The organism is Sulfitobacter aestuarii, from assembly GCF_042685005.1.
GTDB classification, from domain to species: Bacteria; Pseudomonadota; Alphaproteobacteria; order Rhodobacterales; family Rhodobacteraceae; genus Sulfitobacter; species Sulfitobacter aestuarii.
This window is the reverse complement of sequence record NZ_JBHUMP010000009.1, coordinates 109,285-157,828: the sequence shown is the minus strand read 5'-3', so window position 1 is coordinate 157,828 and position 48,544 is coordinate 109,285. Positions and strand designations below refer to the sequence as shown.

General features: G+C 64.0%; 45 protein-coding genes (1 of these 45 cut by a window edge). 24 read left to right on the top strand and 21 right to left on the bottom strand.

Going from position 1 to position 48,544, the window contains the following annotated elements; all coding sequences use genetic code 11:
* Positions 1-169 precede the first annotated feature (169 nt).
* The gene (locus tag ACFSUD_RS12015; protein WP_386374715.1) at positions 170-1,309 is read left to right on the top strand and encodes a lytic murein transglycosylase; all 1,140 of its coding nucleotides are present in this window, start codon (positions 170-172) and stop codon (positions 1,307-1,309) included.
* 86 nt (positions 1,310-1,395) lie between these two features.
* Positions 1,396-2,073: a DUF2270 domain-containing protein gene (locus ACFSUD_RS12010; protein WP_386374713.1), complete on the top strand. Its 678-nt coding sequence runs from the start codon at positions 1,396-1,398 to the stop codon at positions 2,071-2,073.
* A gap of 15 nt (positions 2,074-2,088) precedes the next feature.
* Here ACFSUD_RS12010 and torT read toward each other — a convergent pair whose 3' ends face one another.
* Positions 2,089-3,132, bottom strand: coding sequence for a TMAO reductase system periplasmic protein TorT (torT, locus tag ACFSUD_RS12005; RefSeq protein ID WP_386374711.1), 1,044 nt, complete (start codon positions 3,130-3,132; stop codon positions 2,089-2,091).
* 93 nt (positions 3,133-3,225) lie between these two features.
* Between torT and ACFSUD_RS12000 the strand changes: the two genes are divergently transcribed.
* On the top strand, positions 3,226-6,138 hold the full coding sequence (locus ACFSUD_RS12000; protein WP_386374709.1) for an ATP-binding protein: 2,913 nt from the start codon (positions 3,226-3,228) through the stop codon (positions 6,136-6,138).
* Here ACFSUD_RS12000 and ACFSUD_RS11995 read toward each other — a convergent pair.
* The gene (locus tag ACFSUD_RS11995) at positions 6,119-6,820 is read right to left on the bottom strand and encodes a response regulator (protein WP_386374733.1); all 702 of its coding nucleotides are present in this window, start codon (positions 6,818-6,820) and stop codon (positions 6,119-6,121) included. The genes ACFSUD_RS12000 and ACFSUD_RS11995 overlap by 20 nt on opposite strands.
* Positions 6,821-7,007: 187 nt before the next feature.
* On the opposite strand from ACFSUD_RS11995, the gene ACFSUD_RS11990 reads away from it, so the two are divergent.
* The 3 genes from ACFSUD_RS11990 (at position 7,008) to ACFSUD_RS11980 (ending at position 11,031) form a co-directional block, all read left to right on the top strand.
* Positions 7,008-7,961, top strand: a complete 954-nt coding sequence (locus tag ACFSUD_RS11990; protein WP_386374707.1) for an ABC transporter substrate-binding protein — start codon at positions 7,008-7,010, stop codon at positions 7,959-7,961.
* 74 nt (positions 7,962-8,035) lie between these two features.
* Positions 8,036-9,067: a quaternary amine ABC transporter ATP-binding protein gene (locus ACFSUD_RS11985; protein ID WP_386374705.1), complete on the top strand. Its 1,032-nt coding sequence runs from the start codon at positions 8,036-8,038 to the stop codon at positions 9,065-9,067.
* The gene (locus tag ACFSUD_RS11980) at positions 9,064-11,031 is read left to right on the top strand and encodes an ABC transporter permease (RefSeq protein ID WP_386374703.1); all 1,968 of its coding nucleotides are present in this window, start codon (positions 9,064-9,066) and stop codon (positions 11,029-11,031) included. The genes ACFSUD_RS11985 and ACFSUD_RS11980 overlap by 4 nt, the downstream gene beginning before the upstream one ends.
* A gap of 36 nt (positions 11,032-11,067) precedes the next feature.
* Here ACFSUD_RS11980 and ACFSUD_RS11975 read toward each other — a convergent pair whose 3' ends face one another.
* Positions 11,068-11,667 carry a CHAP domain-containing protein gene (locus ACFSUD_RS11975; protein ID WP_386374701.1) on the bottom strand — a complete coding sequence of 200 codons (600 nt, stop codon included), beginning with the start codon at positions 11,665-11,667 and terminating at the stop codon, positions 11,068-11,070.
* Positions 11,668-12,019: 352 nt separating this feature from the next.
* On the opposite strand from ACFSUD_RS11975, the gene ACFSUD_RS11970 reads away from it, so the two are divergent.
* The 8 genes from ACFSUD_RS11970 (at position 12,020) to ACFSUD_RS11935 (ending at position 20,201) form a co-directional block, all read left to right on the top strand.
* Positions 12,020-12,841 carry a hypothetical protein gene (locus ACFSUD_RS11970; RefSeq protein WP_386374699.1) on the top strand — a complete coding sequence of 274 codons (822 nt, stop codon included), beginning with the start codon at positions 12,020-12,022 and terminating at the stop codon, positions 12,839-12,841.
* 79 nt (positions 12,842-12,920) lie between these two features.
* Positions 12,921-13,811: a hypothetical protein gene (locus ACFSUD_RS11965; RefSeq protein WP_386374698.1), complete on the top strand. Its 891-nt coding sequence runs from the start codon at positions 12,921-12,923 to the stop codon at positions 13,809-13,811.
* 10 nt (positions 13,812-13,821) lie between these two features.
* Positions 13,822-15,129, top strand: coding sequence for a hypothetical protein (locus ACFSUD_RS11960; RefSeq protein WP_386374696.1), 1,308 nt, complete (start codon positions 13,822-13,824; stop codon positions 15,127-15,129).
* A 1-nt stretch (position 15,130) separates the two neighbouring features.
* Positions 15,131-16,915, top strand: a complete 1,785-nt coding sequence (locus ACFSUD_RS11955) for a hypothetical protein (RefSeq protein WP_386374694.1) — start codon at positions 15,131-15,133, stop codon at positions 16,913-16,915.
* 3 nt (positions 16,916-16,918) lie between these two features.
* Complete coding sequence (locus ACFSUD_RS11950) at positions 16,919-18,052, top strand: hypothetical protein (RefSeq protein ID WP_386374692.1); 1,134 nt, start codon at positions 16,919-16,921, stop codon at positions 18,050-18,052.
* Between the two features lie 33 nt (positions 18,053-18,085).
* On the top strand, positions 18,086-19,243 hold the full coding sequence (locus tag ACFSUD_RS11945; protein ID WP_386374690.1) for a hypothetical protein: 1,158 nt from the start codon (positions 18,086-18,088) through the stop codon (positions 19,241-19,243).
* 210 nt (positions 19,244-19,453) lie between these two features.
* The gene (locus ACFSUD_RS11940) at positions 19,454-19,729 is read left to right on the top strand and encodes a response regulator transcription factor (RefSeq protein ID WP_386374688.1); all 276 of its coding nucleotides are present in this window, start codon (positions 19,454-19,456) and stop codon (positions 19,727-19,729) included.
* A gap of 127 nt (positions 19,730-19,856) precedes the next feature.
* Positions 19,857-20,201 (top strand): RidA family protein, encoded by a 345-nt coding sequence (locus tag ACFSUD_RS11935; protein ID WP_386374686.1) that lies wholly within the window; start codon positions 19,857-19,859, stop codon positions 20,199-20,201.
* Between the two features lie 44 nt (positions 20,202-20,245).
* Here the strand turns inward: ACFSUD_RS11935 and ACFSUD_RS11930 are convergent, their stop codons facing one another.
* Genes ACFSUD_RS11930 through ACFSUD_RS11900 form a run of 7 tightly spaced genes read right to left on the bottom strand, consistent with a single transcriptional unit; the run spans position 20,246 to position 27,814 of the window.
* Positions 20,246-21,664, bottom strand: a complete 1,419-nt coding sequence (locus ACFSUD_RS11930; protein ID WP_386374684.1) for a DUF6880 family protein — start codon at positions 21,662-21,664, stop codon at positions 20,246-20,248.
* Positions 21,665-21,701: 37 nt separating this feature from the next.
* Complete coding sequence (locus ACFSUD_RS11925) at positions 21,702-22,115, bottom strand: Na+/H+ antiporter subunit G (protein ID WP_386374682.1); 414 nt, start codon at positions 22,113-22,115, stop codon at positions 21,702-21,704.
* 7 nt (positions 22,116-22,122) lie between these two features.
* Positions 22,123-22,392 carry a K+/H+ antiporter subunit F gene (locus ACFSUD_RS11920; RefSeq protein WP_386374680.1) on the bottom strand — a complete coding sequence of 90 codons (270 nt, stop codon included), beginning with the start codon at positions 22,390-22,392 and terminating at the stop codon, positions 22,123-22,125.
* Positions 22,389-22,892 (bottom strand): Na+/H+ antiporter subunit E, encoded by a 504-nt coding sequence (locus ACFSUD_RS11915; RefSeq protein ID WP_386374678.1) that lies wholly within the window; start codon positions 22,890-22,892, stop codon positions 22,389-22,391. Before ACFSUD_RS11915 ends, ACFSUD_RS11920 begins: the two co-directional genes overlap by 4 nt.
* 1 nt (position 22,893) lies before the next feature.
* Entirely contained in the window at positions 22,894-24,573 is a 1,680-nt protein-coding gene (locus tag ACFSUD_RS11910) for a monovalent cation/H+ antiporter subunit D (RefSeq protein WP_386374676.1), read from the bottom strand.
* Positions 24,570-24,944 carry a Na+/H+ antiporter subunit C gene (locus tag ACFSUD_RS11905; RefSeq protein ID WP_386374674.1) on the bottom strand — a complete coding sequence of 125 codons (375 nt, stop codon included), beginning with the start codon at positions 24,942-24,944 and terminating at the stop codon, positions 24,570-24,572. Before ACFSUD_RS11905 ends, ACFSUD_RS11910 begins: the two co-directional genes overlap by 4 nt.
* Positions 24,945-24,946: 2 nt before the next feature.
* Entirely contained in the window at positions 24,947-27,814 is a 2,868-nt protein-coding gene (locus tag ACFSUD_RS11900) for a monovalent cation/H+ antiporter subunit A (RefSeq protein ID WP_386374672.1), read from the bottom strand.
* Between the two features lie 373 nt (positions 27,815-28,187).
* Between ACFSUD_RS11900 and ACFSUD_RS11895 the strand changes: the two genes are divergently transcribed.
* Entirely contained in the window at positions 28,188-29,267 is a 1,080-nt protein-coding gene (locus tag ACFSUD_RS11895) for a sensor histidine kinase (protein ID WP_386374670.1), read from the top strand.
* 124 nt (positions 29,268-29,391) lie between these two features.
* Positions 29,392-31,167 carry an aspartate--tRNA ligase gene (aspS, locus tag ACFSUD_RS11890; protein ID WP_386374668.1) on the top strand — a complete coding sequence of 592 codons (1,776 nt, stop codon included), beginning with the start codon at positions 29,392-29,394 and terminating at the stop codon, positions 31,165-31,167.
* Between the two features lie 67 nt (positions 31,168-31,234).
* On the opposite strand, the gene ACFSUD_RS11885 is transcribed toward aspS, so the two are convergent.
* The 3 genes from ACFSUD_RS11885 to ACFSUD_RS11875 form a co-directional block, all read right to left on the bottom strand.
* Positions 31,235-31,711 (bottom strand): hemerythrin domain-containing protein, encoded by a 477-nt coding sequence (locus ACFSUD_RS11885; protein WP_386374666.1) that lies wholly within the window; start codon positions 31,709-31,711, stop codon positions 31,235-31,237.
* Between the two features lie 181 nt (positions 31,712-31,892).
* A complete protein-coding gene (locus ACFSUD_RS11880; protein WP_386374664.1) occupies positions 31,893-32,072 on the bottom strand; it encodes a hypothetical protein in 180 nt (59 codons plus the stop codon).
* A 267-nt stretch (positions 32,073-32,339) separates the two neighbouring features.
* A complete protein-coding gene (locus tag ACFSUD_RS11875; protein WP_386374662.1) occupies positions 32,340-33,059 on the bottom strand; it encodes a response regulator in 720 nt (239 codons plus the stop codon).
* Positions 33,060-33,193: 134 nt separating this feature from the next.
* Here ACFSUD_RS11875 and mce point away from each other — a divergent pair, with 134 nt between their 5' ends.
* Both mce and ACFSUD_RS11865 read left to right on the top strand, forming a co-directional pair.
* Entirely contained in the window at positions 33,194-33,598 is a 405-nt protein-coding gene (gene mce, locus ACFSUD_RS11870; RefSeq protein WP_386374660.1) for a methylmalonyl-CoA epimerase, read from the top strand.
* Between the two features lie 2 nt (positions 33,599-33,600).
* Positions 33,601-33,894 (top strand): DUF1467 family protein, encoded by a 294-nt coding sequence (locus ACFSUD_RS11865; RefSeq protein ID WP_386374658.1) that lies wholly within the window; start codon positions 33,601-33,603, stop codon positions 33,892-33,894.
* Here the strand turns inward: ACFSUD_RS11865 and ACFSUD_RS11860 are convergent.
* From ACFSUD_RS11860 to trpS, 5 genes are all read right to left on the bottom strand, one after another.
* Positions 33,827-34,561 carry an EI24 domain-containing protein gene (locus ACFSUD_RS11860; protein ID WP_386374656.1) on the bottom strand — a complete coding sequence of 245 codons (735 nt, stop codon included), beginning with the start codon at positions 34,559-34,561 and terminating at the stop codon, positions 33,827-33,829. The genes ACFSUD_RS11865 and ACFSUD_RS11860 overlap by 68 nt on opposite strands.
* Complete coding sequence (locus tag ACFSUD_RS11855) at positions 34,546-35,124, bottom strand: nitroreductase family protein (protein ID WP_386374654.1); 579 nt, start codon at positions 35,122-35,124, stop codon at positions 34,546-34,548. Before ACFSUD_RS11855 ends, ACFSUD_RS11860 begins: the two co-directional genes overlap by 16 nt.
* A gap of 12 nt (positions 35,125-35,136) precedes the next feature.
* The gene (locus tag ACFSUD_RS11850; RefSeq protein ID WP_386374731.1) at positions 35,137-36,243 is read right to left on the bottom strand and encodes a class II histone deacetylase; all 1,107 of its coding nucleotides are present in this window, start codon (positions 36,241-36,243) and stop codon (positions 35,137-35,139) included.
* A gap of 76 nt (positions 36,244-36,319) precedes the next feature.
* Entirely contained in the window at positions 36,320-36,796 is a 477-nt protein-coding gene (locus tag ACFSUD_RS11845; RefSeq protein ID WP_386374652.1) for a VOC family protein, read from the bottom strand.
* Positions 36,797-36,896: 100 nt separating this feature from the next.
* The gene (gene trpS, locus ACFSUD_RS11840) at positions 36,897-37,913 is read right to left on the bottom strand and encodes a tryptophan--tRNA ligase (RefSeq protein WP_386374651.1); all 1,017 of its coding nucleotides are present in this window, start codon (positions 37,911-37,913) and stop codon (positions 36,897-36,899) included.
* Positions 37,914-37,987: 74 nt separating this feature from the next.
* Here trpS and ACFSUD_RS11835 point away from each other — a divergent pair, with 74 nt between their 5' ends.
* The 4 genes from ACFSUD_RS11835 to ACFSUD_RS11820 all read left to right on the top strand — a co-directional run bounded on the left by ACFSUD_RS11835 (position 37,988) and on the right by ACFSUD_RS11820 (position 44,263).
* Positions 37,988-38,674 carry a rhomboid family intramembrane serine protease gene (locus tag ACFSUD_RS11835; RefSeq protein WP_386374649.1) on the top strand — a complete coding sequence of 229 codons (687 nt, stop codon included), beginning with the start codon at positions 37,988-37,990 and terminating at the stop codon, positions 38,672-38,674.
* Positions 38,675-38,874: 200 nt separating this feature from the next.
* On the top strand, positions 38,875-42,099 hold the full coding sequence (locus ACFSUD_RS11830) for a CHASE domain-containing protein (protein WP_386374647.1): 3,225 nt from the start codon (positions 38,875-38,877) through the stop codon (positions 42,097-42,099).
* Between the two features lie 284 nt (positions 42,100-42,383).
* Positions 42,384-43,874 (top strand): PAS domain-containing sensor histidine kinase, encoded by a 1,491-nt coding sequence (locus ACFSUD_RS11825; protein ID WP_386374645.1) that lies wholly within the window; start codon positions 42,384-42,386, stop codon positions 43,872-43,874.
* Between the two features lie 14 nt (positions 43,875-43,888).
* The gene (locus ACFSUD_RS11820) at positions 43,889-44,263 is read left to right on the top strand and encodes a response regulator (protein ID WP_386374643.1); all 375 of its coding nucleotides are present in this window, start codon (positions 43,889-43,891) and stop codon (positions 44,261-44,263) included.
* 130 nt (positions 44,264-44,393) lie between these two features.
* Here ACFSUD_RS11820 and ACFSUD_RS11815 read toward each other — a convergent pair whose 3' ends face one another.
* The 3 genes from ACFSUD_RS11815 to ACFSUD_RS11805 form a co-directional block, all read right to left on the bottom strand.
* Positions 44,394-44,771, bottom strand: coding sequence for an Hpt domain-containing protein (locus ACFSUD_RS11815; protein ID WP_386374641.1), 378 nt, complete (start codon positions 44,769-44,771; stop codon positions 44,394-44,396).
* The gene (locus tag ACFSUD_RS11810; RefSeq protein WP_386374639.1) at positions 44,768-45,748 is read right to left on the bottom strand and encodes a response regulator; all 981 of its coding nucleotides are present in this window, start codon (positions 45,746-45,748) and stop codon (positions 44,768-44,770) included. Before ACFSUD_RS11810 ends, ACFSUD_RS11815 begins: the two co-directional genes overlap by 4 nt.
* 377 nt (positions 45,749-46,125) lie before the next feature.
* The gene (locus tag ACFSUD_RS11805) at positions 46,126-47,229 is read right to left on the bottom strand and encodes a Do family serine endopeptidase (protein WP_386374637.1); all 1,104 of its coding nucleotides are present in this window, start codon (positions 47,227-47,229) and stop codon (positions 46,126-46,128) included.
* A 161-nt stretch (positions 47,230-47,390) separates the two neighbouring features.
* Here ACFSUD_RS11805 and ACFSUD_RS11800 point away from each other — a divergent pair, with 161 nt between their 5' ends.
* The gene (locus ACFSUD_RS11800; protein WP_386374636.1) at positions 47,391-48,062 is read left to right on the top strand and encodes a winged helix-turn-helix domain-containing protein; all 672 of its coding nucleotides are present in this window, start codon (positions 47,391-47,393) and stop codon (positions 48,060-48,062) included.
* A 44-nt stretch (positions 48,063-48,106) separates the two neighbouring features.
* Positions 48,107-48,544 carry the 5' end (the start) of a sensor histidine kinase gene (locus ACFSUD_RS11795; protein WP_386374729.1) on the top strand. It continues 873 nt past the right edge of the window, so only the first 438 of its 1,311 coding nucleotides appear in the window; the start codon lies at positions 48,107-48,109; its stop codon lies off the right edge, out of view.

Sequence of the window (48,544 nt, the reverse complement as noted above, 5' to 3'; positions counted from 1 at the left end):
AAGTGAGAAGATCACCCGAACCGGCGCCGTTGAAGGGATAGCGTTCCGGATCAGCGACTAAATCAGCACCCTGTTAGGCAGCCACCCGCACAGGGATCGAGACCCCGCTTGCAAGGGGCCTCTCATGCGCTAACATCAGGCAATACAAATCACCGGGCGGGCGGGCTTCATGATCACATCACGCAGAAATTTTACCTTGGGACTGGCGGCACTGGGCCTCGGCGCCTGCAGCACCGGCGCGGGCACGCCTTCGCTGAGCTCGGCCGGGGGGCTGCCTGCCGATCTGCGCCCGGTACCCAACGCTGGGTATGATGCCTGGGTGCGCGCCTTCAGGCCACGTGCGGCTGCGCAGGGGATCACGCAGGCGACTCTGAGCGCCGGTTTTTCCGATGCCGGTTTTCTGCCCGGCGTGGTGAAGCGCGACCGCAACCAGACCGAATTCACCCGCAGCCTTGAGGATTACCTCGCCATTGCCGCTTCCGAGGAACGCATCAGCAAGGGGCGCGCGGCCTTTGCCCGGTATCGCAGCACGCTCTCCGCGATCGAGGCGCGCTATGGCGTCGCCGCGGAGATCGTCGCGGCGATCTGGGGGCTGGAGAGCTATTACGGCGAGCGGCGCGGCGATGTGCCGGTGATCTCGGCGACCTCGACACTGGCATTCGACGGACGCCGGGGCGCGTTCTTCGAAAAGCAGCTTCTCGCGGCGCTGAAGATCCTCCAGAACGGCGATGTCGCCGCGCGCAACCTGACCGGCAGCTGGGCGGGGGCGATGGGCCATACCCAGTTCATCCCGACGTCCTATCAGGCTTTCGCAGTTGATTTTGGCGGCGACGGACGGCGCGACATCTGGTCGGAAGACCCGACCGACGCGCTGGCCTCCACGGCGGCCTATCTGTCGCGCAACGGCTGGACCCGCGGTCTGAAATGGGGAGGCGAGGCAGGAACCATCTCCGGCGGATCGCCGCTCCAGCCGCAGGCGGGCGGGCCGCGGTTCAGCGTGACGTCGAATTTCCGCGCCATCAAACGCTACAACAATTCCGACAATTACGCGATCGGCGTCGGGCATCTCGCCGACCGGATCGCCGGGGGCGGGCCGCTGCGCGGCGGTTTCCCGCCCGATGCCAACGGCATGACCATCGACGACCGCAAGGCGCTGCAGCAAAAGCTCACGGCGCGGGGGTTTGACACCGACGGGGCGGATGGGGTGATCGGACCCAACAGCCGCAAGGCGATCGCCGCCTATCAGACGAGCATCGGCGTTCCCGCCACTGGCGAGCCCTCGATGGAGCTGCTGGCCAGGCTGCGCTGAGCGCCGCGCACCCGGCTCGGCGTTGATTTTCTTGCCACATCGGCCCCGGTCATGCGATCCTTGCACAGGAGGATCGGGACCGGGCGATGCCGGACAGCGGAACGATCGAGCGCAAGACCCTCGATGCTGCCGAAATCGGCGCCATCGCCCATCTCTATCGCGGCGAAGTCTATCGCGCCACGACCTGGCGCACCCGGCTTGACACCACCACCAACTGGGCCGTGGTAACGCTGGGCATCGCGCTGTCGATTGCCTTTTCCTCGCCCGATGCCTCGCCGCTGCCGCTCATCCTGGTCGGCATCCTGATCATATTCTTCCTGATGCTCGAAGTGCGGCGCTATCGCTTCTTCAATGTCTGGCGGGCGCGCTGCCGCTGGATGGAGGTGCATTTCTTCGCGCCGATGCTTCATGACGGCGATCTGCATATGGAGGATGGCTGGCAGAGGATCCTTGCGGATGATTACTGGTCGCCGGTCTATCACGTCTCGCTCTGGGTGGCGCTGGGGCGCCGGATCAGGCGCAATTACTTCTGGATCCTGCTGATCCAGTCGGTCGCCTATGCGGGCAAGCTCTTCGTGCATCCCGCGCCGATCACCGATGCCGCGCAGTTGATCGAGCGCGCCTCCGTAGGGCCGATCGACGGGCGTATCATCCTCGTCATGGGGGCGCTCTACGGGCTGACCTGGGGAGTCATCGCATTGTGGAGCTGGCGCAGCGACGCGAACAGGGCGAAGGCGCGGCGGCACCGTACCAGCATGGGCTGACCCCGGCGCACCGGCTCAATGGGTCTCGAAGACCGGGACGAAGGCGGCCGGGGCCAGGGTTTCCGAAAGGGAGATCGCATCGACATTGTCGCGCGTGATGATCTGGATCTTCGGCCCGGCCTGCGTGACCTCGAGCTTGCCCTCGATGGCGCGCACCGCCATTTCGATGGCCAGCCGTCCCTGCAGGATCGGGAAATCCGTTGGTGCCGCGAGGATGCGACCGCGCCGGATGCCACGATAGACGGCGTGGCTCATGTAATCCGAGACGATCTGGATCTCTTCTTCCAGGCCGCGCGCGCGCAGGACCGAGACCGCGGCCTCGGCCGTCGGGGCGCTGCCGACGATGTAATCGAGATCGGGAAATTCATCGAGCGCTTCCTCGACCAGCTGCACCTGTATTTCGCGCCCGGTATCGCCGAACTTGCTGACCACAACCTCCGCCGAGCTGCCGCGCAGCGCCTTGTGAAAGCCGTTCTGCACGAAACGCACCCATCCGGCGCCTTCCGGACCCGGAAACCAGGCGAGTCGCACCGGCGCGCCGCCCGCCGGATGCCGCTTTGCGATGATCCGTCCCGCGGCGGCGCCCATCTCTTCCCAGGACACCGCGGAACGGGCGCTGATGCCGCCCTCGGCGATGTCGTTCACCGCGGCGATCACCGGGATCTGCTCAGCGATGCGGCGTATGGTTTCGGACAGGCCGTGAAAGGAGACGGTACCGACGATCAGCGCATCGGCCCCCGAAGCGATGCAGCTTTCGACCTGCTCGATCTGGCGCGCGAGGTTGGGATAGCCGCCCGCCTCTACCAGCCGGAACGACACGCCAAGGCGGCGGGCCTCCTCCACCATGCCGTAATTGACCGAAAGCCAATAGGCATCCTTCATATGCGGATAGGAGACGCATATGTGCCAGCGTTCGGCGGCAGCGCCGAGCGGTTGATAGGCGATCGCCTCGGCCACCGCGTCGCCGTCTCCGCTGCCGCGGGGCATTTCGAGCGCCCAGTTCTGCGCCAAGGCGGGCAGGCTCAGGGCCAGCCAGATCAGCGCGGCGAGATAATGCATCGGTTTCCCATCCTGAAGGTTTCGCGCATTAGACCCCGGCGGCGCCCGCGTTTCAAGTTTGCGCCGCAGCGGCTTTGGCGCTTAAGCTGGCGCATGTTCGAAAGATTGGGATTGGGCGGACGGCTGATCCTGGCGTTCCTGGTGATCGCCGGGCTGCCGACGCTTGCCGGGGTCTTCGGCCTGATCGAGCTGCGAGACATCGCGCGAAGCCAGTCGCGCATCACCAACGAGACGATCCCCGCCATCGCCCATGTCCGCGGCATCACCGAGGAGAGCGGCAGGGTGATTGCCGCCGCCCCGGAACTGGCCAAGGAGACCTCGCAGGAGGGGCGTGCCGGGCGGGCGCAGTTTCTGGCCGAGCAGGTGGCGGCGCTTTCCGCGCGGCTGGAACGCCATGGCAGCGAGGAGATCGGCAATACCACCGTGCTGCGCGGTGCCGTGGCGGATGTGGAGGCGCGGACCTTCCGGCTCAATGATCTGGTCGAGCAGCGCATCACGCTGACCGAGATCCGCCGCGACCGGCTGCGCGCCGCGCTGGAGGCCGCGACCGACCTGCTCGACATGGCCGATACGCTGGTCGCCAATGCCGAGATGGGCACCACCGCGGTAATCACCAGCCTCTATGATTACAGCACCGAGGATATCAGCCGCGCCGATACGCTCGACAAGCTGATAGAGGTCGATCTGTTCCAGCTCGGGCTGATGTTCGAGCTGCGCTCGCGCACTGCCGAGATCGGGCTGCTGGTCAATCGCATCCCCGAGGCGGCGGCACTGGCGCAATTGCTGGAAATCCGCGCCATGCTCAACAACCGCATCGACGTGGTGGCGCGCCGGGTGACTTCGATCCGCGATCCGGGGCGTTCCGAACAGGCGGCGGCGCATCTGCAGGTCCTGCTGCCGCTGGTGGAGGGCGAGCGCGATATCTTTGCCTTGTCCGCCGATATCCTGCGCATTCATGACGAGATCGCCGCGCAGCAGACCGAGTTGCAATCCGCCGCGATCCAGCTTGGCAAGGAGGCGGGCAGGGTGGCCAGCATCGCCCAGGAACAGGCGATCGCCACCGGCGTGGCGGCCACCACGCAATTGCGTCGCACCCAGCTGCGCAACGGCATTGCGGCCAGTATCGCGCTGGCGGTGTCGCTGGCGGTGCTGTGGTTCTTCATCCGCGGCAACATCACCCGGCGTCTCGATCGGCTCTCCGGCGCCATGGCCGCCCTGGTCAGCGGCGATCTGGCGCGGCGCATCGTGCCGCAGAAACGCGACGAGATCGCGCGCATGGAAGAGGCGGTGGAGGTGTTTCGCCAGCAGGCCATCTCTAACCGCCAGCTCGAGGCCGAGCGCGACCGCAATGCCCGCGAATTGCTCGAACACCGCAACAACCTGCAACTTCTGGTCAATCAGCAGACCGAACAGTTGCGCGACGAGGTAGCGGCCCATGATGCCGCGCGCCGCAAGGCCGAGAGCGCGGACCGCGCCAAATCGGAATTCCTCGCGATGATGAGCCACGAGATCCGCACCCCGATGAATGGCGTGCTCGGGATGCTGCGCACCATGTTCGGCGAGGGGCTGAGCCGCGCCCAGACGCGGCGGCTCAACGCCGCGATCAGCTCGAGCCAGGGTCTGCTGCGCATCCTCAACGGCATACTCGATTATACCAAGATCGAAAGCGGCGCGGAGGGGCTGGAGATCACCACATTCTCGCTGCGCGAACTGGTCGAGGAAATCGTGACGCTGATGCGCCCCGGTGCGCGCGAACGCGGGATCGAGCTGCTGCTCGATCTGCCCGCCGACGTGCCACCGGCACTGCGCGGCGATGCCGGGAAGCTGCGTCAGATCCTGTTCAACCTCGTGTCCAATGCCGTGAAATTCACCGAGCAGGGCGAGGTGATCCTGCGGCTGCGTCTGACTCAGGCCGACGATCAGCGGCGGGAGGTGATTTTTGAGGTCGAGGATTCCGGTGTGGGCATTTCAGCCCCGGCACAGCAACGCATTTTTGAGGCATTCGAACAGGAGGACCGCACCACGGCGCGGCAATATGGCGGCACCGGGCTGGGGCTTGCGATCTGCAAGCGTTTTGCCGATGCCATGGGCGGTACGCTCTCGGTTGAGAGCAGCAAGGGCGTCGGCTCGGTATTCACCCTGCAGGTCACGCTGGAGGAAGGCGCGGCGGCGGACCTGCCGCATATGGAGGAGCCGTTCAGCTTTCCGAAGCCGGAACGGGCGCTGCGCGCGCTGGTTGTCGAGGACAACGAGATCAACCGCATGGTGGCGCGGGGCTATCTGGAACGCATGGGCCATGAATGCCGCTGTGTCGGCTCGGCGGAAGAGGCGCTGTCGGTGCTCGGAGACGAGGATTTCGACGTGATCCTGATGGACGTGAACCTGCCCGGCATGAGCGGCACCGCCGCGACCCGGAAGCTGCGCCGGTCAGCCGACCCGCGGCTTGCCGCGCTGCCGGTGATCGGCATTTCCGCGCATGTGCAGGACGAACAGATCTCGGCCCATCTCGACGCCGGCATGGATTGTTTCGTGGCCAAGCCGGTTTCACCGGAAAGGCTGGCCCAGGCGATCGAGACCGTGGCGGCGGGGATCAAGCGCGAGGTGTTCCTGCCCCGGACGGCGCAGGACACGCGCGAGATGAACGGCGATCTGCGCCGCGCGCTGGCGGAAAACGCCGCGGATCTCGGGACGACGCGGGCGATCGAGATCGGCGATCTGTTCCTGCAGCAACTGGCGCGCGACGCGGAGGCGCTGCGCGCCGCGGGACGGGCGCGGGACTGGCAGGAGGTGAGCAGGCTCGCGCATCGGCTGAAGGGCGCCGCGGGAAATGTTGGCCTGGGCGAGTTGATCGCGACCTTGCAGCGGATCGAACGGGCGGCCGGGGCAGGGGAGGATGCGGAGGTGATCCGCTGCTTGCGTGAATTTGCCCTGCAATCGGTCCAGACCCGCGAGGCGATGCAGGCGGAACTGACACAGCTGCGCGGGCTCATTCCAGCGGCGCAGTGAAGACATATCCCTCGCCATGCACGGTGGTGATGAAACGCGGAGCGGCGGGATCTTCCTCGATCTTGGCGCGCAGCCGACGGATCAGCACGTCAACGGTGCGCGGATTGGTGCCGAATTGCCGGTGGGTGACACAGCCCATCAGGTAGTCGCGACTCAATACCTCGCGGGCACGTACCACCAGCGTGTTCAGCAGCTCGAATTCGGCGCGGGTGAGCGGCACCGTGTCGCCGGTCCCGTCCTGCAGACGACGGCTGGCGCTGTCGAAGGTGAAATCGCCGAAGCGTACGGCGCGGCGCGACAGGCGGCGGATGTCGGCGGTGCGGCGCAGCAGGTTCTTGATCCGGGCGAGCAATTCGCGCCGGTTGAACGGCTTGCAGACATAATCATCGGCGCCGAGCTCCAGTCCGACGATCCGGTCGACGTCATCGCTGCGCCCGGTCAGCAGGATGATCCCGAGTTCCGACCTCGCCCGCTGCTCGCGGGTGATTTCCAGCCCGTCCTTCCCTTCGAGGTTGATGTCCACGATCAGCAGGTCTATCTCTGCGCCCGCGAGCAGGTGCTCGGCTTCCGCGGCGCTGGCCGCCTCGTACACTTCATAGCCCTGGGCCTGCAGATAGCTGGCCAGGGTGGACCGGGTGACCGGTTCGTCCTCGACGATCAGGATCTGATGTTTGCGCAATATGGCCGCCTCCCGCCACTTTGTTAACAAAATTTCACATTTACTACCATCCTGTTCATCACAAGAGGCTGACCTGTTCACATCTCCTGAATAGCCTGTCGATGCGGAGGGTCAGGGCAGAGAGCCATGACGCTCCCGAAATAACCCGAGCGCCCGAGTGAGGCGCCGGGACACCATCAGGGAGAATTGAATGAAAACGCAATTGAAACTTTTCACGTTGGCCGCGGGTCTGAGCTTTGGTGCCACAGCGGGTTTCGCCGAGGATTCCTCGGATCCGATCATCATCCCGACTCACAATTGGTCGAGCCAGATCGTGATGAGCCACGTCGTCGGCCAGATCTTCGAAGAGATGGGCAACAATGTCGAATATGTCTCGACCGACAGCCAGGCGGTCTATGAATCCGTTCGTCTGGGCGACGTGACGCTCGAGCTCGAGGTCTGGGAAGGCGCCTTCGGCAATTCGTTCCGTGCCGCGCAGGAAAAGGGCGGGATCGTCGATGCCGGGGATCACGACGCGGTCACCCGCGAGGATTGGTGGTATCCGGCCTGGACCAAGGACGCCTGCCCGGGCCTGCCCGACTGGGAGGCGCTGAACGAATGCAAGGACAAGTTCACCACGCCGGAAACCGGTGAGAACGGCCGTTTCCTCGGAGGGCCGGTGGACTGGCTGAAACATGATGCCGAGCGGGTCGAGGCCCTGGACATGGACTTCACCGTGGTCAACGCGGGCTCTGCATCGGCGCTCTGGGCCGAGGTCGCGGCCGCCGAGAAGACCAAGCGTCCGGTGGTGATCTTCAACTGGACGCCGAACTTCGTCGAAGCGCTCTATCCGGGCGAATTCGTCGAATTCCCCGAATGGGTCGAGGGCTGCGACAGCGATCCCGCCGTCGGTCCGAACCCCGATGCGACCTATGATTGCGGCAACCCGGCCAACGGCTATCTGAAGAAGGCGGCCTGGGAGGGCATGGAAGAGAAATGGCCCGCCGCCTACGAGACCCTGACCAAGATCAGCTTCACCAATCCGCAGATCGCCCAGATGGCCAAACTCGTCGATATCGACGAGATGGAGCCCGAAGAGGCCGCGACCGCATGGCTTGAAGCCAATGAAGACGTCTGGAAGCCCTGGGTGGCCGGCGGCGCCTGAGCCGTTTCCAGCCACGTTACAATCCCGTCCGGCATTTCTGCCGGGCGGGTTCATCGGATCAAGGGGAAGAATAGATGAGCACAGCGGAACCCGTCATTTCCTGCAGCAACGTGTGGAAGCTGTTTGGTGAGAAAGCGGAGAGATATCTGGCGGGCATGACCGGCAATCCGACTTTCGATGAAATTCGCCAGGCCGGATATATTGCCGCCGTGCGCGATGTCTCCGTCGATATCGCGCGGGGCGAGATGCTGGTGATCATGGGGCTTTCGGGCTCCGGCAAATCGACCTTCGTGCGCTGCCTGTCACGGTTGCTCGACATCACCGGCGGGACCGTCAAGGTCGAGGGGCAGGACATCGGCGCGCTCAGCGAGAAGGAGCTGATCGACCTGCGCCGCAACAAGATGGGCATGGTGTTCCAGAGCTTCGGTCTGCTGCCGCATCGCAGCGTGCTCGATAATGTCGCCTTTCCGCTGGAGATGCGCGGACAGGATCGCCACACCCGCCGGGCGCGGGCGCTGGAGGTGATCGAGCTGGTCGGGCTGAGCGGGCGCGAGGATTACTTTCCGCGTGAGCTTTCCGGGGGCCAGCAGCAGCGCGTTGGCATCGCCCGCAGCCTCGCCATCGAGCCCGACATCTGGTTTCTCGATGAGCCGTTCTCGGCGCTCGATCCGCTGATCCGCCGCGAGATGCAGGACGAATTCCTGCGGCTGCAGGAAATGCTGGGCAAGACCATCGTGTTCATCACCCATGATTTCGACGAGGCGCTGCGCCTTGCCGACCGGATCGCGATCATGAAGGACGGCGCCGTCGAGCAATGCGACACGCCCGACAAGATCGTGCTGGAACCGGCGACTGAATATGTCCGCAAGTTCACCGAGGAGATCAACAAGGCCCGCGTGGTCCATGCCCGTGGCCTGGCCCGCCCGATCAACGGCGTTTCGCCGACCGGCGAGCCGATCGCCGGGCATACGACCATTCAGGAAATGGGCCGTCTGCTGGTCAATGACACGCGCGACCTGATGCCGGTTTCCGACCGGAACGGCAAGGTCATTGGCGCCATGGCGCGCCAGGAAGCGCTCGACGTGCTCTTCGGAGCTCCGGCATGACCACCGCGCTCACCGACACCCCGCGGACGGGGCTGCCCGCGCTGTCAAAGACCCGGGTTGCCCAGGGGCTCTTCGCGCTGGCGGTGCTGCTGGTGCTGGCCAAGGTGATGCTGCCCGCCGGGCTGGTGCGGCCACCGGATTGGCTGGTCTGGCCCTTTGCCGACTGGATCAACGCCGTGTTCAACTTCATGCGCGACGATCTCGGGCTGATGCATGTCACGCGTGCCTTTGCCGATGGGGTCGAGTGGCTGCTCAACGTCACGGCCAACCTGCTTTATGGGCGCAATCGCTGGCCCTATCTCGGTCCGATCCCCTGGAGCGTCATCGCGGTCACCGCCGGGGTGATCGGCTATGCGCTGCAGGGCTGGCGCCTGGCGCTGCTGTCGGCGGGAACCTTCGTGTGGATCGCGGTGATGGGCCAGTGGAAATGGTCTATGGAGACGCTGTCGGTCATCGTCGTGGCGGCGCCCTTTTCGATCCTTTTCGGCCTCGTGATCGGGGTGCTGGGATGGAAATCCCCGCGTTTCGAGAAGATCCTCGCGCCCTTGCTCAACATCGCGCAGTCGCTGCCGCATTTCGCCTATATGATCCCGGTGGTGGTGTTCATCGGCGTCGGTCCCAAGGCCGGGGCGATCGTGACTATCATCTTCTCGGTGCCGCCGATGATCCGGATGACCCTGCTCGGGCTCAAGAAGGTCTCTCCCGAAGTCGTGGAAAGCGGCCATATGTGCGGCGCGACCCGCTGGCAATTGCTCCGCTCGGTACAGGTGCCGACGGCACGCACCGAGATCCTCGTCGGCGTCAACCAGGTGATCATGCAATGCCTGGCCATGGTGGTTCTGGCCAGCTTCATCGGCATGCCGGGTCTCGGTCAGAAACTGTTGCAGCTGCTGCAGGCGCTGAAGATCGGCCGGTCGGTGGAAATCGGCATCACCATCGTGCTGCTCGCGGTGATGCTCGATCGCTGCACCAAGGCCTGGGCAATCCGCCAGCCGGAGCATTTCGAGAAGGGCACCTCCTTGGTCGTGCGCCACAAGTTCCTCGTGATCTGGGCGGTGCTGGTCGCCGCGGCCTTCGCGCTGGCGCAGGTCTTTCCGCTGTTCGATCAGGTCAAGCGCAGCCAGGCGCTGAGCATGGCCGACCCGATCGATGCGGTGGTCGATTGGTTCATCGTGCTGATCGACCCGATCACCCAATGGCTGCGCTGGTTCCTGATCACCTGGATCCTGATTCCGATGCGCGACGCCTATCTCTACCTGCCCTATACGGCGGTGCTGGCGCTGCTGGCGGCCATCGGCTGGGCCATCGGCGGGATGCGGTCGGCGCTGGTCTGCCTGGCCTTCTTCGGGCTGATCGCCATGTCGGGCTGGTGGGACCGGGCAATGATCACGGTCTACATGGTGACCTTCTCGGTGCTGCTGGCACTGATCGTCGGCTTCCCGCTGGGGATCTGGGGGGCGCGCAACGAACAGCGGGCGGTCAAGGTGCTGCTGATCTGCGACACGCTGCAGACCTTCCCGAGCTTCATCTACCTGATTCCGGTAGTGATGCTCTTCGGGGTCAATGACGTGGCGGTGGTCAGCGCGGTCTTCCTCTTCGCCGCAGTTCCGCTGGTGCGCTACACGATCGAGGGGCTGCGCGGCGTGCCGGAAGCGCTGATCGAGGCGGCCGACATGTCCGGCGCTTCGCAGCGTCAGACCCTGTGGAACGTGCGCCTGCCGATGGCCCTGCCGACGATCATGGTCGGGGTCAACCAGTCGGTGATGTTCTCGCTGTTCATGGTGATCATCGCGGCCTTCATCGGTACCCAGGATCTTGGACAGGAGATGCAGCGGGCGCTGTCCTCCACCGACGTCGGCAAGGGGCTGGTGCTGGGCTTCGCGGTGGCCTTCATGGGACTCATGGTGGACCATCTGGTCACCCGCTGGGCGGTCGGGCGCAGACGGGCGTTGGGCCTCGCGTGATCTAGAATAGGGGGCGGGCGATCGGTCCGCCCCTTGTCATTCGGACGCCGTCGCCCCGTGCGCCTGCCGACGTGGGGGCGCCGAGATGAAACCGCGCAGCGGATAGACCCTGCCGAAGCTATCGGGCTGGCTCTCGACCCGCACGGCCGACCAGTCATTGCCTTCGGAGACATCGATCACCGCCATTCCGAGCGAGACCTGATTGCGATGCCAGTTGGCGTGATCGATCAGTACCTTGCGTGGCGAGACGATGTCGGAAACCACAGCCACATGGCCGAGCGGCAGGCGCCGCGTCTCGCGAAAGGCCATGACCGCGCCGACGCGCGGTTGGTGACCCTGTTCGAACCGGCCCTGCGCCTGCGGCCACCAGGTCTTTGCATCGCCGCGGATATCGATGCCGCTGACATTGCGCGCGAAGGGCACGCACCAGACCCGTCGCCCCTTCGCTCGGAGCCGCTCGACCTCGCGTAATGCCATGGCCCCGCGCCCCGGATTGATCTGCGCGAAGGCGAGCGTACCGAGCGGTTCATCGCCGGTTTGGTCGGTCGGGAGCGACGCACAGCCGCCAAGCAGAAAAAGCGTCGCACATAGCGCTGACAGGCGGCTGAGGGGCAAGCGGGCAGGAAACAGGTGCATCTGATCACTCGGGATTGTTGCCATCAGGGCCGTCGGCACGACGCGGCCCCTAAGCTATCTCCGCGATCTGGCTGCAAAAAAGAAGAGGGTAAGTGACAGGGCGGCAATATCCCGCCGCTCGGGACGGTGCAGGACCCGGTCGGCCTTCGGCATTACACTGCCGACGGGGACCACACGGCCGCACCCTCCCGGCGCCTGCTCAACGGCGCGTAAATCGCCAATCGAAGCTAGTCGTTTCCGGGTAGCGGATGCGGGCGATTGGTGACCTGCAATGGCGGGCGCATGATTTTCGCAGGCGGGCTCGCACAGCATCCCGCATTTCCAGATGTCGAATGGCGCAAGGAGGTCAGCGATGTATGACGACCTGATGTATGAAGAGGATTTCGCCGAGGATGAGGACGATCTGTTCGAAGACGAGGATCTCTACGAGGATGACGAGGGCTCGGAATGGGAGGATTTCGAGGATGAAGATTATTACGAGGACGATGATGAATCCTTCGAATTCGGCGAGTTCGAGGGCGACCCGTTCTTTGGCAGGCTGAAACGCTGGGCCAAGAAAGGCGCCAAGAAGTTGCTGGGCGTGGCCAAGCGCAATGCCGGCAAGATCGGCACGGTGATCGGCGGTGCTTTCGGCGGTCCTGCCGGCGCGGCGATCGGGGGCGGTATCGGACGGTTCGTGAAGAATCTCGAGGATGAGGACGAGCACGATACCGAGGATGAAATGAACGCGATGATGCAGATATCGCCGGTGGATGAAGGACTTGCCGAAGCGATGGGCAGCGCGGCCTCCAAGGCGCGCCCCTCTGATGCGCAGGCCCTGGGCGGGGCGATCGCCATCACCATCACGTCCAAAGCGCCGATGGCGGTCAAGACGGTGGCGCCCGGTATCGCTAGCGCCACGGGACGCATGGCGCGGCGCTTCGCCTCCAACCGGTCCAGCAAGCAACTCAACAAGACGCTGGCGACGATCGTCAAGGACACGACCGCCGCACTCGCGCGCAAGGATCGCAAGGGCAAGCCGATCACCAAGCGCACGGCCGCAAGGGTGATGACCAAGCAGGCCAAGCGCACGCTCAGCTCGCAGCCGCGACTGGCACGTGCGCTGGCCAATAACGTGTCCAAGAAACGCCGTCTCAACCGCGCGGCAATCGCCAAGGCGGAACGGTTCTATTGAACCTGTCGCGGGGCCGCGCTGACCGCGGCCCCGGATGACCCGTTCTCCGGCTTTGCGCTGCGCATAAGGAGTGTCTGACATGCGTGATGATGATCTTGATTTCAACGGGAATGCGCCGGGCGCCTTTAACGGTTTCGACGCGGGTGATCCTTTCGATGACGCGGGCCGCGACGAGGAGGATGACTTCGAGGACTTCGACGGGCGCGAGTATGACGAGGACGCCGATCTCTACCTCGATGAATCCGACCGCGGCTCGGCACAAAAACGCCGCTACACGACGCGCCGCCATGCGCTGCGCAAGGACAATCCCCGCATTCGCCGCAGGGTGCGCCGGTCCGCCGATCGCTCGGCACGTCGTCGCCAGGCGGCATTGGCGGCGCGTCAGGCCGCCGGGCGGCAGGCGCCGAGGATCGCGGCCGCCGCCAACCGACTGCTGCAACGTCGTATCGCCGACACCAGGATGCGGCGGGCCGTCGCGCGGCTGCTGGCATCGCGTTTCGTTACCCGTGCCGCGCAGCTCGCCGCGAGCCGCGCGGGCTCGGCGGTGACGGCGCGGCAGATCATCCGCCTGCCGGTCCTGTCGATCCTCAGCGCCGCCGCAGTCGAAGTCGCGCGCAAGACCGGACGGATCGACGAGGAACAGGCGCGCAGCCTCGCGCAGAGGATCTTCGATGCGCTGAGCATCGCGGATATGGCGATACAGATCGGCAGCGGCATGGCACGGGAGGAAGTGGAGGACGAAGACCTCTGGGAAGATTTCGAGGGGGAAGAGCCTTTCGACGGGGCGGCGGCTGACCTTTTCTTCGAAAGCGAGGACGACGAAGGCGACGATGAAGATTTCGCCGGTGACTTATCGGCAGGCGGTTTGGATGCTTCCGGGCGGGGCCGTCAGATCGCTGCCGCGCGGGCCCTGCGCGATGCGGCCCGCCAGTTGCTGCGCGCCGAGCGGCGCCTCTCGGGGCGGGGCTGAGGTGGCCCAGGTGACCATTGCCCTGACATATCCGCAGCGGGCAAGACCGGTACCGCGGCGCGATCCGGCGCTTTATTCGACGCGTCGGTTTCTCGACCGGCAGGCGCTCAACGCCGAGCGCTATCTCGCCGGGCTGGCCCCGATAAGGGTTGAGGAATTCGGATCTCCGGCCATCGCGCCCACCGGGGCGCATATCGCGGCCGCAAATGCGCTGGTCGATGAATTGCGCCGCGCGCTGAGCGGCGATGTCGTGGCGATGCGCCGGATGCGCGATGCGCTGGCCGCTGCACCGGAGGGCGATATCCAGCCCTTTCTCGAACTCAAGGCACGGGTCTATCGCCAGACCAAAGAGGGTGAAAAGCTCTTCGCATTCTATCGCGGCATCTTCGATCAGCGTTCGGGACGCTTTGGCGGGCGGCTGCGCGGGGTCGACCGGATCGCGCGGAATTGCTACCAGGCGATTTGGCTCGGGCTTGGTCGCGCCCGCAGCGTACCCGCACCGCAGCCCTTCGCCTATATCGAGGATGGCAATGGTCCGGCGACCTATCGGCGCGGTGTGAAATTGTCGAAACTCGGCAAGCGGGCCAACCCTTTCCCGCTGGTCAAGATCCCCCAGCATCGGCTCCATAATCCCTGGACGCTGGGCGCGATCCCCCATGAGGTGGCGCATAACCTGCAGAACGATCTCGGCCTGTGGCAGGTCATGCCTCAGGTCATCACCCGGCGCATGACCGGGCGGGTGCCGCCGGAGGCGCTGGCGGTGTGGGCGCGCTGGCATAAGGAGGCTTTCGCGGATTACGCTGGCTGCCTGCTCATCGGGCCCGCCTATGTCGAATCCCTGATCGACGTGGTCGGGCGCAGCCAGCGACAGGTCGCGGCCTTCAATCCCGACGGGGTGCATCCGACACCGATATTGCGGGTGCCGATGAATTGCGTGCTGCTGCGGCGCATGGGTTTTGCCGATGAAGCGCGGGCCTTCGTGACGGCCTGGCACCGGATCTATCCGCTCCGGCTGCGGCGTGGCCTGCCGAAGGCCCTGCGCGAGAGCTTTGACGATGGCGCGACGTTGATGGTCGAGGCGATCTGCGAGACCGCGCTGCCGCAGCTCGGCGGGCGCAGCCTGCGCCATGTGATCAGCTTCACCAAGAAGGATGTGGCCTTCGTCCGGGAAGCGGCCGACAGGTTGCTGCGCGGTGAGAACACCGGTGTGTTGCCCGAGCGCTACCTGATCGCCGCCGCGCGCCGTGCCATCACCCGCAAGGGTGCTGATCCGGTGGCGATTGCCGGTCATTTCTATGCTACATTGGGAAGGGTCTGATATGGCTGTGACAGCGCAGAAAGCAATGGAACCGACCCCCGAGGAGACTGCTGGGCTTCTGCATCGCGACCTCGGTGCGATCATCGAGGCGGCGCGCAAGATGGTGGCCTCGGATTTTGCCGCCTATGAGGCCAAATCGGTCGAGGATCTGCATGATGCCGCGCAGATCGGTCGCACCATTCTCGACGGACTTTGCAGGGCGATCCAGGCCGGGGCGGCCGATGATGCGGTCGAACGCGCCAGCGAATTTTCCGCCCATGTCAACGACAACCTCAACGAGGAACGCCTGCTGCGTGACCTCGACGCGGTGATCGACGAGGCGACCAGCGAGCGGGAGGATCTCGAAGGCAACCGGCGGCGCGCCATGACGATGCTGATCCAGAGCACGAAGTCCACGTTGAAACAGGTGCGCGACCTGCCGCTGCGGGCCGAGGCGCTGATGCACGAGACCCGCGCCTGGGCGGTCGCAACCAGAGAAAGGAACATCCAGATGGCCAGGAATGACGCAACCGACGGGATCACCACCGCGCTGCAGACGATCTCGCGGCAGATCTCCTTCATCGGAACCAATCTCGGCGCGGCGGAAAGCTCCGGCACGCCCGGTGCCGGGCGGTTCAAATCGGTCAGCGAGCAGCTGATGGCGTCGCTCGATGCGCTGTCATTGCCCCGCAACGGTGTTCAATTCGCGCGCGGCGAGGCCAGCGCGGCGGCGAGCGATGCGCTGATCAACGGCCTGCTCGACGCCTATCGTCCGCGCCGGGAAGCGGGCAAGACCTTCTATGAGCCGGGCCGCAGCGAGGGCCGCGCGCCGTTGCTCGCGGCGCCGGGTCAACTTCTTGGCGGCGCGGCGCGGGTGGCGGCGCGACAGGTCCGCGACGAGGCCGACATCATCCTCGACATTCTCGACCGGCTGCCCGACATGACCCGGTTCGAGACCCGCGCGGGCGTGCCCAAGCTGCAGGCCACAAGCGAAAGGGTCGCACGGCATTTCGCCGATCTTCACGAGGTGATGGCCGATCCGCAGGGGGTCAATCTGCCCAGAGCGATGTCCACAATCCGCCGCGCCGTCAAGGCGACCGGTGACTTCTTCGATTATGCGAATCTGGAGCAGGAATTCTTCGACCAGATGGAGGATTGCGATCTGGAGGATCTGCTGTCGGGCGAACCGCGCCCGATGGATGAGGACGAGGTTGGCCAGCGCCGTCCGGTGGTCAAGGCCGAGGAAATCCGCGCCGAGATCCGCGAATTGTGCGACGCGTTCCGACGGCTGCGCGCCGATGTCGAACGCCCGCTTGACGACACGCTCGGGCGCACCGCGGCGCGGCTCGAACTGCAACTCGCCGCGCTCTATCATTCGGCGCAGGACATGCGCGCCATATTCCGACGGCACGGCACCAGCCTGCCCGAGCAGGATCTGCTGTTCTTCACCAACGAGCTTTGCACCAGCGTCGAGGCCGGGAGCCAGCAGCGGCACGACGGGCGGCACCGCAAGATCGAGATCTCGATCGGACAACTGCTCGACTGGATCATCGAGGTCGCCAAGCCCCATGCCAATGCCTCGCATCTGATCGGGGCGCTCGAAGCGCTGGACCTGCAGATCCTCAGCGAAGAGCTCGGCCATCAGAAAACGGCGACCTGCAAGCTGATCGAGGCGGCCGAAGGGCTCGGCTTCGCGATCCGCCTTGCCGGGCCGATGCGGCAGCTCGAGGAATTGCACAGCTTGCTCGGCTCGGCGGCCAAGAGCGCCGCGACCCTGGCCGATGCCACGTCACCTAAGGAGGGCTGAGCCATGGCAGACGATCACGTTCATACATTGGAAGGGCTGAACGGCCTGATGGGCCGTCTCCAGACCCTGCGCAGCCAGCTTATCAAGGATGCCCGCGACGAACTGGTGGAGAAACCCGGTCAGGCGGAGTTGATCAACCAATATGTCGCCGGGGCCGAGAAGGCGTTGATGGCGCTGCTCGAACCGTTGCCGGGCGCGCCGCGCGGCGATGGCGGGCTGTTGCCGCTGATCGGGCTCGGCGAGAACATCGCCACCAGCCTCGGACAGAGCGCTTCGACGCCGCTGGTACCGAATTACGACGACCAGATCAGCCGCGAGCGGATCTCGGCGATCGCCGATCTCTATTACATCTACCAGATGGAACGGCTCGGTGCCTTCCGCGCGGTGCTGAAGCTGCAGCAATTGTTCCGCTCTGGCGAGGTCAAGCTTTCGGACGGGGCCGGGGCCATGGCGTTGTTTCAATACGACCGCAAACGGCTCCTGCGCTACACGCTGGGGGATCGCAAATCGGCCTATCGCAAGGTCTTCGGCTATACCGAGGCGACGCCGCCCGCCGGGGCCGAGCCCAATGATCCGTTCCACGCGCTGATGAGCAACTTCTGTCGTCATGTCTCGAACTTCTTCCAGGACAAGCGGGTCTCCGAAGTGGTGCGCCCGAACAACACGCGCGAGAGCTTCGGTTCTATGGCGATCGTGCGGCGCGCCGGGCTCGACCTGCGGCACAATCTCAAGCAGGTTTCCTATGGCCATGTGGCGGTGCTGCGCTCGGAAGTGCTGGTGCTCTTGCGCGATGCCTTCGAGATCCTCAACGCCGATGACGTCCGCCATCTCTTCGGCGCCGATACCGGCTGGGACGTGCTCGAGGAGGTGCTGAAACGCTATCTGCACGAACGCCCGATCTCCTCGCAGCGCAACCGCATGGCGGTCACCGGGCGCGATATCCTGCGCTGGCTCGGCGAGGATTACATCCTGACCGATGTGCGCACCGATTTCGAAGCCCTGCTCGAAGCCATCGTCGATGCCGCAGATGACTGGCTGACCAGCGCCGAATCCGTCGGGATGCGCAGCAAGCTGGCGGGCAGCGGCGGTGCCCATATCATCGATTTCCGCCCCGCACGGCGCAAGCGCAGCAGCTGAATTGGGGTCTCGGGACCGATGGGAGCCTGTAACATGGTTATGCTCGATCTACCGATCAGGGAAGCGGATGCCGAGGATCTCGCGAGCGCGCTCTACCCATGGGAAGACCTGCTGATCCTGAAACCGACCAAGTCGCAGCGCGCGCATCTGTGGCGCAAGACCGTCGGCGGGCATTTCCAGTTCATCGAGGATGGCCGCGGCGATCTGTCCTGCGATCTCTATGCGGTGAAGATCACCCGGCTTCCGAAGATCGGCGGCGAGCGGGTCACCGCTCCCGGGTTGCTGCGTCACCTGCGGCTGAACATCAATGACTTCATCGACCGGCGCAACACGCAGTTCCGGCCCTACGGGTTCGATGCGAAGACCAGACGCGGCAACCGCCTGCGCTGGCGCGCCAGCCGACCGGATATGGCGCTGATTCATATCGATATGCTGAACCTCGCGGGCGGGGCCGGGATCGAGGATGCCACGGTGATGGCGATCCGCAGTTCGCCGTTGCACTGGGTCTTCGGCACTGTCTTCACGCCGAAGTTGCTGCGCGCCGGAAACGGCAGCCATCCGATCAACGGCAACCGCGAATTCCGCCTGCGTGACAACGGCGACGGGACTTACACGTTCTACACCCGCGCCGCCGACCGGGTGAACGGGCTGCTCGAAGCCGGGGCCAGCCTGCTCGGGCTGGTGAGCCGCGGCCAGGATGCGCTCTGGCGCAGCCTGCAGCGGGGGCTGGCCGATTTCGTGAACCGCAACGGCGGCCGCGCCAGCATCCGCAAGCCGTTGGTGCAGAAATTCGACTGGCCGCGCGTACATGGTTACCTGTCGGCCCGCTATTGCACCGTCGAAATGGACAGCGAGGCCGAAGACCATGAGCGCGGCTGCATCCGCGTATCCGGCAAGACCGGCAAGCTCTATCGCATCCGGCGGGGGGATACTCTGCTCGGGCTGGCGGGGCGGGCCTACAATGTTCGGCCGGGGTCGGAGCGCCAGCGGCTTGCGCAGATGATCAACGCGCATCCCTTCAACCAGCGGTTCTGGCGCGCCAGCGGCATATCGAAGTCGTTTCCTCAGGGACGCATCTCCTTTCAGCCGCGGTTCTCCTGCGATGCGCAGCGCCAGATTACGGTGCGCCGCGGCGCTGCCCCCTTCGGCCGCTGCTATGCCCGGATCCTGCTGCCGCCGAAGCCCGGCTGATTACCCGCCACCCTGTTCGGCCGGGTCATGCCGGGCGGGCTACAACCGAAGATAGTATTTCCCCGACGCCGTCGTTTCGAGTATCATGGAGACCTTGGGAACATCACTTTTTCACCGGATATCCGGCTGGACATGGGCCGCTGCTGTCTCCTCTTCACAAGTCCGGTCCGGGAGCCGCAGGGGGAAGAAAAACCAGATTGGGAGAGTTCCATGCCAGTCCGAATTCTGAATGACGTCCCTGACGGCGATCTTGCGCAGGTCGATGTCTTCAGATCGCCCGGGGACGTGGCTGAACCGCTGGATCTGCTGACCCCGCGTGAACGCGAAATCTCGATCCTCGTGGCCAAGGGGTTCTCGAACAAGGAAGTGGCGCAGTTTCTCGAGATCAGCCACTGGACCGTGGCGACGCATCTCAAGGCCACCTATCTCAAGCTCGGACTGAAGCGGCGCAGCGAGCTGACCTATGTGCTGCGTCGGCTCCTGTAGCCCTGCCTCACATTTCTCCCCCAAGGCCATCGCGGAGGCTGTTCTCGCGCCACCGGGAACGCTATCCACCGGGGGCGACCCCGGCCTGTGCCGGGATCTTCCAGATATTTCAAGCAAGGAAACCGACATGATCGAGCGTCTGCATACCGCTACCAGAATGAGCAAAATCGTCAAACACAACGGCACGGCCTATCTGTGCGGTCAGGTCGGGGAGGGCGCCGACGTGGCGGAACAGACCCGCGATTGCCTGTCGCGCGTCGATGCGCTGCTGAAGGAGGCCGGTTCCTCGCGCGAGCAGATGCTGCAGGCGGTCATCTGGCTGGCCGACATGAAGGATTTCGCTGCGATGAACGAGGTCTGGGACGCCTGGGTGCCCGAGGGGCACGCACCGGCGCGCGCCTGTGGCGAAGCCAAGCTGGCCCGGCCCGACCTGCTGGTCGAAGTGATCGTCACGGCCGCCATCGACGGCTGAGGTGAAAGGCCGGACCGCGCCGCGGTGGTCCGGCCCCCTGTGGTTCAGCCAAGCCGGGCCCAGAACGAGGTCTTGCGCTGGTGCCTGTCCTGCAGCCGGACAACATAATCGTCATGACTTTCCGCCGTGCCGTAATCGTCGATCTCGCCGTCGAGCGCCGCGCAATCCATCAGGTGATCGGCGGCATGGCCATAGCGGCTGCTGCGCCCTTCGGTCAGCGCGAAATCGATCATCGCCCGCCACAGCAGCACCGCCGCCAACGGATGGCGGTTGCGCAACGCGTCGGCAGCGGGGGTCAGGATATGATAGAAATCCCCGTTGAGCTCGGCGCTGCGGGCCTCGACCAGCCGCGCCGCGTGATGCAGATCGGGCCAGTCGAGCAAGAAGCCAAGTGCGGCGCTGACATCGGGATAGGCCAGCACATGCAACTTGGCGCGGTCTTCGGCCTCGACATCCTCGAAATCGTCGAGCTCCTTCAGGTGATCGCGCAGATGCCGGGCCGACAGCCGCGTCTCGAAACATTGCCAGCGATGCGCCTGTGCCGCGTCGTGCTGCCCCAGAGCCAGCAGGCAGGCGATATAGGCATCATCCCATGCTGCGTCCGAGCGGGCGTCCTCGGCAAGTTGCAGATAGGACATGGCCAGTTCCGCATCACCGTTCTCCAGCAGCCGTGTGGCGATATCCGCCGCGGTTCGCGGGCGGCTCAGATCCGCATCGCTGAACTGCGCGATATAGGCCTCGGTGTCGCCCGCGGCGTCCGCTATCTCCTGCAGGGTATGTTTGACCATGCGGGCCTTTGCATCGGCCAGATAGGAGGCCGACCCGCCGCGCAGCTCGCGCAGGAACTGCAGGGCGGGATGGTCGGGATCGGTTTCGATCGGTGCGGCCTCGTAGGCTTTCACCAGCGCTTCGAGATGCGTCAGACCCTCGCGGCCAAGCGCCTCGGCGGTGAGGTCGATCACACCATCAAAGGCGCCATAGCCGTCGTCGCGCAACGCCTCCCAGACCCGTTCGGCCAGCTGGATCGGCGCCAGCATGGCGCGCGGCGCGATCTCGGCCAGATGGGAACGGGCGCCGCGGAAGACATCGCCGACCTCGCCGCGACTGTCATCGACCCGTTCAGAGGTCGGTCCTGCGAGTTCCAGAAACTGCCAGAGCAGATCGAAAGCCTCTGTCGGTGCCTGCGGAGCAATGCGCTCGATGATCATGTCGGCCTGGGTTTGCAGATCCTTGATCAACGCCTTGCGCTTGCGCCAGGTGACGAAGCTTCTCGCCTTGCGCAGCGACACCAGCCGTTTGCGCAGGTCGCGCGCCAGTTCGAGGGGCCCAAGGTCATGGCTGAGTTCAAGCCGCAGGCGGCGCTTGATGTCGGCGCTTCCGGTACTGACCTCGATCAGCAGCTCGGCCAGACGCTCGGCGCCGAGCCCGGCAAGATTGGCCGCGTTGAGGGTCTTCTTCGACATGGGCCGAATGTGCCAGCGCCCCGCGGCGAAGGGAAGATCAAACGCGGTCGCGATCCAGCCGGTTTTCCTCTTCTTCCTTCGCGCAGGCGGCCCAGTTCTGCCCTTCCGGCAGGGCAGGCAGATCTTCCGGCTTGTGGTAGCGGTGCAGGTGTACCTTGGCGATGAAATTGCCGGTGATCGGTGCGGTCACGAAGAGGAACGCCATCACCAGAACCTCGTGCAGCGACGGCTCGCCGCGCCCGAAGGCGTAGATGATCGAGGCCAGCAGCAGCGAGCCGACGCCGAGTGTCGAGGCTTTGGTCGGTCCGTGCAACCGTGACATCGGCGCTTCGAGCTTGATCAGGCCGATCGAGCCGACCAGCGTGAAAAAGCTACCGGCCAGCAGCAGGAAGGCGACGGCCATATCGAGCAGCGGCGTCTGGGACAGGGTGTCGAGCAACGCGTCCATCATGTCCTCCTCATTCGATGATGTCGCCGCGCAGCACGAACCGCGCCAGCGCCACGGTGGAGACGAAGCCGAGCATGGCGAAGATCATCGCGCTTTCGAAATAGATCTGCGTGCCCCAGAGCATGCCGAGCAGGATAATGAGCGCGATGGCGTTGATCACCATCGTGTCGAGCGCCAGTATCCGGTCGCCGATATGCGGGCCGATGACCAGTCGCACCATCGCCAGAAGCTGTGCCAGCCCGACCGCCGCGAGCGCGATGTAAAGAGCGATGTCGATCATTCGAAAATCTCCTTCAGGCGGCGTTCATAGCGGTGTTTGATCTCGTCGCGCACCGCGTCCGGGTCCGGCGCGTCAAGTGCATGGACGAGCAGGGCGCCGCCATCGGCGGAGAGGTCCGCGCTCACCGTACCGGGGGTCAGGGTGATGGTGCCGGCCAGCATCGAGATCGCCTCGGGCGTGCGCAGGTCGAGCGGGATCATCACCCAATTGGGCGCCATCTTGGCATTGCTCTTGAACAGCACGATCATCGCGACCTGCACATTGGCGACGAGGATGTCCCAGAGCACGATCACGAGATAGACCGTAAGCCGTCCGATCCGCGGCGCGGCCGGGCGGGCGGGCCAATAGGCGGCGGTGGCGATCGGGATGAGCACGCCGAGGATCATCCCGAATACCAGCGTGCCGAGGCTCAGCCCATTGACCAGCAGGCACCAGACCAGCACCAGAAGCGCGGTCAGGAAAGGATGCGGGAAGAGACGTTGCAGCAATCGCAGGGCCATGTCAGTGCTCCTCCGCTTCCGTGGTTTCACTGGCTTCGCCGCCGACGGCGTCAGCCGCGGAACCGGCGTCGGGACCGTCGTGCTCTTCCGCATGATCCTCGGTGCCGTGATCCTTGATCACCTTGCCCGGCGTGTTCAGCACCTTCTCGATATAGGGGCCGGGCGCGAAGAGCTGCGCGCTTGTTGCGTCCAGCACGCGCATGACCGGTCCGGCGGCCACGGTAAGCAGCACCAGCAGCGCCAGCAGCCCGCCGATGGCGACCATCGAGAGGGCCGGCGCGTGCTGCGCCGGGAGCGGCGTGTCATGGGTGTCGATCTCGGCCTCGGGATCGCAGTCGAGTTCGGGCGCGACCTCCTGATGCGCCTTCCAGAAGATCAGCGACCCTGCCCGCGAAAAGCCGACCAGCGAGATCAGCGAGCCGCTCAGGATCACGCCCCAGACCCACCAGATGGCGGTGCTGCCGCGCGCCGCGTCCATGATCAGCAGCTTGCCGACAAAGCCCGACAGCGGGGGCACGCCGACCATGGCGATCGCCGCGAGAAAAAACATTCCCGCCGCCAATGCGCCGCCGACGATCGGCGCTGCCGGGGCAAGCCGCGCGCCGGTGCCGCCGCGCCCGTCGCGGATCACATCGACCAGCAGAAACAGCGCCGCCGTCGCCAATGTCGAATGCAGCGCGTAATAGAGTGCCGCGGCGATGCCCCCGGGTGTGAAGACCGCCACCGCACTCAGCAACATGCCCATCGAGCCGATGACCGCGAAGGCGACCAGCCGGTCGATGCGCCTTGCGCCGAGCACGCCGATCATCCCAAGGGTCAGGGTCGCCAGCGCGGCGGGCATCAGCCAGGTGTCGAAGAGCCCCTGCGTTATCGCAAGCTCCGGCGGGAAGACCAGCGTGTAGAAACGGATGATGCCATAGGCGCCGACCTTGGTCATGATCGCGAAAAGCGCCGCCACGGGCGCCGGGGCCTCGGCATAGCTGGCGGGCAGCCAGAAATGCAGGGGCAGCAGCGCGGCCTTGATCGCGAAGACCATCAGCAGCAGCACCGCGGCGATGCGGATGCCTGCGGAATCGGCAGGATCGAGCGTCGCCACCCGCATGGCCAGATCGGCCATGTTGAGCGTGCCGGTCTCAGCATAGAGCGTGCCGAGGGCGAAAAGGAACAGTGTCGAACCGAGGAGATTGTAAAGCACGTATTGCGTACCGGCGCGCAGCCGTGCCGCGCCCCCCGCATGGATCATCAGCCCGTAGGAGGCGATCAACAGCACTTCGAAGAACACGAAGAGGTTGAAGGCGTCACCGGTCAGGAAGGCGCCGGCGATCCCCATCAGCTGGAACTGGAACAGCGCGTGAAAATGTCTCCCGCGCCGGTCCCAGCCAGACCCGATCGCATAGAGCAGCACCAGCGGCGCCAGGATCGAGGTCAGCAGCACCATCAGGGTCGAGAGCCGGTCTGCGACCAGCACGATGCCGAAGGGCGCCGTCCAGTTGCCGAGCTGGTAGATCGTGATGGTGCCGTCGGAAGCCTGCCAGAACAGGCCGAGCGCGATGGCGAAAAGCGCGGCGGCGCCGGTGAGGGAGAACACCCGCTGCAGGGTCAGATGATAGCGCGCCGAGAGGATCAGCGCGGCGGCCAGCATCGCGGGCAGCACGACGGGAAGGACGATCCAGTGGTTCATGAGGCTTCTCCGCGCCGGGCCGGAGCCGCGTTGGTGGTGGCGCCGGGCACTTCGGGCGCGTTCACCAGATCGTCATCCGAGCTCAGCCAGGAGCCGAGCGCGATGATCACCACGACCGCGGTCATCCCGAAGGAGATCACGATCGCCGTCAGTACCAGCGCCTGTGGCAGCGGGTCCGCGTAATTCGCCGCGTTGTCGCTCAGCACCGGCGGTGCATCCATCGCCAGCCGTCCGGAGGCGAAGAGGAAAACGTTGACGGCATAGCTCAGGAGCGAGGTGCCGATGATGACCGGGAAGGTGCGCAGCCGCAGCACCATGTAGATGCCCGCGGCCGTCAGCACGCCGATGGCGGATGCGATCAGCAATTCCATGCTCAGGCCTCCTCACGCTCTGATTGGGGCAGGGGTTCGCGCGAGGGGTCGATGTCCATCGCGTAGTCGCTGACCTCCGTCCCGGCACGGCGTCCGAGTCGCGAGAAGCTTTCCAGCGACAGCATTACGGCGCCGACCACGGCGAGGAAGACGCCGAGATCGAAGCCCATCGCGGTGGCCAGTTCGAATTTCTCCATTGGCGGGATGCGGAAATAGCCGAAGGCCGAGGACAGGAAGGGCTGTCCCGCGAACCAGGCACCGATGCCGGTCAGCCCGGCGACCAGCACTCCGGCGCCGATGATGCCATGATAGGGATAGCGCTGGCGCTTTTCGGCCCAGGCAAAGCCGCTGGCCATATATTGCATCACCACCGCGATCGCCACGATCAGCCCGGCGATGAAGCCGCCGCCCGGTTCGTTGTGCCCGCGAAGGAAGATATAGACGCCGACCATCAGCACCACCGGCATCATCACCCGGGTTAGCACCACCATCATCAGGGGATGCGCATCGCCCGCGCGTTCCTCCTCATAGCCGCGATTGAGCAGCCTTGCGCGCACCGGACCCGAGAGCAGCGTCTCGGTCAGCGCATAGATCACCAGCGCCGCGATGCCGAGCACGATGATCTCGCCGAAGGTGTCGAAGCCGCGGAAATCGACGAGGATCACGTTGACCACATTGGTGCCGCCGCCGCCCTTGTAGGAATTGGCAAGGTGATATTCCGAGATTGACGTCATCGGGAAATCCGACATCAGGATCACATAGATCAGCGCCGCCGCCGCCACACCGCCGGTGATCGCGATAGCACCGTCACGGATCCGCTTTGCGGCGCCGGATTCCACCGGGCTGCGGTTGGGCAGGAAGTTGAGCGCCAACAGCAGCAGGATAATCGTCACCACCTCGACCGAGATCTGGGTCAGCGCGAGATCGGGGGCGGAGAAATAGTTGAACCCGACCGAGACCATCAGGCCGATGATCCCCATCAGGATCAGCACCGCAAGGCGGTTGCGCTGCACGGCGACGAGGAACACCGCCGCACAGACGAGCATCAGCCAGGCGATGACCGCCAGCGGCGTGATCGGCAGCATCTCGCGGCTCGGCAGGCCGAAACCGCCGGTGAGCCCGGCATAGGCGCCAACGAGGATCACCGTCAGCACCATGATCGACGCATAGCGGGTGAAGGAGCCGTCATGCAGCCGCGCCGCCACCGCTTCGGCCGCCCGGGCGCAGGCCTCGACGATGCCCTCGAAGATCACCTTGGCCTCGGGCCGGGGCGCCGCGAGCCAGCCGCGCGCCAGCGGTGCGTAGGCGGCCAGCAGCAGCGCGCCGCCGAATACCGCAATGCCGGACATCATCAGTGCGGGGGTGACACCGTGCCAGATCTTGAGATGCGCATCGGGCATCTCGACGACGCCGCCGATCACCGCCGCGGTCACGATCTTGACGAAGGGTTCCGCGAGGAAGGGCGCAAGGCCGATCACCACGACCGGCAGGATCAACAGGGCAGGCGGCAGCCAGAGGCCGACCGAAGGATCATGCGGTTCGGCGGGGTAGTCATTGCGCACCGGACCGAGGAAGCAGTGCCAGATATAGCGGAAGGAATAGGCCGCCGAGAACAGCGCGCCGAGCGTCGCCACCACGGCCACCAGGATCGGGGAGCCGTAAAGCGTGGTATGCACCGCCTCTTCCAGCATCATTTCCTTTGAAAGGAAGCCGTTCAGCAGCGGAATCCCCGCCATCGACAGGCCCGCCAGCGTGGCAATCGCGAAGGTCACCGGCATGAACCGCGCCAACCCGCCGAGGCGGCGCAGGTCGCGGGTATGCACCGCGTGATCGACGATCCCGGCGCTCATGAACAGCGCCGCCTTGAAGCTGGCGTGATTGAGAATATGGAACACCGCCGCCATGGCCCCGAAGCCGGTACCGGTGCCGAGGAGGAAAGTGATCAGCCCGAGATGCGAGACGGTCGAAAAGGCCAGCAGCGCCTTCAGGTCATCCTTGAAGAAGGCGATCACCGCGCCGAGCACCATGGTCACCAGACCGGCGGTGCAGACCAGCACGATCCAGACCTCGCTGCCCGACAGCACCGGCCAGAGCCGCGCCAGCAGGAACAGCCCGGCCTTCACCATGGTAGCGGAATGCAGATAGGCCGAGACCGGAGTGGGCGCGGCCATGGCGTGCGGCAACCAGAAATGGAACGGGAATTGCGCCGATTTGGTGAAGCAGCCGAGCAGGATCAACAGCAGGGCAGGCAGATAGAGCGGCGAGTCCTGGATGAGCTCGCGCTGAGTCAGGATCACGCTCAGGTCATAGCTGCCCGCGATCTGGCCCAGAAGCAGCATGCCACCGATCATCGCAAGCCCGCCGAGCCCGGTTACGGTCAGCGCCATGCGCGCACCTTGGCGGCCCTCGGGCAGGTGTTTCCAGAACCCGATCAGCAGGAAGGAAGACAGCGAGGTGAGCTCCCAGAACACCAGCAACAGCAGGATGTTGTCCGACAGCACGATGCCGACCATCGCGCCCTGGAACAGCAGCAGATAGGTAAAGAACTCGCCCATATTGTCATCGCGCGACAGATAGCTGCGGGCATAGGCGATGATCAGCAAGCCGATGCCGAGGATCAGCCCGGCGAACATCAGCCCCAGCGGATCGAGAAAGAGATTAACGTTGAGCCCCAGCGCCGGGAGCCAATTGAGCTGCGCGCTCACCACCTCCCCGCGCAGCACCGCCGGCGCGTGGGTCGCAAGCCCGACCGCGGCCAATGCCGTGACCAGGAAAGTTGCCATGAAGCAGGCCTGTCTGCCCGCCTGGATCATCAGGCCCGGCAGCAGCGCGCCGATGAACGGGAGTGCGATAACGAGAAACAAAGACATGGTGCGCTTATTAATGAGGGGAGCGCCGACGACCAGCCCCATTTTGCCACTTTTCGTGTCTTTGCGGCCTAGGTTCCGCAATTTCGCCGCCCCTATCCTCGAAGGAACAGGGCTGCCGCGTCGGAGGGCTCCCCGGAATGCGCGCTGTTTTGTCGCTGTTCGGACGCGATCCTGCAATTCCTGCACAGCCCGACCGGCACCTGATTGTAATTGCCAAGCCCGCCGGTTATGGCCCTTTTGGGCAGGAATGCCCCGGTGAGTTGTCAACCTGTCCCAACAGGTTATCTCCTCCCGGAATATCGATCAGCAGTGATTGTGATTTATCGCGGATAGGCAGTGATTGTGATTTATCGCGGATAGAAGGACACGACCGATGATTGCGGCGCCCCATCCGAAAGAGGCCGAGCGGCTGCGCACGTTGCGCTCCTATGATATTCTGGACACGCCCCGGGAAGAGGATTTCGACGAGATCGTCGCGCTCGCCTCGGAGCTCTGCGCCGCACCGATTTCGGTGATCAACCTGATTGATGACACGCGCCAGTGGTTCAAGGCCGAGGTCGGGCTCGGCGCGCGCGAGACGCCGGTGGCCACCTCGATCTGCTCGCATGTGATTCTCGACGATGGCTTCGTCGAAATCCCTGATACGCTGAGCGATCCGCGGATGGCGGACAACCCTCTCTGCACGGCCGCCGAAGGGCTGCGTTTCTATGCCGGGGTGCAATTGGTGGCGCCCAACGGTCTGCCCATCGGCACGCTCTGCGTGCTCGACAACAAGCCGGGCCACCTCGACCCGCTGCAGCGCAAGGCGCTGGAAGTGCTGTCCCGACAGGTGATGAAACAGCTCGAATTGCGGCTGGCACTGAAGAACCAGGCGATACTGGCGCGCGAGGCCGATCACCGGGTGAAGAATTCGCTGCAGACCCTTTCCTCGGTGGTACGGCTCTATGGCCGCAACCTGAGCGACCCCCAGGCGCTCGAAGCATTCGACGCGGTGTTGCGCCGTATCGATGCGGTCGCCGCGCTGCACAGCGAATTGCAGGGCACTGACCAGAACGGCCAGGTCGATGCCAAAGCCTATCTCGACCGGGTGATCGCGCTGCTTGAACAATCGGCCCCCGACAATATCGTGATCGACGGACAGTTCGATAATATTTCCCTGCGCGCCAATGCCGCCGCGGCCCTCGGTTTCGTGATCAGCGAGTTCATCGCCAATTCGATCAAACATGCCTTCACCGACAGCGAGACCGGCCGGATCGATATCCGCCTTGCGCAAAAGGGTGCGGAACTGCACCTCGATTGCCAGGACAACGGCAAGGGTTCACGAGATAGCCCCGACGGACAGGCCGTGCCCAACCTCGGATCGAACCTCATGGCCGCCGCCGCCTCGCAGCTCGACGGGACGCTGGAGAACGGTCTGACCGCCGCGGGCAGCCGCCTGTCGCTGCGGTTCTGAGCCACGCGGACTCCGCAGATTAATGGCGCAGCGGCGGCGCAAAACCGCTCTGCGCCCTTGACTTCCCAAGCCCCAAATTGTGTACCTGCGCGGAACAATTTTCAGCCCTCGGAAGGGACCCGCCATGCATGAATACCGCACCCATAGCTGCGCTGACCTGAGCAAGGAGAACGTCGGGGATACCGTGCGCCTCTCCGGCTGGGTCCACCGCGTGCGCGACCATGGCGGCATCCTGTTCATCGATCTGCGCGACCATTACGGCATGACGCAGGTGCTCTGCGACCCGGATTCCGCCGCCTTCGCTGAGGTGGAGAAGGTACGCGCCGAATGGTGTATCCGCATCGACGGCGAGGTGAAGGCGCGTGACCCAGAACTGGTGAACCCGAAGATCCCGACCGGCGAGATCGAGGTTTTCGTACGCGACATCGAGATCCTGGGTGAATCCAAAGAGCTGCCGCTGCAGGTTTTCGGCGAGCAGGAATATCCCGAGGAAACCCGCCTGCGCTATCGCTATCTCGACCTGCGCCGCGAGAAGATGCAGGAGAACATGAAGCTGCGCTCCGACGTCGTCGCCTCGATCCGCAAGCGCATGTGGGACCAGGACTTCCGCGAGTTCCAGACGCCGATCATCACCGCCTCCTCCCCCGAAGGCGCGCGCGACTTCCTGGTACCGAGCCGTCTGCATCCGGGCAAGTTCTACGCGCTGCCGCAGGCGCCCCAGCAGTTCAAGCAGCTTCTGATGGTCTCGGGGTTCGATAAGTATTTCCAGATCGCGCCCTGCTTCCGCGATGAGGACCCGCGCGCCGACCGCTCGCCCACCGATTTCTACCAGCTCGACATGGAGATGTCCTTTGTCACCCAGCAGGACGTGTTTGACACGATCCAGCCGGTGATCGCGGGCATCTTCGAAGAATTTGGCGGCGGCAAGAAGGTCGACGAGACATGGGAGCAGATCTCCTACAAGGATGCCGCGCTCTGGTATGGCTCCGACAAGCCCGACCTGCGCAACCCGATCAAGATGCAGGTGGTGTCCGAGCATTTCCGCGGTTCCGGGTTTGCGATCTTCGCCAAACTGCTGGAGCAGGACGGCACTGAAATCCGCGCGATCCCTGCGCCGACAGGCGGCAGCCGCAAGTTCTGCGACCGGATGAATGCCTTCGCGCAAAAGGAAGGGCTGCCCGGTATGGGCTATATCTTCTGGCGCGATCAGGGCGAAGGCATGGAGGCGGCCGGCCCCTTGGCCAAGAACATCGGCCCCGAGCGGACAGAGGCGATCCGCCAGCAGCTGGGCCTCGGTGTCGGCGACGCGGCGTTTTTCCTTGGCGGCAAGCCCAAGAGCTTCGAGGCGGTCGCGGGCCGCGCGCGCAACGTCATCGGCGAAGAGCTGGGTCTGACCGACAAGGATCGTTTTGCCTTCGCGTGGATCGTCGATTTCCCGATCTACGAAAAGGACCCGGAGACCGGCAGGATCGATTTCGAGCACAATCCGTTCTCCATGCCGCAGGGCGGTATGGAGGCGCTGCAGGGCGACCCGCTGCAGGTGCTGGGCTATCAATACGACCTCGCCTGCAACGGCTACGAGCTGGTATCTGGCGCCATCCGGAACCACCGGCCCGAGATCATGTTCAAGGCTTTCGAGATCGCCGGTTACGGTGAGGAGGAAGTGCGCAAGCGGTTTGGCGGGCTGGTCAACGCCTTCCATTACGGCGCCCCGCCGCATGGTGGCTGCGCCGCGGGCATCGACCGGATCGTGATGCTGCTGGCGGAAGAGCAGAACATCCGCGAGGTGATCCTGTTCCCGATGAACCAGCGTGCCGAGGACCTGATGATGAATGCGCCGAGCGAACCTGCCTCGGATCAGTTGATGGAACTGGGGCTGCGGGTCATTCCGCAGGAGTAATCCCGCTAAGTCCAACCGATAGGAGGCCGCTCCACCGGGGCGGCCTTTTGCTTTGCGATAGCCGGGGTCAGTCTTCCAGAGAATCCTCGCGTTTCTCGTCGATCAGCTTGCGTTCCTCCCTCTTGCGCGCTTCGAATTTCGCGCCATAGGCATCGTTCTCTTCCTCGCCGATCACTTCCTTGGCGCGGCTGAAGACCTCGTTCTCTTCCTCGTCCATATGGTGTTCGTAGTCATGTTTCAGCGTCCTGAACCTGGTGATCCAGCCCGAGGACGCCATATCCATCTCGTTGAGCTCTTCCATGATGTCATCCATCTGCTGATGCTCATGCACCGAATGACGCGCCGCATCCTGACCCCAGGTCTGGGCCATCAGCTTTGAATAAAAGGTTTCTTCCTCCGCGGCTGCGTGGGATTTCACGTCCTGATAGAATGTATCCCAGGCCTCACGCCGCTCCGTGCTGTCGCCGCTTGTCTGGGCGATCCGGTCGAGCAGGTCGCGGTGATCCTGGTGATCGGCTTTGATAGTGTCATAGATGGAGGGCATCGTCATTCCTTTCAGGGCTTTATCTGAGAACGCCGGGCAATTGCCGAGGTTCCCGGAGCGCCCGTGAAACCCAGTCTGGACAAGCATCTGACCGCGATAGGCGCGCGACACAGGCCGTGCAGGCCAAAGGCAGTGCCGAAATGGAGAATTGCGCGGATCCCGCCGTGACGTCTGATCGCGCTCAGAAATACCGGGTCGGCGAGATGTAGCTGCCGAGATGCGCCGCCAACCCGCGATCGCCCGCATGGATCGAGGCGATGAGCACGATGGCGCAGCCGAGCGCGGCGGCGGTCAGGATGATCCAGTCCGCCCCGTGGCTGCTGTTCCTGCCAGGGCGGAAAGGTTTCTTCGATCGGCGCATGATACCTCCGGACTTGCGACCAGTAGTGCTGGCCCTGGCATCGAGGATGGGCGGCGATTGTGGCTCGATTGGGGAATAGATGCGGGAGATTGCGGCAGGACGGAAAACTTCGATAAGGTTTGCGCATCTTGCTTCTCCCCGGCGGTAACGTCTGATGATGGCGGGCGTTTCGACGAGGAGTTGGATCACGAACATCGGTGATCCCGCTCCCTGCACATACTTGGCTCCGCCAGCGCAGATGGTCCACGGGCTAAGGGTCGCTCGCGGTCAGATCGCGATGGGTTGGGACAGTCGGTTCTGGATCAACCCGGCAAGTGCTGCCGTTTCGGAGCTCGTCGGCTCGCCGGAGGCGCGTTTGCGGGCCAAAGCGGTTGCCGCCCTTTCGAGTCCGTCATCCTGCGCACTGCGCGCCAGGCCGCTGAGGAACTGCGCCACGTAATCGAGCGCATGTTCATTGGGCGGATCGTCGAGGACGTTGGCGATATGGGCCATGTCATCCTGAAAAGCGATACGGTCCGGCGCCACGGTTTCATCGCTGAGCCGTCGCGGACCGGGCGGGTGGCGCTCGGGGGGCAGGGCGGAGAGTATGAGCTCCTGAAACGTCGCCAGCGAGGTGACCGGCTTGCCGAGGAACCCGTCGGCGCCTGCTTCCAGCGCTGCAGATTCGAGATGCACGTCGCCGGAGGTTCCCAACAACGCCTCGACCCGGGGCTGAGCCTGATTAAGGTCTCGGATCAGATCGATTCCGTTCCCGTCCGGCAGGCCGAGATCGACGATCATCACCGAAGGGCGATAGACCCGCAGATGCCGACGGGCGGAACGCAGGCTGTCCGCACGTCTGATCCTTGCGCCCGACCGCAGGCAGAGCAGGCGGACCGCCTCGCAGGCGAAGCGGCTGTCCTCGATGACAAGGACCGTCAGGCCGAGCAGCGGCCGCGCTGCCGTCGGCGCTGGAAGAGTTCTTGAAAAGGGTTCCGTCTTGTCCATCTTGGCCTCCCGCATCTCATCATCCGATTCAATGGTTAGGCCCGGGGAGCTAACAGCGGGTTAACGTGACGCATTGCACCGCGTCGCCGCTGCCCTCATAAGACCGTGCAAGACCATTGACAGGAGAAAACCGGATGATTGGACGTCTGAACCATGTCGCCATCGCGGTGCCCGATCTCGAGGCCGCCGCGGATCTGTATCGCAATGCGCTCGGAGCGCAGGTCGGCGCGCCGCAGGACGAGCCCGACCACGGTGTGCGGGTCATTTTCATCGAGTTGCCCAATACCAAGATCGAATTGCTCAATCCGCTCGGCGCGGACAGCCCGATCCAGGGGTTTCTCGACAAGAACCCGGCCGGGGGCATCCATCATATCTGCTATGAGGTCGAGGACATCCTGGCGGCGCGGGACAAGCTGAAGGCGAGCGGCGCGCGGGTGCTGGGCAGCGGCGAACCCAAGATCGGCGCACATGGCAAGCCGGTTCTGTTTTTGCATCCCAAGGACTTCAACGGCGCCCTCGTCGAGCTTGAGGAGGTCTGATCATGGGAATCGTTTCCGGTATCGTCCTCTTCGCGGTCACCTGGTTCATGACCTTCTTGATCGCCCTGCCGATCAAGGTGCAGACCCAGGGCGATGCGGGCGTGCTCGTGCCCGGCACGCATGCCGGGGCACCGGAGCAGCATCACCTGAAGAAGAAGGCGCTCTGGACCACGTTCGCGTCGATCGTGCTCTGGTCAATCTTCGCGGTGATCATCCTCTCGGGTTGGATCAGTAGCGCGGATCTGGAACGCTGGCTTTATCCTGCGGAGATAATAGCAAATGGAAAAGGTGGGTAAAACTCGCCGCGCCGAGGATCGGAATCACCAGGTTGAGCAGGGGGATGGACAAGGGCACCGCCATTGCCACCCCGGCCAGCCAGATCGTGCCGCTGTGACGACGGCGTAATTGCCGGGCACGGGTGCGTCCGACGCGGCGGATTGCCGCGAGGGTGAAATATTCACGTCCCAGCAGGAACCCGTTCAGCGCCCAGAAGATGAACAGCGCGGCCGGGGCGAAGATCAGGTAGAATACCAGCGCCACCAGATTGGCGCCGATCAGCACGCCGAGAAAATTGACCGTATCGCGCAGGGTATCGCCCAGAGGGACCGGCGTGGCGGCGGGCAGGTGCGGGTAATGTACCTCTTCGACCGCCTCGGCCACATCGTCGAGAAAGAACGAGATGATCGCCGAGGCGACGGGAACCATCAGGAACACCGACAGCAACGCCATCAGCAGCACCGCGCCCCAACTGAACAGGTCATCGAGCCATGCCACCTCGCCGATCAGCGGCAGCGCGGCGGTCTCCCCGGTGACCCAGCCGACAAGCCAGAACAGGCCGAAGGTGAGGCCGGTGAGCAGGACCAGCGACAGCAGGATACCGAGAAACAGAACCCGGCGGAAACGCGGGTCCGACAATTGTCCCAGGGTGAGTGCGAAAGCGCGCAGGATCAGCGGGAAAGCCATGTGGTGATGCTCTCAATGTCGGGACGGGGGCGTTCGGGCGGGGTCGCGGTCTCGGTTCCTATATGGATGAAACCGGCGATGCGCTCGTGATCTTCGAGATCAAGGGCCGCGCGCATGAAGTCGCGGTCATGGGCACACCAGCCGGTCAGCCAGTTGGCGCCCCATCCGGCGGCCAGCGCGGCATTCAGCAATGACAGGCAGACGGCCCCGGCGGAATAGGTCTGCTCCAGCGGTGGAACCTTCTCCGACGGCCGCTGTACCTCGATTACCGTCACGGCCAGGTTGCCCTGATCGAACTGGCTGCGGCCCTTGGCGATCTGCTCTGCGCCAAGCTCCAGGGCGGCGCCCCGGTCCTGCACGACCCCCGCCAGCCGTGCCATGGCGGCGCCTTCGATCACGATGAAACGCCAGGGTTCAAGCTTGCCGTGATCCGGGCTGCGCGCGGCAGCGGTGAGCACCGGGCGCAGGTCCTCGACGGTGGGCACCGGCAGGCCTAGGGTCTTGGCCGGGCGCGAACGGCGGGTCTGCAGAAAGGCCATGGCCTCGGCATTCGGTTTGCTCATGTCGGTCATCTCTTAAAATCCCAGCATCCCGGCCATCTCGTCGATCGAGCGGCGCAGGAAGGCGTCGAAGGCCGGACTGGGCTGGCGGGCCCTGAAATTGACTGCCAGCGGGTCCGGCGCGGTGATGGTGCTGCCTGCCAGAGTGGCGATGGTGGCGTGGCCGCAAAACGGCACATAGGCCTCCGAATAGCCGCCTTCGTGAACGAGGACAAGCCGCCCGCCGCAGAGGCGTTCGGCCAGTGTCTTGATGCGCGCGGTCATCGCCGCGAAGGTCTCGGCAGTGGCCTGCATTCTTGCGAGCGGGTCGACGATGGCGGCATCATAGCCGCAGGCGACGATGATCAGGTCGGGTTTGAACGCCTCGATCGCCGGGATCACCACCCGGTCCATTGCATGCAGATAGGCGCTATGACCGGAGCCCGCATGCATCGGCAGGTTGATGTTATAACCTTCACCGGCACCCTTGCCGCGATCGGCCAGCGCCCCGGTATCGAGGGGGTAATTGCCCTCCTGATGCAGCGAGATCGTCAGGACATCGTCGCGCGCGTAATAGATCGCCTCGGTGCCGTTGCCATGGTGCACATCCCAGTCGAGCACCGCGACCCGCCGGACCAGCCCCTGTGCCCGCGCCGCTTCGATGGCGATGGCGATATTGGCCAGCAGGCAGAATCCGTTGGGAAAATTGGGTAGGCAGTGATGGCCGGGTGGGCGGCTCAGCGCATAGGCATTGGTGAGCGCGCCGCGGCTGACCATCTCGACCGCAGCGACCGCCAGACCGGCAGAGAGCGCCGCGATCTCATAGCCGCCCTGCGCGAAGGGCGTGCGCAGTCCGAGCTCGCCGCCGCCCGCATCCGACATGCGCTTGAATTCATCGAGATAGGCCGCGGGGTGCACAAGCTCGAGCGTCTCGCGCCCGGCCATTTCGGCGCTGCGCAGGTTCAGCTCGCCCATCAGCCCGGTCACCTCCAAGAGGTTCTTCAACCGCCGCTTGGTCTCCGGGTTTTCCGGCAGCCCACCGCCGACCTGCGGCTGTACCAGCCCACCGATTGGCATGGTGAAGGCATAATTTCCGCCTGCGTGCCAGAAGCAGCGCTCGTCCGAGAAAAATCCTGTGCTCATGTCATCCGCCCCGTGCCGCCTTGTCGTGTGGCGAAACTGGCCGAGGAGCGGCGTATTGTCCATGGCCCCGGTGTTGTCAGCCTGCCAATGCGAGCAGGGCCGGGACGTCGAGCGGTTCATTGACCATCCGCAGCTTGCCCGCCGCATCGCGGGTCCATTCCGACGGGTCGCGGTCGCAATAGAGCTCTACCCCGTTGCCATCAGGATCGCGCAGATAGACCGCCTCGCTGACCCCGTGATCGGCCGCGCCGTCGAGCGTCAGCCCCGCGTTTAGCACCCGTTGCACGACCCGGGCGAGGCTCACCCGGTCAGGATAGAGAAACGCCGAATGATAGAGCCCGGTATGCCCCGGCGGTGGCGGCGTGGCACCAGCGCTTTCCCAGGTGTTGAGCCCGATGTGATGATGATAACCCCCGGCCCCGAGAAAGGCCGCGCCCTCGCCATAGCGCTGGGTCAGATCGAAACCGAGGATATCGCCGTAAAAGGCGATAGCGCGGTCGAGATCGGCGACCTTGAGATGAACATGGCCGACGGAGGCATGAGACGGGGGCATGGCGGCACCTTTCCTGAAGTCACCGCCATGATGATCTCCCGGGCGACGCAGGTCCAGCGTTCGGGCAGCAGAGGCGCTGTGCGCAGATGCGCAGCCCGTGCTAGCCGACCATGCCGACGATCTCGTAGGTTTTCCTCAGGATCGGCGCGGTGATCTCGCGGGCTTGAGCGGCGCCATGGGCGAGAATCCGGTCGATCTCCGCCGGATCGGCCATGAGCCGGGTCATCTCGCTGGTGATCGGTGACATTTTTGTCACGGCCAGTTCCGCGAGCAGCGGTTTGAACGTGCCGAATTGCTGCCCGCCGACCTCCGAGAGCACCTGCTCGACGCTCTGATCGCTGAGGGCGGCATAGATGTTGACCAGGTTGCGTGCCTCGGGCCGCGCCTCCAGCCCCTTTGCTTCGGAAGGCAGGGCATCCGGATCGGTCTTGGCCTTGCGGATCTTCTTGGCGATCGTGTCGGCGTCGTCGCTGAGGTTGATGCGGCTGGCGTCCGACGGATCGGATTTCGACATTTTCTTCGATCCGTCGCGCAGCGACATCACCCGCGTCGCCGCCCCTTCGATCACCGGCTCGGTGAGCGGAAAGAAATCCACGCCGTAATCGTGATTGAATTTCGCGGCGATGTCGCGGGTCAGCTCCAGATGCTGTTTCTGATCCTCGCCGACCGGCACATGGGTGGCATGATAGACCAGGATGTCGGCGGCCATCAGCGCCGGATAGGCAAAGAGCCCGAGGCTCGCGGCCTCGGCATTCTTGCCCGCCTTGTCCTTCCACTGGGTCATCCGGCCCATCCAGCCCATGCGCGCGACGCAGTTGAAGATCCAGGCAAGCTGGGCATGTTCGGGCACCTGGCTCTGGTTGATCAGGATCGACTTCTGCGGGTCGATGCCCGAGGCGATGAAACCGGCGCAGAGTTCGCGGGTGCTGCGTTTGAGGTCCTCGGGTTTCTGCGGCACGGTGATCGCGTGCAGATCGACCATGCAATAGATCGACTGGATGCCCTGATCCTGCGCGTCGGCGAAGCGCTTCAATGCGCCGAGATAGTTGCCCAGATGCAGATCGCCCGACGGCTGGATGCCGGAGAATACGCGCGGTGTGAATTCGGTCTTGCTCATCGGGCGTACCTCGGGGCTGGATTTGACTGCGCGTAGGGATTACCCATGGCCGCGAACCCCGTCAAGGAGCGCCCATGCAAGACCCCAATTTCCAGCCGCCCGTCAATCCGCTGCCGCCGGTGGTGATCCTGCTGTTCCTGGCCATGGCCGGGGTCGAGGCCGGGCTGTCGCTGGGCGAGGCGGGGCTGATCGGCGGGCCTGGGGCGATCGGCTGGCGGCTCGGGCTGATCCGCGAATACGGCTTTTCCGGCGACATCTTCGACTGGATGCTGGCCAATGGGCAATGGCCGCTGATGCAGCTCGTGCGGCTGGTGACCTACCCCTTCATCCATCTTGGCTTTACCCATGCGGTCTTTGCCATGGTGCTGCTGCTGGCCCTCGGCAAGCTGGTTGCCGAAGCGATGGGGCAGGTCGCGGTGACGGCGATCTTCTTCGCCTCGGGCATCTTCGGCGCGGTGATCTATGCGCTCCTGCTTGATGATCCGGTCTGGGTGAGCGGTGCCTATCCGAATGTATACGGGTTGATCGGCGGCTATTCCTTCGTGATGTGGCGGCAGCTGGCCGGGCGGGGGCACGAGCAATACCGGGCGTTCACCCTCATCGGCCTGCTGATGGCGCTGCAGCTTTTCTGGGGCATTTTCTTTGAGGCGGGCACCCTCTGGGTCGCTGAATTGTTCGGTTTCTTCTGCGGCTTCGGGCTCAGCTTCATGTTCGCGCCGGGCGAATGGGCACGGCTGCGTGCGCGGCTTCAGCGGCGCTGAGCCGTTGCGCCGGCAACTCACTGCCGCGTGATGGGGCGTGGCGGAATTAGACGTTGTCCGAAGGGGCCATTCTCCATAAGGTGACTGCGTAGTCGTTGATGTGTTGAAGGTCAGATGCGGGGTCCTGTGACGGCCCGGCGCGGTTGACCTGCTGGAGAAGCAAGGAAGTATCTGTATTGTTTCGCCGGTTGGAAATCCTGTTGGTCCTGACATGCCTGGCATTGAGCGGCGGCGCCTATTTCTATGCGAAATCGGTTGCCGATGCGGCGGCGACGCGCGAGTTCAAGGAAATGACGCAGGATGGCGTCAAGAGCCTGCAGACGCGCTTCTCCACCTATCTGCAGAGCCTGAACGGCGCGGCGGCCTTTTTCAACGCTTCCGAAAATGTATCGGCGGTCGAATTCGACTCTTTCGTCAGCGAGCTCGATATCCGGAACCTGCTGCCGGGGATCAGTGGCGTCGGCTTCATCGCCCCGGTGAAGGCAGGGGAGGAGGCGGAATTCCTGCGGCGCAATCGCGGCCTCCTGCATGAAGGCTTCACCATCCACCCCGATACCGACCAGCCCGAGCGGCTGATCATCAAGTTCATCGCGCCGCTGGCCGCCAATATCGAGGCGCTGGCGCTCGATATCGCTTTCGAGGAAGGGCGGCGCACCACGGCAGCGATCGCGCGCCAGACCGGTGAGCCGCAGCTCACGCCGCGGATCCTGCTGGTGCAGGACGAGAGCAAGCAGCCGGGTTTCCTGCTGCTGCGCCCGGTCTATGACATGACCGGGCGGCAGGCGGACCTGCCCGCCTCGGCGCGTGAGCTCGTGGGCTATGTCTATGCACCTTTCGTCGGAAAGAACCTGCTGAACGGGCTGACCCCGGCGCAGGGCCGCGATTACTTCCTCGCGGTCCATGACGGCACCGGCGCGGCGCCTGATCGGCTGATCTATCAGGGCCGCCCGCAGGATGTCGCCAACGGGCGTTTCAATGCCGCGCATCAGGTCACCTTCTATGGCCGCCCCTGGACGCTGAGCTACACCAGCACCCCGGCTTTCGATCGTGCGGCCAACAGCACCGTGCCGCTGATCCTGCTGAGCGCGGGTCTGTTGCTGACGGCGCTGCTGGCCTTTGCGCTGAAGTCCATGCGGCTGCGCGGCGACGCGCTGGCCGAGCTTGCCGCGGTGCGGGCGCGTGAACTGAGCGCGCGGGAGGACGAGAACCGCTCGATCATCGAGAACGCCGTGGCGGCAGTGTTCATCCTCGACGGGACGGGGGAGATCCTTTTCGTGAACCAGGCGGGTCTGGCCCTTTTCGGCCATACGTTCGGCGAGATGACCGGCCGCGATTTCGACGCCTTTGTCGATCGCATCCGCGATGCCCAAGAGGCGACGGAAGGTTACAACGCCACCGGGATCAGCAAGTCCGGAATGGCGCTGAAGCTTGACGTGCAGACCAACAGCTGGCGCGCCGCCAACGGCAGCGCCCGGGTTACGGCAATCGTGCGGGACGTGACCGCGGAACTCAACGCGCACAAGGCGGTCGAGGATACGAGACGGCGCTACGACCTGGCGATCGCCGGGGCGCGGATCGGCATTTTCGATGTCGATCTGGTGGCCGGAAAATCCATCGTTTCCGAGACCTGGCACGAGATCATGGACACCGAGGACCGCGGTGACGGTTTCGACAGCCAGGCACATTTCAAATCCCGGATTCATCCCGATGATCTGCCGCTGGTGGAGGAGGCCGACCGGCTCTGTATCGAGGGCGAGGCGGATCGCTCGATTGCGGAATACCGGCTCCGTTTCGGTGATGAATGGCGCTGGATGCGTTCCGATGCGGTCGCGGTCGAACGCTCGGGTACCGGCCGGGCCATGCGTCTCGTCGGCGCGCAGACCGATGTGACCGATCTGCGCCATTCGCGCAATGCGTTGGAGGCGAGCGAGGAGCGCTTCCGCATGGTGCTGAAGGAGGCACCTGTCGGCATGGCGCTGATGAATCACAGGGGCGGCTTCGTCTTGGTCAATGACGCGCTCTGCGCTCTGGGCGGTTACGACGAGGCGGAACTGCTTGGCAAGCGGATCGCGGATCTGCTGGTGCATGAGGATATGAAGCGCATGTACCGCGGCGTTGCGGAGCTTGAACAAAGCAAGGGCGCACGCAGCTATCGGGGCGAACACCAAATCATCGCCAAGGACGGCAGCCGCCGCTGGGGGCTGTTCAATGTCTCATGGACCTATGACAAGAACCTGCAGGCCAATGTCTTCATCGCGCAGATTGTCGATATCACCGATCAGAAGAAGATGGAGCAGGTCAAGAGCGAATTCGTTTCGACGGTCAGCCATGAATTGCGTACGCCGCTGACCTCGATAAAAGGCGCGCTCGGGCTTATTGACGCTACGGCAAGTCATGAAATAAAACCTGCGGTGACTCGCCTGATTGAAATCGCGAGAACAAATGCCGATCGTCTTGCCACAATCGTTAACGATATACTCGATCTCGAAAAGATTTCCTCGGGAGAAGTCACATTCAATTTCGAAAGTATTAACCTTTCGGAACTGATAGATTCTTCGATAACAGAAATGTTACCATTCGCCATGCAGCATGGGAACAAGCTGGTTGTCGAGGCAAAGGCGCCGGACCTGAGGATTCACGCCGACGCCAGCCGCACCAAGCAGGTATTGGCAAATCTCATCTCCAATGCCTGCAAGTATTCCTCGGATCAGACCGACGTGGTGATCCGCATCGAACGGATCAAAAATGACGCGATCATCTTCGTTCAGAACTTCGGTCCCGGGGTGCCGGAGAGCTTCAAGCCGCGTATCTTCCAGGCCTTCACGCAGGCGGACGGATCGGACACGCGTTCCAAGGGCGGTACCGGACTCGGGCTCAATATCACCCGTCAGATCGTCTGGCGGCAGGGCGGCAACATCGGGTTTGAAAGCGTTGCAGGCGGCCCGACGATCTTCTGGTTCACCTGCCCGGTCGTCCGCAGCGATGAGCAGCCTATACAAGGCGTTGGCTCTGTCCAGACGGGCGGCGGGGAGCCGCTCAAGATCCTGCATCTGGAGGATGATCTCGACTTCGCGGAGGTGATTCGTGCCGGTCTCGGCGAGACGGCCGAGGTGACCAATGTCACGACCCTGGCCGAGATGCGCCGGACGCTTGGCAGGCAGCGGATGGATGTCTGCCTGCTCGACTGGACCGTGCCCGACGGCAATGCGAGATCGCTGCTCGACGAGATCGCCGCGCGCCAGCCCGGGGCGAAGATCATCGGGTTGTCGGCGGCCGCCGACCGCGTTGCAGACACGCGCGTCCTGCACAACATGGTCAAGTCGCGGATGGATATCCCGGCCATCATCCAGCAGATCAGAAAGCTTGCGCAGACAAGTGCTGACGAGGAGGTCACCGAACGAATTCCACGCTTGATTTTGAGGTAAATGTGATTCATTTTCCCGCCTTAATCTTGCCTAGTTGATCTGCAAGAAAACGCCGGAGCCGCCGCTGGGATATGTCGTTTATTTATACGGTGATGGGGTGGCCTGAAGGTGAGGAATATTGAATGGTACGAATTGGTTTGTCGGAACATAAAGCCAGAATCTTATTTGCAGGCAGTATCGTTGCGATCGGATGGTGTGTAGCCGCCTATGCGTTTCTTCCGGTTTCATTGACGGCATATGCTCCGATCGCCGGGGCAATCGCATTGACCGGAATGATCCCCCTGTTGGCCTCCCGCAGGCGCGGATCGAAATACGAGAAACACTCCGAATTCTCGGTCGCCCAGAACTTCGCCTCTCTGACGACCAATTCGCTGATCAATGTGGTCGATGCGCAAAACAACATCACCGAGGTCAATGAGGAGATGCTCGCTTTCTCCGGCTACCGGCGCGAACAGCTGATCGGGCAGCCGGTGATGATGCTCTATGGCGAAACCCACCGAGCGCTCGCGATCAAGATCCGCGGCGAGCTGGTCCAGGGCCGCGTGTGGAAAGGCGAGACGCCGGTGGTCTGCGCCGACGGGGTAACCCGGATGACGCAATCGACGGTGATGCCCCTCTTTGATCACGAGGGCAGGTGGTCGGGCTCGATCAGCGTGCGCAGCGACATTGCCAAGTGCAACAACATCGTGCTCGAGAAGATCAACTCCACCGCCTTGCACGAGCTGCGCGACGGAATCTGGTTGCTCGGTGTCGACACGTTGCAGTTCAAGTACATGAACCGCACCGCGCTTGATTGCATGAAGCTCGACGAGGCTTCCTACAAGGATCTGTCGCTGAGTGACCTGGCCGAAGAACTGGATGTCGATTGCATCTCCGCGATCTGCGCGCGCATTCAGGACGGGAGCGAGACCTCGGGCCAATGCACCGCGCAGTTCAACGGCAGCCAGTTCGAGGTGGATATCAAGCGGGTCGAGATCGACGGCGAGGATGACCGCATACTGGTGGTCATTCAGGATATTTCCGAACGCTTGGCGCAGGAGCGGATGAAAGCCGATTTCATCTCCACCGTCAGCCATGAACTGCGGTCGCCGCTGACCTCGATCAAGGGATCGATGGGGCTGTTGCTGTCGAATGCCGCCGGTGATCTGCCGCCCAAGGCGCGAGACCTGCTGGAGATCGCTCACCGCAACGCGGAGCGGCTCGTGCTGATCATCAATGATATCCTCGATCTCGAGAAGATCGTCTCGGGCGGGCTCGAATTCGAATGTCAGCGGGTCGACCTTGCGGAGCTCGTGCAGGAAGCGGTGCGTGCCTCCGTCGTGGCCAGCCAGCGCTTCGACCTCGGGATCGAGACAATCGGCGCGGAGGCGCCGGTCTGGGTCCGGACGGACCCGAACCGAATCATCCAGGTGATCACCAACTTCCTGTCCAACGCGTCGAAATTTTCGCGGCCGAATGGCAAGATCACCGTGGGGCTGGTGGAGGATAAGACCGGCGTCCGGGTCTATGTCGAGGATGAGGGGCTGGGCATTCCGGCCAAGGACAGCCACAAGATTTTCGAACGTTTTGCCGATATGACCAATTCCGACCGGGCCGCCAAGGGTGGCACCGGGCTCGGATTGAGCATTTGCAAAGCGATCGTTGAGAATCTAGACGGAGACATCGGTTTTGAAAGCCGGGAGGGAGAGGGGACGACGTTCTACTTTACCCTGCCAAACGATTCCGCGCAGGCGACAGAGAAGTCAGGCCCGACGGCGCTGCGTGTTGCGGGCTGAAGGGTGGAGAGAAGATGATCAAGTTACTTCATGTCGAGGATGACGCGGATATCCGCGAGATTGCCAAGATGGCGCTGGAAATTTCCGGCGATTTCGAGGTGATGCAATGCGTGTCCGGCCAAGACGCGCTCGATGCGGCTGAGGCCTTCGCGCCCGATGTCATGGTGCTCGACATGATGATGCCGGGCATGACCGGCAAGGAAACCCTGACCCGTCTGCGCGAGGTCGCCGCCCTGAAGGACGTGCCGGCGATCTTCATGACCGCGCGGGCCCAGCATGCCGAGCTCGAGGAGCTGCGCGCCATGGGCGCCGCCGACGTGATCAGCAAGCCTTTCGATCCGATGTCGCTTGGTGATCAGATCAAGGCGGCGATGGCCAACCCCGCCTGAGCGGGGAAGCGCTTTCGCTGATCCGGGGTATTGCTGCTGGTTAGTTTTACCGGAGCACTGCGTTCAAAGCGATACGAGCGACCCGGGAAGCGGCGGGAAGAAATGCCCTGTGGTTGGCGGTTAACGGTATTCAGGAGTCCTGCGCGGCGGTCTCGCTGCCGGTGATCCGCAGGCACAGCAGCACGAAACCGTCGAGCTGATGGATCAACTCACCCGGACAGATGGCGAGATCGGCATCCGGCCCTTCGAGATGTCTGGCGATCGCCAATTCGCAATCGCGCGCAGAGCGGCCGAGTTCGGGCAGGCCGATCGACCCGGCACTGCCGGCGATCTGGTGGAGGATCGCCTGAGCGGCGGCAAGATTGCCGTTGATGTCTTCCAGCGTCTCGCCATCCCAGGCGGAAAGCGCGTGTTCGGCGATCTGCGCCTGCCGGTTGGACAGCATGAGCACGAACCGCGCACGGATCCGCTCGAGTCCCGGAAGTTGCGGTTTCGCCGTGCTGGTCACGCAATCCTGCCGTATTGGAACAGGTCGCTCATCGAGCGTTCATAATTGATTGCCGCCTGTTCGGCGCTGGCCTGTGCCTGCGCGAGCGCGTCCATCACCTGATCGCCGGTCTTCCAGACCAGGCGGATCGCCTCGCCGGTGCAGACCCGCGGCTCGATGCGCTGGCCGGAATTGTCATAGAGCTCGCTGCGTGACAACGACAGGTTCACCTGATCCATCAAACCGGCCATATCCGGGCGCCAGCCGCTTTCGACGATGCAGACGAAAGTGCCGTTGCCCGAGTAGGACATCAGAAACTGGCGCCCCATCAGCGTGTCGGAAATCACCTCGGCGGTGTCCTCGATCAGGCTGCGAAACTCGAAGGCGCTCATCTCGGCATGAAAGGCCTCGATCTGGCGGATCGTGAAACCGAAGACGGTGGACCCGAACAGCGCCGAGCGCGACAGCTGCGCAACGTAATTTTCCATCGCGATACATTCGATCACATTGTCCACATCATGCAGCGTGAGCGGTTCGTGCAGCGCGGTGCCGGTGTTTTCTCCGGCCCTCTGGTTCAGCGCCTGCGTGGAGAAGATCTTCTTGGTGCGCGATTGGCGTGCCTTGACCAGATCGGCAACGACGCGGATGCGGGCCGACAACTCGGAGATTTCGAAAGGCTTGGTGACATAATCGGTCGCGCCCGCGGCAAAGGCGGAGTCGATATAGCGCTTCTCCGACATGGCCGTCAGCATCAGGATCGGCGCATCGGCATAGCGCGCGGTTGCATGGATACGCCCGGCCAGCTCGATCCCGTCCATTGCGGGCATCTGGATGTCGAGCATGAAACAGTCGAAGCGGTCGATCTCGGCGGTCTTGATGATCTCCAGCGCTTCCTGACCCGAGTTGGCGGTGACCAGATCATGATCGCCGATGGCCTCCATGAATTGCACCAGCAATTCGAGGATGATCGGATCGTCATCAACGGCAAGAATTTTCATCGCTACATCTCCAGGTCATCGGACAGCATTCGGTCTTGCCAACAATCTCGCCGGGAAACATGTCACAAGTTTGGCGAAAGTGGCAAAAGTCGGGGGCGGGCCCATGTCATTGTTTCCGATTTGTCACGGATGTGCCGTCGGTGCCACCCCGCAGAGGACCTGAAGCGCGGAAAATTGCTCCTTTTGCCGGAATGTCACAGGACGCTGGCGGCAGAATGGCCCGGCCCGGAGGACGTGCTGCTCCCGCTGCAGCCGTCGATTCGGAGAGCAGGGAATGCGCTGCCTGGCGGAATCCTGTCGGATGGATGGACAAAACAGGAGTCTGGAAAAAAGTCAGATCCCGGCGCTACCAGGAGACGCGCCGGGACCTGCGCAGGTTATGCCGGTTCGGGTTTCAGCATGCCTACGGTCACGTCGCGGGTTACCTCCTTGCCCTTGTGCAGCACCACAACCGGTGCGGCTTCTTCGGGCGCCATGTCGGCAACCGCGCGGGTCAGGTCGCGCAGCTCGGTGATCTCGGTGCCATCGAAGGACAGGATGATATCCCCCTTCTCGAGTCCTGCTTTGGCGGCGGGACTATCTTCGCTGACCGCCTCGATCACCGCGCCCTTCGGCGTTTCGTAGCCCAGAACGCTGGCGACTTCCGGGGTCATCTGGCGGATCTGCACGCCGAGCCAGCCGCGTTCGACAAGGCCGTCATCCGCAAGATCCTCCACGATGGTCTGCACAAGGTCCGAGGGCACGGCAAAGCCGATGCCGACCGAACCGCCATCGGGCGACAGGATCGCGGTGTTGACGCCGATCACCTCGCCTTCGTTATTGAACAGCGGACCGCCGGAATTGCCCCGGTTGATCGCGGCGTCGGTCTGGATGAAATCGTCATAGGGCCCCGCGTTGATATTGCGCGAAGTGGCCGAAACGATGCCCGAGGTGACCGTGTTGCCGAGCCCGAAGGGATTGCCGACCGCCACCACCTCGTCACCGACCCGCAGGGTCTTGGAGACGCCGAAGGATACAGCGGGCAGGTCCACGTCGGCCTCGATTTTAAGCAGCGCGATATCGGTCATCGGGTCGCTGCCGACCACCTTGGCCTCGAATTCCCGGCCATCGGCCATCTTGACGTTGACGATCTCGGCCCCGGCGACGACGTGATGATTGGTCACGATCTGACCGTCATCGGAGACGATGAAACCGGAGCCGAGCCCCTGCACCGGGGAGCCGCCGTTCTGGCCGGGCATCATCTGCTCGAACTGACGACGCAGCTCTTCGGGCATGCCCGGGGGCAGGGCGGGCTGACCGGCGCCGGGCTGCGCCTTGGCGGTGACTTCGATGAAGACAACGCTGGGCGAGACCGCTTCGACCAGATCGGCATAGCCGCCCGCCGGGACCGCCAGCGCGGCGGAGGGGGCCATGGTGAGCGCCGTGGACGTGCTCAGCGCGGCGCCGAGCACCAGGGCGGTGGGGGTGAGTATCTTTTTCATCTACGTGTTCCTCGCATTTTTCCTTGCTCTGGATAGATCGGGTGCCGGGCTTACATGGAGGTCCGGCGATATATACAATTCTGTAAAGCGGGGGCCGCATGGCTGCATCGGCGCTGAAACTGCGCTAGCAAGGCGCCGCGGGAAGGCAGGACGGACAGGACATGAAGCTTCTGGTTGTAGAGGACGACGTTACCACCGGCGCCTATATCGCGCGCGGTCTGCGCGAGGAGGGGCATGTCGTCGATCTGTTCGAGGACGGGCGCGAGGCGCTCATCGCCGCGACCTCGGGCAGTTATGACGTGCTGATTGTTGACCGCATGTTGCCGCAGGTCGATGGGCTCACACTGGTCAAGACCCTGCGCGGCGCCGGGAATACCACGCCGGTGCTGTTCCTGACCGCGATGGGCAGCGTCGAGGATCGTATCGGCGGGCTCAATGCCGGTGGCGATGATTACCTCGTCAAACCCTTCGCTTTCGGCGAATTGTCGGCCCGGGTCGCGGCGCTGTCGCGGCGCCCGCAGGCGCTGGAACAGGAAACGCTGCTGCGCGCCGCCGATCTCGAGATGAACCTGATCACCCGGAAGGTGACCCGGGCCGGACAGGAGCTCGACCTGCTGCCTCGCGAATTCGCCCTGCTCGAACATCTGCTGCGCCGCAAGGGAAGGGTGCAAACCCGGACAATGCTGCTGGAATCGGTCTGGGATCTCAGCTTCGATCCGATGACGAATGTGGTGGAGACCCATATCAGCCGCCTGCGCGCCAAGGTGGACAGACCCTTCGAGCGCGAGCTGATCCGCACCGTGCGCGGCGCCGGATACCGGATCGACGCGTGATCGCGCAGCGTCAGCGACGGCGTCTGGCCCAGCTCTGGCGGTCGATGCCGCTGCGTCTGGCCCTGGTTCTGGTGCTGCTGTTCAGCACCATCTCGCTGCTCAGCCTCGGGGCAAGCTACGCGGTCACCCAATCCTCGTTCGAAGAGGGGATGCGCGCCGATCTGGCACAGGATCTTGCCGGTTTTCGCGCGGCCCCCAATGCCGCCGCCGTGGCGCTGCTGGTGGAGGCTGAATCGCGCGAGGCGGACCCGCGGCGGTTGATCCTGAGTTATGTCTCGCCGCGGGGCCGGATCTATGGCAACGGCGCCATCGCGCGGGATGACGAGGGCTATCACATCGTCTCTCTCGACGCCGAGCGCGCGCAATATCCCGGCTCCTACCTGTCGCTCACGGACAGTGTGCGCGGCGGCCTGCTGACCATCGCGCGCAGCCGAGCCGAGCTCGTGGCTTTGCGCGGCGTCTTCCTCAACATCCTGCTGGTC

Bases quoted from the DNA above. Each gene is read 5' to 3' on its own strand.
- ACFSUD_RS11860 (WP_386374656.1), bottom strand. From the start codon at position 34,561: ATGGCTTTCCCGCTGATCCTGCGCGCTTTCGCACTCACCCTGGGACAA.
- ACFSUD_RS11845 (WP_386374652.1), bottom strand. From the start codon at position 36,796: ATGCCCCCGTCTCATGCCTCCGTCGGCCATGTTCATCTCAAGGTCGCC.
- ACFSUD_RS11855 (WP_386374654.1), bottom strand. From the start codon at position 35,124: ATGAGCAAACCGAATGCCGAGGCCATGGCCTTTCTGCAGACCCGCCGT.
- ACFSUD_RS11955 (WP_386374694.1), top strand. From the start codon at position 15,131: ATGGCTGTGACAGCGCAGAAAGCAATGGAACCGACCCCCGAGGAGACT.
- ACFSUD_RS11865 (WP_386374658.1), top strand. From the start codon at position 33,601: ATGGGAATCGTTTCCGGTATCGTCCTCTTCGCGGTCACCTGGTTCATG.
- ACFSUD_RS11880 (WP_386374664.1), bottom strand. From the start codon at position 32,072: ATGCGCCGATCGAAGAAACCTTTCCGCCCTGGCAGGAACAGCAGCCAC.
- torT (WP_386374711.1), bottom strand. From the start codon at position 3,132: ATGCATTATCTCGCCGCGCTGATCTGGCTGGCCCTGAGCCTGCCCGCC.
- ACFSUD_RS11920 (WP_386374680.1), bottom strand. From the start codon at position 22,392: ATGATCGACATCGCTCTTTACATCGCGCTCGCGGCGGTCGGGCTGGCA.
- trpS (WP_386374651.1), bottom strand. From the start codon at position 37,913: ATGAGCAAGACCGAATTCACACCGCGCGTATTCTCCGGCATCCAGCCG.
- ACFSUD_RS11985 (WP_386374705.1), top strand. From the start codon at position 8,036: ATGAGCACAGCGGAACCCGTCATTTCCTGCAGCAACGTGTGGAAGCTG.
- ACFSUD_RS11925 (WP_386374682.1), bottom strand. From the start codon at position 22,115: ATGATGGACGCGTTGCTCGACACCCTGTCCCAGACGCCGCTGCTCGAT.
- ACFSUD_RS12000 (WP_386374709.1), top strand. From the start codon at position 3,226: ATGTTCGAAAGATTGGGATTGGGCGGACGGCTGATCCTGGCGTTCCTG.
- ACFSUD_RS11875 (WP_386374662.1), bottom strand. From the start codon at position 33,059: ATGGACAAGACGGAACCCTTTTCAAGAACTCTTCCAGCGCCGACGGCA.
- ACFSUD_RS11975 (WP_386374701.1), bottom strand. From the start codon at position 11,667: ATGCACCTGTTTCCTGCCCGCTTGCCCCTCAGCCGCCTGTCAGCGCTA.
- ACFSUD_RS11950 (WP_386374692.1), top strand. From the start codon at position 16,919: ATGGCAGACGATCACGTTCATACATTGGAAGGGCTGAACGGCCTGATG.
- aspS (WP_386374668.1), top strand. From the start codon at position 29,392: ATGCATGAATACCGCACCCATAGCTGCGCTGACCTGAGCAAGGAGAAC.
- ACFSUD_RS11820 (WP_386374643.1), top strand. From the start codon at position 43,889: ATGATCAAGTTACTTCATGTCGAGGATGACGCGGATATCCGCGAGATT.
- ACFSUD_RS11965 (WP_386374698.1), top strand. From the start codon at position 12,921: ATGCGTGATGATGATCTTGATTTCAACGGGAATGCGCCGGGCGCCTTT.
- ACFSUD_RS11810 (WP_386374639.1), bottom strand. From the start codon at position 45,748: ATGAAAATTCTTGCCGTTGATGACGATCCGATCATCCTCGAATTGCTG.
- ACFSUD_RS11945 (WP_386374690.1), top strand. From the start codon at position 18,086: ATGGTTATGCTCGATCTACCGATCAGGGAAGCGGATGCCGAGGATCTC.
- ACFSUD_RS11935 (WP_386374686.1), top strand. From the start codon at position 19,857: ATGATCGAGCGTCTGCATACCGCTACCAGAATGAGCAAAATCGTCAAA.
- ACFSUD_RS11850 (WP_386374731.1), bottom strand. From the start codon at position 36,243: ATGAGCACAGGATTTTTCTCGGACGAGCGCTGCTTCTGGCACGCAGGC.
- ACFSUD_RS11990 (WP_386374707.1), top strand. From the start codon at position 7,008: ATGAAAACGCAATTGAAACTTTTCACGTTGGCCGCGGGTCTGAGCTTT.
- ACFSUD_RS11970 (WP_386374699.1), top strand. From the start codon at position 12,020: ATGTATGACGACCTGATGTATGAAGAGGATTTCGCCGAGGATGAGGAC.
- ACFSUD_RS12010 (WP_386374713.1), top strand. From the start codon at position 1,396: ATGCCGGACAGCGGAACGATCGAGCGCAAGACCCTCGATGCTGCCGAA.
- ACFSUD_RS11930 (WP_386374684.1), bottom strand. From the start codon at position 21,664: ATGTCGAAGAAGACCCTCAACGCGGCCAATCTTGCCGGGCTCGGCGCC.
- ACFSUD_RS11805 (WP_386374637.1), bottom strand. From the start codon at position 47,229: ATGAAAAAGATACTCACCCCCACCGCCCTGGTGCTCGGCGCCGCGCTG.
- ACFSUD_RS11910 (WP_386374676.1), bottom strand. From the start codon at position 24,573: ATGAACCACTGGATCGTCCTTCCCGTCGTGCTGCCCGCGATGCTGGCC.
- ACFSUD_RS11835 (WP_386374649.1), top strand. From the start codon at position 37,988: ATGCAAGACCCCAATTTCCAGCCGCCCGTCAATCCGCTGCCGCCGGTG.
- ACFSUD_RS11800 (WP_386374636.1), top strand. From the start codon at position 47,391: ATGAAGCTTCTGGTTGTAGAGGACGACGTTACCACCGGCGCCTATATC.
- mce (WP_386374660.1), top strand. From the start codon at position 33,194: ATGATTGGACGTCTGAACCATGTCGCCATCGCGGTGCCCGATCTCGAG.
- ACFSUD_RS11895 (WP_386374670.1), top strand. From the start codon at position 28,188: ATGATTGCGGCGCCCCATCCGAAAGAGGCCGAGCGGCTGCGCACGTTG.
- ACFSUD_RS11980 (WP_386374703.1), top strand. From the start codon at position 9,064: ATGACCACCGCGCTCACCGACACCCCGCGGACGGGGCTGCCCGCGCTG.
- ACFSUD_RS12015 (WP_386374715.1), top strand. From the start codon at position 170: ATGATCACATCACGCAGAAATTTTACCTTGGGACTGGCGGCACTGGGC.
- ACFSUD_RS11905 (WP_386374674.1), bottom strand. From the start codon at position 24,944: ATGGAATTGCTGATCGCATCCGCCATCGGCGTGCTGACGGCCGCGGGC.
- ACFSUD_RS11900 (WP_386374672.1), bottom strand. From the start codon at position 27,814: ATGTCTTTGTTTCTCGTTATCGCACTCCCGTTCATCGGCGCGCTGCTG.
- ACFSUD_RS11885 (WP_386374666.1), bottom strand. From the start codon at position 31,711: ATGCCCTCCATCTATGACACTATCAAAGCCGATCACCAGGATCACCGC.
- ACFSUD_RS11940 (WP_386374688.1), top strand. From the start codon at position 19,454: ATGCCAGTCCGAATTCTGAATGACGTCCCTGACGGCGATCTTGCGCAG.
- ACFSUD_RS11915 (WP_386374678.1), bottom strand. From the start codon at position 22,892: ATGGCCCTGCGATTGCTGCAACGTCTCTTCCCGCATCCTTTCCTGACC.